Genomic DNA, 57,671 nt, shown 5'->3' on the forward strand with positions numbered 1-57,671 from the left:
CCAGGAAAGCCATGCGCGCGCCCAGCGCCAGCGCTTTCAACACGTCGGAGCCCCGCCGGAAGCCGCCATCGATCATGACAGGGTAAGCGGGTCCAAGCGTGTCCACCACCCGCGCCAGCACGCGCAGCGGCGAGGCCGCGCCGTCGAGCTGGCGGCCGCCGTGATTCGAAAGAATCACGCCATCCGCGCCGATCTGTCGCGCGATGCCCGCGTCCTCCACGCTGACAATGCCTTTGTCCACCAGCGGCCCTTGCCAGCGGCGCCGGATCGCGGCCAAGTGATCCCAGCTCAGGTTATCGCGAGCGGAAAAGTCCCTCAGGACATTGGACGAAAGGATGGGGGCGCCGCGCGTGGCGAAGGAATTTTCGAAATGCGGCATACCGTGCCGCGCCAGCGTGGGCAGGACGGTCTTCAACAACCAGCGTGGGCGTACCAGGCCGTCCCAGGCCAGGCGCAGGCTGGGCCGCAATGGGGTGGAGAAACCGGTGCGCACATTGTTCTCCCGGTTGGCCGAGATGGGAATATCCACCGTCACCACCAGGGTAGCGAAACCGGCACGGGCCACGCGATCGACGAGCGCGTCGATGCGCGCCTGGTCGCCCGGCAGATAGGCCTGGAACCAGGTGCCCGGACAAGCCTGGACGACCTCTTCCATCGGTATCAGCGACGTTGCGCTCATGATCGCCGCGATGCCGGCCGCGCGTGCCGCGCGCGCCAGCACCAGATCGCCGCGGTACGTGGACAGCGCCGCGATGCCCATGGGCGCGATCCCGAAAGGCGTCGCGTAACGCTCGCCGAACAGTTCCACCGCCTGGGAACGCTGCGACACATCGCGCAGCACCCGGGTCACGAAGGCGTATTCGTCGAATACCGCGCGGTTGTCGTCGCGCGAGGCATTCTCTTCCGCCGCCCCGGCGATGTAGCCGAAGATGGGACGCGGCAGGCGCCGACGCGCGGCGTGCTCGAAATCCCCCAGCGACAGCATGCGAGCCAGGATGGCGGGCGGCCGGGGACAAGGCGAGGAAAGCGCCGCGCGCGGGCTGGCGGGCGCGGATTCGAGAGCGGAAGGCATGGCGTTCGTAAGCAATGAAGACCGGGAGCCACTTTATGCCAGGCTCGTTATCGCTAAAAGCGATATATTTCGAACTTCTCATTTCGCTTTTTTCGAAGTTATCCCATGGCCCTGCCTTCCGTCAAACAGCTGGAAGCATTCTGGTGGGCGGCGCATTGCGCCAGCTTTGCCACCGCCGCCGAACGCATCCACCTGTCGCTCTCGGCGCTGTCCAAACGCCTGAGCGAGCTGGAATCCGCCGTCGGGCAACCGCTGTTCGATCGCAGCGGCCAGAAAGCCATCCTGACAGAGACGGGACGCCGCCTGCTGCCCGTCGCCTTGCAGGTGCTGGACGCGGCGGCCGCCTTTGAGCGGCACACGGCCGACACGCCGGCGCTGCGGGGCCGTTGCCGCTTCGGCGTCGGCGACCTGTCCGCGCTGACGTGGCTGCCGGCCCTGGTGGCGCGCGTCAGACAGGAGCATCCCGACCTCGAACTGGAACCCTACGTCAACGTCGGCGGAGTACTGGAACAGCGCCTGGCCGATGGCGAACTGGACTTCGCCGTCATCGCCGGCCTGTCGCCGCGCAGCGAACTGGTGTCGCAGTCCGTCGGCGGCGCCCGCTTCGAATGGGCCGCCGGCGGTGCACGGGCGGCCCGGCCGGGCAGGACGACGGTCGCGGAATGGTTGCGCCGCTATCCGCTCGTCACGCTACCCGCGGACGCGGGCACCACGCGCCTGCTGGATGACTGGCTGCTCGAGCACCAGGCGGCGGTGCAAGAGCGCATCGTCTGCAATAGCTGGGTCGCGGTGGCCGGGATGATCGGTGCCGGCGTGGGTGTCGGTTTCCTGCCGGCCGGCTGGCCGGCGCGCTTGAATCTGCACCGCATCGGCGGGCGGTCTCCGCTGCGACCGTTGCAATATGCCTTCCAGTGGCGGCGCGGCGATACCCGTGCTTTGCTGCCCAGCATGCGCGCGATGGTGACTTCGACCATCGATTTCACACATGCGCCGTGTATCGGCGCCAGCCGTGCACTCCGGTGATCCGAAAGTCGGCGCCCAACCTGCCGGTCACTGCCGACAGTCCCGACAAACCGCCACGGAGCGAGGAACGCCAAGGCCCGGCGTGCTACGAACCACCCCATGAAATCACACGAACACTTCAATATGGGATATTCATGCGCGTGATGGTCGAGACATCGCCCTACTGCACGCGAATGGCGTCGCCGTAGCGTTCCAGCCACTCGCGCATCATGATGCCATTCATGCCATACACCTTGCGGTAGTAGGCGGCTTCCCATTCCGGGCAAGCGTGCGGCTGCCGCGCCAACTGGATCTCCAGCGCGGCGCAGGCGGCCTCGGGGCAGCTGTGCCCGCTGATGCGACTTAACGGTGTGACCATTGCCGCCTGGACTTCGTCGACGAAATCCAGGCAGCCGCCCACGAAACGCCGGCTTTCCTCATCGCTGGACGACTCTTTGTCGACCATGATGCGCACCAGCTTGGACACCATGGATTCCGGAACGCCGCGATACCGCGCATAGGGCAGGATCCACACGGGGTGGTAATGCGTATTGCCCAGCAAATGGGTATAGGCCTGGAAGTGCGCGATGGCCATTTCGTGCGCCAGCGCCGCGCATTGCCCCCAGGCGCCCTGCCCCCAGGCATGGAGCAGATTGCCCAGCAAGGACGGGCTGCAGGCCTTGCGGCGATAGAGAAGGTGCAGGAACCGGTGGCGGCCGATTTCCTGCCGTACGCGCGCGAGGCGGTCCGCACCCTGGATATCGTGCGAGGTATAGAGCCGATGCAGAAAGAGCAGATCCCGCAAGGGCAGCGGTTCGACCGGCGCCAGCGGATTGCGATGCCCCGCCTCATGCAGCAGGTGAATGGCGATGGTAAGGCCGTTCAGTTCGTCCCACGTGCGGTAATGGACGCCTAGCTTGATGGAGGTACCGGGAACCAGGGTATAGATCCGGCAGATCTCCGCCTCGCGGTCACGAGCGGTAAGACGCGCCCCGCCACGGCCCACGATGCGCGCGTAGCGTCCGGCATCGACCTGGGTCATGGTCAGGAGGGACTCGCGGATGGCATAGATGTCGACGTCGGCGTCCTCACTGCCCAAGCCTTCGACGAATCCGCCGCCGGCGAAAGCGGCATCCTTATCCGTGAGGTACGTATTTCCAAGCACGAAACTGCGCTCCAGGGCGAGCGAACTCGCGAGCTGCAGTTGTTCTTCAGTGAACTTGCCCATAGCGTCTCCGACAGGTAAGGCGCGCAGGAGGCGCGCCGATCGGCACCGTGGCGTGCGGAGCAGGCGTACATGTCACACGGCGTGACCGCATCCGCTACGGAAAACCTTGGGCAAGTTTGCAGAATCGTTACGCCACTGTTCCCTTTTCGAGAAAGAATCGGACGAAACTGGAAGCCCCTGCGGTGTCCGGGGCCTGCGCAGAACCGTCAGGATCCAGCCGGTGGCGCAACCTCCGGCCGGGCGCTGACGGCCCGCGCCGGACGCGGCGAGGTCAAGGCGTACAGCACCACCATCGTCACCGCGTAGATGGGCACGCTGCGCATGTTCCGGAACATCATTTCAGTCAGACTGAAAACGGTGTAGCCCAGACAGAACAGCAAACCGAGCTGCGCGCCCACATGGATGACCGGATCGGGGGAAAACAGGCGGCGATAAAAGGCGAGCGCCGGCAGCAGATAGAGGCAAAGCATGGCAATCAGGCCCACGGCACCATAACCGGCCATGGCCGCGATCAGGTCGTTGTGGGGCTCGCCGTAATCGCTGGCGACCAGTGGCGTAACGATTCCACGATCGCGCAGTTGTGCCAGGTTCTGGCGGAAATGGCGTGCACCCGTGCCGATCACGGGATGATCCAGGAACATCAGCCACGACGCGTGCCACAGCTGCATGCGTATGCCGACCGAGGTATCCCTGTCCGAGTCCTGCACATAGGCTTCGACATCCGAGGCGACTTGCTGCATGCGGCTGGTCTGCGAGTCCCACAGCGCCACCGAGCCGGCCGCCAGCACGACGATGAGGCCGGCAACGAACAAGGCCTTGGTCCTGCGCGACCAGTGTGCGCGGGACAACAGCACGACAAGGCCGAACACCGGCAGGAGCATCCAGCTGCTGCGGGTTTGCGAAAGCAGCGTGGCGTACAACGCGAGCACCGCCGCGAGGATTTTCAGCCAGCGCTCGAGGCGCGGCCACCGGCTTAAGGTCCACGGCAAGGTCAGCAGCGAAGCGAAGCCGAAGAATAGCGTCAGGTCGGCGAAGGCGACGGCGTTGTACCGGCCGCCGAAGTCGCTGACGGCGCCCCGCCCCAGGGCCGCGGTATGCATGATGACGATCAGCATGATGGAGCCGGCGAAGGCGCTGAACAGCAAGCTCCATTGGACCTGCTGCAGCCACCGCGGCGGCGCCCGCAACAGCAGCCAGCAGATCGGACAGGCCAGCGCGAAGCGGAAGAACTTCTCGAATTCGGAGGCGCTCCAGGCGCCCGGCACCAGGGCCGCGGTCAACAGCACCGAGGCCAACGGTGCGCACAGGGCCACAATGACAGGCGCCAATGAACGCCAATCCGCGGGCTCGAAGCCGCGCACGCTGTTATGGACGACGGCGACGATGGCGATCAGGCCCGTCACGTAGAGCAGCGCCGGACCGGCGGCGGCGCTGGTCAGGGCACACGCGGGAACTAACAGGGCGAGTATCGCCGCCAGGCGGAAATATAGCGAAGGCATAAGCTCAAATCATAGAATGGGGCAGTACCGACTCATACATCCCATGCATGGTTTGGGCTGCTTCGATAGTGCGACGCAAGCTTGCCACTTGCGATGGAAGGGATCAAGCGTCCGGGGGGACGGCAGCGTCACGCCGCGTTCCACGGAGGCGCGACGGGGTTCCGGCGGTCGTCCTGCTGCAGGCGGCGGAACGCCCACATGACGCTGCGAGGCGACAGCCAGTGCCGCCAAAGACGGTCGCGCCAGCGTCCCCCGGGTATATAGGCGGGATAGACGATCCGCGAGGTCGCCCAGGCCGGTCGCCAGGCCTTGGTGCGTGTGGGACGGCCGGTGACCGACAGCGTGGGCACGCCCAGGTTGGAAGCCAGGTGCCCCAGGCCGGATTCGTTGCCGATGAACCAGCCGGAAGCGTGGATCAGCGACGCGACTTCGGACAAGGACGCCAGTTCCGGTACCTTCAGGCCTGCTTCCCGCAGGAACAGCCAGTCGGACCGCTCATGGGGCGCCACCACGAAATTGGGTTCGTAGCCGTCTTTCAGCAAACGCACCCCCAGCGCTTCGAAGTGATGGGGGGCCCAGCAGCGCAGCGCTTCGGTGGAGGTGGGATGCAGGACGATGCGCCCGGGGCTGGATCGATGAGCGTCCCGATTCAGAGGCTGCAAGGCGTTATGCGTCGTAGCCCCGTGCATGCCGAGCTCATCGCGACAGAAATCGCGGATCTGGAACAGTTTGACGAACCCGCGGCCGGTCACCACGACATGGGCGTCGTAGTAGAAATAGCGCTCGTTATAGTCATGCAGCGTGTAGGGCCAGCCGATATGCATCTGCCCGACGCAATCGTACGCCGCCAGGGTTTCCCGCGCCTGCGCCTGCGGCAACGACGGGCGTACATCCATGGTCGGAAACCATTCCCGCAACGCGTAAACGTAGTCTCCGAAAACCGTCACCTGCCTGCCGTGCAGCACCAGGTTCTGCGCCAGCGTCATCATGAGCAGCGTGTCGCCGAGCCGTGGCGCCATGAGCAGCGCGACGCGACCGGCTCCGCGCAAGCCGCTTAGCGCTCGAGCCTTGTCGTACGGGGGCATATCGCCGGAGGGTTTGGGCATAGTCCTACTATTCCAAAGGGAGCCGTAGTTCCGTCATGAATGATTTTAGGAGTTTGCCTGGATTAGTGTTACTGGTTGTGACTTTTCAAATCGCTTTATGTCGCCTTCTCGCGACACAACGACATTACACGCAGTCTCCGTCCCGCGCGAAGCGGAAGCGGATTAGTGAAAACCCGGACACGACCGCGCCGGCCAGCTGGCACCAATATATCGGGATGAGGGCAGTTTACCGCGAACCCGTACGGCTTCCCGTAACGCCAAGGCGTGCATAAGTAACTTCATACGATCCACGATCGCCGTATGACCGAAACGTCCCTCTTTTGGCGTCATGCGGCGCTGTCCCCCAGCGGTCTTGGCGCGACGCCGATATCGCGCCAGTCCGAGGGGTGGCAGGTAAACAACAGGATCTGATGACGGGTGCCCGCATCGAAAAGCGCCCGCTTCATCTGGGCGAGGCGGTCGTCGTCACTATGAACCAGGGCATCGTCCAGAATGATCAGCGTGGGCCGGCCGGCTTCACGCAACAGGTCGGCATAGGCCAGCCGGGCGATGACGCCCATCTGTTCTCGCGCTCCGAAGCTCAGTGCATCGAAGGCGCTGCTCTCCGGCCCCCGATGCCCGGTACGCGTCAACGCACCCGGCATCAGGTTTTCGTCGATCTCGATGCGCGCCTGCGGAAACAGCAGGTCGACATAATGTTGCAGGCCGTGCCGCAAGGGCGCCTGCAGGCGTTGTGTCAGCGCATCGCGCTTATCGCGCAGCAACACCAGCAGATGGTCGAGAGCGCGCGCCCGCTGCCCCAATTCCTGTGCCTGCCGCTGCGCCTGCGCCAAATCGCGCGCGGCCTCCGCGACACGTTCGTCCAGGCCTTGCGCGCCGGCCACCTGCAGTTCGGCCTCCAGGCGGAACAAGGCATCGCGCCGCTCGGTGTGGCGCTTTTCGTGCTGCTCGGCGCTACGGCGATAACGCTCGATATCCTGTCGAAGGATGTCCGGACGCGATTGCGCCACCTGGCGTTCCAATGCGTCGGCCCTGGTCAGGGCGGCATGGCGCTGCGCGCTGGCATGCGCGAGCTCGCGTTCCGCCTCGGCCTGCCGGGCGGCACGTCCTTCGGTTTCCAGCGCCGCGTGGGCGATGTCCCGCTCGCGCTGCGCGGCTTCGACCCGTGCCTTCGCCTGACCTTCGGCCACTTGCGCCGCATGCAATCCCGCCGTGGCTTGGCGCAGGGCATCCTCCGCCGCCGCGGCCGCCGCTTCCGCTTGCGCCACGGAAACTTCTTCTACCGTGCCATCCTCGCGGGCAGGCTCGCGGCCAAGATCGGCATCCATGTCGGCGATGCGCGCCTGGGCATCGGCCAATTCGGCCCGCAGCGCCTCGATGCCACGCGGCGCCAGCCCCTTCAGCGTCGCTTCGGCGTTGCGGGCTTCGGCCAGATGGCCGGCATGCGCCCGAAGACGCGCCTCGGCGTCTTCCAGGCTGGCGATACCCGCTCCCTGCAGCAGATCCTGCCGCCGCGCCGTCCATTTATCCTGTTCGCGCCGAAGGGCAGCCAGATCGGCGCCGCCCGGGATGATTTCCAATTGGCCCAGTCCCGGCAAGCCCAGGATGGTGGGCGCGATCAATTGGCGTTCGCCCTCCCCGCCTACCGCTTCGCCGCCCACGTCGATCCGCGCCGCGCCGGCCAGCCGGTAGCGCAGCCTGGTCGCCACGCCGGCGCGGCGGAGCTCCAGTTCGCGCAGCGCCAGATCGGCTTCGCGCAGGCGCCGCACGGTGTCCTCGTCGACACGAGAGACCGATGCCTGCCGGCGATGCTCGATCAGGCGCGCCTGTTCCGCTTCGGCCTGCATCACCGCCTGTTTGGCGGCGTCCGCCCTGGCTTGGGTGATGCCGCGCTCGCGCGCCAGTTGCCGGCGCGCATCCACTTGCCGCACGCCCTGAAGCCGTTGCCGGGCGACGGACAGCGCAGCCTCTGCCTGTTCGAGCTGGCGGCGCCATGGATCGACCTGGGCGACCGCGGCCGCATGCGTGGCCGTCGCGCGATCGAGGGCCTCCTGGCGCGCGCGCACGGCCCGTTCTTCCGCGGCGAAGGCCTCCAGCCGGCTACGCGCCAGCTCCGCGCTGCTTTCCCAGCGTCCCGCCTGGGTCTTTTCCATCCCCAGCGCGTCCTGCAAACCCTGGATTTCCCGCAGCGTATCGGCGGCGGCTTGCTCTTGCGCGCGAAACGCCGCCCAGGGCTGCTCCGCGGCATCCTGCTGATGGTCGCGGCGCAGCGTCGCCAACTGATCTACCTTGTGGCGGTATTCGGCGATTTCGGCCTGCAGCCCGGCCAGGACGGATTGCAGCTCGGCCGATTTTTCCAGTGCCGCGGCATAAATGCCCTTGGGCTTGCCCGCGGAAGGCGTCAGCAAGGCATCCCGCGCGGCCTGCACTTCGGCGATGACGTCGTCACCCTGCGTGCTGGCAACCTCGCCGATCGACGCATCGAGTGCCGTGCGCAGATGGCCCGTGGCGTGCGCCACGGACTCGCGGATGTCCTGCCCGCTGCCCTGCTGTATCCACAACAACCCGGGGATGCCCCAGTGCTCGGCCTTGCTGGCGCCTTTGCCGGCATGCTGGAAACCGAGCAGCGCGGCCAGCGCTTCCTCGGCCTCCGCGCCATCGAGTACGCGCGATCCCGTCCGCAGTTCGCACCGTTTGCGCGCGAGAAAGCGCTTCATCAACTGGTACTGCTGGCCATCGTGCTCGAAGGCGACGGTGACGGCGGGCGAAGCGGAGGGATCGTCCCAGGGACGGAATTCTTCCGCCGCGCTGGACCGGAACCGCTCGAAGAACGCGGCGCGGATCGCCGCGACGATTGTGCTTTTCCCGGCTTCGTTGGGGCCGGAGAAAAGATTGATGCCTTCCTGCAGGTCGCCGATTTCGATGGCGTCGCGGAATTGCTTGAATTGCTCGATGCGGATATGGGTGAGTTTCAAGGCGCACCTGTCGCCAGGAGAGAGCCCGGGCCCGGGTCGCCGCTCGCAGCCGCGCCGGGACCTGGGTCGCTGGCGGCGTCCGGCCGGCCGGCGCGCCGATCCAGTATGCCGGCCAGCAGCGCCAGCGCATCCCGCGCGACCTGGTTATCCGGGCCGTCCTGCTCGCCGCGCAGGGCCGCGATGACCTCGCCCAGATAGCCGTCCGCCTGCAAGCCCTCGATGTCCTGCTCGGTCGGACGCAAGGTCAGCGCCGATAAATCCGCGAGCAAGGCACGGGTGGCGCCCCGCGCCTGCCCGATCGCCTGCTGCAGACGCCGGTAACCGTCCAGGTCCACTTGTCCGGAACAACCCAGCTGTACGACGTCCTTGGCGCCGAACGCCTGCAGCCGCGAGACGGCGTCGCCCACATCGCTGGAGACCTGGAGGTTCAGCGTCTCCGTGCGCCAGCAATAGGCGCCGGTAGCCAGCGGCGTAACGACCGGTGCGGCACCGGGCCCGTCGATCTCGACCAGTAGCGCATGGCCCGAGGTATTGCCGCGGAATCGATCGGTCTCGGGCGTACCGCTGTACCAGGTTCTATCGTCGATCTGGCGGTACCCGTGCCAGTCCCCCAGCGCAAGGTAATCCAGGCGCCCCAGGCGCGCGCGGTCCGCCCCGATGGGATTCGGCGAATCGATGTCATCGGCCAGGATCCCCTGGACGCTGCCATGCGCCATGCCCAGGCGCAGCAGGCCGGGCGCGGTATCCGCGCCGGCGAACCATTCCGTCAGGTCGGTATAGGTGTTGCGCTGGGTCAAGGGCGCGGGCAGGATCGCGACGCCATGGGCGGGCAGTAAAAGGGGTTGCGCCGCCAGACAGACATGGACGTGCGAGGGAATGGCATCGAGCCGCGCGGCACGGGTCCAGACGGATTCGCTGAGCGCGGCGTCGTGGTTGCCGGGTATGAGCACCCATGGCCCGCCGAAACCGGCCATGGCATTGAACAGGCGATGAAGCGTGCGGTCGGTGACGGTCTGCGCATCGAAAACGTCACCCGCCACCAGCACCATGTCGACGCGGTGCGCGGCGGCCGCGGCGGCTAGCCGTTCGACCGCCTGGAAGCGAGCATCGGCCAGGATCGCGGCATCGTCCGCGTCGAACTGGCCGAACAGCTTGCCGATCTGCCAATCTGAAGTATGAAGTACTCGAACCAAGGCGCGCTCGCTGAAAACTCCGAAGAGTTTAGCAGCCGCCCCGGTTCACCACGGATGATGGCGCGACCCGCCCAAGGCCTACGAGCGCCCGCCGCCCGGCGTGCCCGTGCCTTGGCGGCGCCGGTATTCTTCGAGGCAATCCTCCAGGTCCAGGTGCTCCAGGAAGTGCGCCATGTCCGGCGTGCACTGCTGCAATCGCAGCAGATCTTCGCTAAGTTGCCTGGCGGTAAGGGGATATGGGCTTTGGGGGTCGAGCGGGTTGTCCATGATGTACCGATCCACATTGAAGGGAATGCCCTGCGCCTCGAATGACGCGCGCGTTTCTTCGATGTGCTTTTTGATGGCGTTCACGGGAGCCAGGTCCGAGAGCCCTTTCATCCGCTGGTGTATGTCGGCGAAATCCGGATAGTGCCGGTCGCGATAGGCCATGTACCGTTCCCGTGCCACGATCAGTTCGGGATACTTCGCGCCGAGATCGCCAAGCGGCCCCAGGATGCGCCAGGGATTGTCATTGTTCTGCAGCGTCGATACCAGGCGCCTGGCGAGGGAGTCGTCGGTCTTGCCCAAGGGGGCGTTGAAACCTCGCCCGGCCTCGTCGGCGGTAACCCGGCTCTCGCGTTTCTCGACCAGGTACAGCAGTTTTTCATAGGTGATGTCCGAGCCCGAAAAACGAGCCATGATTCCGAGCAAATCGTCCTTGCGTATCAGCCTGGCGACGTCCTGGACCAGGTCGGCCGAAGCAGGCTGCAATGGCACCGGCGTACTGGACGGAGCGGACGTACCGGACGAAGCGGACGAAGCGGACGAAGCGGATTTGCGCGGCCGGCCCACGCACGCGTCGTGGACGGCGTCGTAAGCGTGCCGGCACCGGTGGCCTGTGGCGGTCACGCCTTCGTAGACGGCATCGCGCATCATGCCGACCGCGTCCATGACCCTGGCCGCGACACGCCGGATGGGCGCCGCGACACCGTCCGTCGCGGGGGTATGCGACGGTATGTCCGAGCCGGCATCCTGGCGAACGGCGCGTTCGGGCAGGACGGGAGGAGGCGCCGCGACATCGACGGGAAACAGGCTCGCGGGCGCGGATACCGGACGATCGGATGCGGGTTGAAGTCCCGGAGCCAGGACGTCGAACGTACCCATCCGATACGCCAACACCCCTTTTCCGGGAAAACCGGCCCCCTGCCTGGCGGCATTGGCAACGCCGCATTCCCCTTCCGGCCGCAACGTCCGCGGTGGCCGACCCGCACTGCCGGCGGACTCGGCGGCCTGGTGGCGAACGGCGCCACGCACTTTCACGTCCACGATCCTGCGCGCGGATCCCCCTCTTTGGCTGGGTGCAAAGCGGCGGATGGATGCCTTTCGCCGGCCCGGCTGTGCCTGATAGGCGCCATCCGGTTTTTCCGGCGCCGATGGCGGCCCGGACGGCACTTGACTGGTATGGACGACGAGGCTTGCTGCAGACGGCATGAAGTGAATTCCGCTATGGAGGTAGAAAACGAAGTGTCAGGCGCCTACCGCGGCGATCGGCATGCGGTCGCCGGAATACGCACGGAAAGCACCGAATCCCGCCGTAGTAACGGTCGTCCCGGTGACGTTGCCTGTTGCCGCCGCCAGCGCCGGCAACAAACGCGCCTCCGGCGGCACTATCAGACTGGTTACGCGGCCAGCTGTCGGGTTGATACGCATCGCAAACGACAGAAGAACTTCAGTATCCGGATGATGGGTTTCCAGGCATGCCGACACATCCAGCCGATAGCCGCCCCGCGGCATTTCGCCAACACAGAATCGGATATGGCGCACGGCCTGCGGTTCCGGTATGCGCGCCCAGCGCCAGGCTTCTGGAAGTTCGCGTGCGTCGCACACGAAGTCGGCGGCGCCCTGCGCGACCGCCGACATCAGCCGCGTCAGCGCGACATCCGCCCCCTCGCCGAACCCGGCCAGCTTGAGAAGTTCGCTCTCCAGCGAAGATATCGGCTGCGGACTCAGTTCGTCGCCTGAAGCAAGCGCACGGGCGACGAGGGAAGGATACGGCTGCGATCCCGCAACCACCAGAGAGAGCTCGCCGCGCCGATATGCCGCGTCGCGGAAGTATTCGTCGACCCGCACCATACTTGGCGAACCCTGGGCCTTCGCCACGATGGCCTGCACGCCGGACGAATCCGGCAACGCCATCCTCATGCCGACCGCGGCCAGCAGCCGCGCCCGATGCATGGCCCCGCATAACGGCAACGCCGCGCGCAGCGATGGCTCGTACCTCAGGCCGAAGAACGGTGCGATATCGGCCAGGCAGGCGTCGTTCCAATAGGGATCGTTCGATCCCTGGCGTGCCGCGCCCAGCATGCCACCCGCGGCAAGGACACCGAAATGGCGCCCCAGGGAATCGAGCACGGATACCGCGATATCCAGCGATGCGAACCGCGGTTCGTCGTGAGCCGCGCCGCCATGAAGCGCAGCCGAGCGTATCTGGCGCAGCGCATCCTGCAGCCCGCCGATATGACGCCTGCCCTCTGTCCAATGCAGAGGCTGGCCGCCGTCCTTGCGATACAGCATCGTTCCAACTTCGCGATTGAGCCCGGGCGACACGGCATTGGCAGGATGGTCGGCCGGCCCGGCCCGGAACGCTGCCGTCATTTCGCGGCGTGCCATGTCTGCCAACGCGACCGAGGCGATGGCGCCGGCGAAAGCGCGTGGAGCCAGCGCCGGACCACGCAACAGGTCCGACAGTTGCGCCAGCCGGGCATCGACCGCAATGTCCGCGTGGGCCAGCCGGTGCCGGGCCTGCGCCGCAGCCGCGGGTGGGTCGAGCGCAAGGCCGGCGACCACCTGTGGATCGTCGATCTGGCGCAGATGCGCGAAGGTCTGGTCGTCCAGGCCGTCCAGCGTAAGGTCGCCCAGCACATTGCCAGGCTCGCCCGCCATGCGCAGGCTGGCGGCGGCACGCAGAATGGCGGCATCGACATGCGTGTCCTCACGCCAGGCCTGGGGATTGAAGGTACGAACCGCAAAGCGCTCGCAGCCCGCCAGCGCATCGCTCAATGCCAGCAGCGCATGCGCCGTGGCGATGCGCCTGTCCTGGCCCGCCGCCGCATCTACCTCGGAACGGGCGGCCTCGACGCTTTTACGCAAGGCGCCGAACCGCGCTTCGCAGGCATGGCGCAGCGGGCCGGACAGATGCGCGCGCTGCTCGGCGCTGCACTGTTCCTGATGCGCGCACATCGCCAGCAAGCGGTCCGTATCCACACGTTCCAGGAAGGCCGCCGCGGTCGGCTCTTTCATCAGCAAGACGGCGCAGGCGAATTGCTGTTCCGCCGCGGCGTTCAGTGCCGCCGGCTCGTCCGCTTCCTCCCAGTCGCTGTGCAGGTAGAGCCATCCCAGCGTATCGGCCATGCGCCGAATATCGCGCCACTCCCGATTCGCGACTTCCGCCGTCCGCACACCGGGCCGCACGGCGTTTTCGAACCGGGACACGGTTTCGACAATCTTGCGCTCCATGCACGACACGATGTGCAGACGCACCGCTTCGGACACCATATAGGTGTTCAGGCGCTCCCGACCGGCCTCGTGGGCCGGATCGCGCGGGGTATGGTCTATCGCGGTTTCCAGGATGTAGCGCGCCGCGCGCGCGTGGGACGGTACGCGGCCCGACAAGACGACGGCCAGGACCCGTGCCGACGCCGAGGGCAGGTTCTCGAGGCTTCCTTGCAGGTAATCGATGGGCGGCAGCCGTTCCTGGTATGCCGCTTCGCGCACCCCTTCTTCCAGCGAGAACCAGGCCCGGGCAATCAGCCGCGGGTCCGGCTGCGCCTGGCGCAGCTCGCCCGCCAGGGTCTCCAGGGATGCGCCTATACCTTGCCTGGCCAGTTCCCGTACGGCGGCGCGCTTCAGGACTGCCATGACGCCCTGTACATCCTGGCGATTGGTCTCGTCCATCACAACCCGGGATACCGCGCCCTCGAGCTCGTTCAAGCGATTGAAAATCAGCAGGCTGTCCTCGCGTGGGCAGTTCCGCATGAACACATCGATGAACGGCTGCGAGGTGCGTTCCCATGACGTGGCGAACTTCTGCGTCGCGACGATGCCCAGGATCTGGTGTAGCGCCGCCTTGGGATCGAGCGGCCCGCGGTCCTGCCCGGCCGCCAGCATGTCGAGCAGCGAATAGAACTGCCGGCGCAGTTTATTGGCCGCCTTGCGCGAACCGGAGCCCGCGCGCCCGGCGGATTGATCCGGCACGCCCACATACGACTGCGCCATGCTTTCCATGGCGGCCTGCACGACGGCGCCGAGGCGCTTGCGCGTACCGGCACGCTTCTGGAAGGGACGTTTCGCCGGGTCCATGGCGCGCATGCGATCCGCGGCGCCGTCTTGATGAATCGTTGATGAAACGGGGGAGCCGTGAATGGCAGCCATCGTTTGATTACCTGTGAGTCACCGCCGCACAGGGCGGAGGAAGAGCGTGATCGGGGCGGCGCTGCCGCCGGGCGGCCGCAGCGAAACGGTGAGTTCGAGTCTAGTGTCGGCGCCGACGGCGCGGTATAGGCGGACGCCGCACCCGCGCCCCGTGCCGGACTGTGGGACAGTGGGAAAAATTACCAGGCATCCGGACCTGCGCAGCCCGGCCGGGCATCCAGGCTGCTGCCGTGGCGGTTGCGCGATTCCGCGCGCCAGGCATCATGAGGGCGGCGGATAACGCTGCGATCTTGCTTGAACCTTGTTGCGGATTGTTCAGCCAGTAACCTTTCAAAGCGAATTCTTTTGGATTAGGATTTTTGTTTAACGGATCGAACGCAAGGAAGCCATCTTGAACGATCACGCCAATGCCACCATCGCCGCTGGTGAACAGGCCGCCCATGCCGCAGACGGCACCACGCCCGCGGGTACGCGCCCTGAACACGACCGGTCATCTCTATCGCGGGAATCCCTGAAAAGGGCTTTTCTGGACCACCTGCTGTACACCCAGGGAAAGTCCCTGGACATCGCGTCGAAGAATGATCTGTATCAGTCCCTTGCGCATACGGTGCGCGACCGCCTGGTTCCGTCATGGTTCGACACCACAGCTACCTATCAGAAACGTAACGCACGTACAGTGGCATATCTGTCGGCCGAGTTCCTCATGGGTCCCTATTTGGGCAACAACCTGCTTAGCCTGGGCATTTCACACGAGATCCGGCTGGCGATGAGCGAATTGGGCCTGGACCTGGACGAACTGCTGCGCCAGGAGGAAGAACCGGGGCTGGGCAACGGCGGCCTGGGCCGGCTGGCCGCGTGCTTCATCGAATCCCTGGCCACGCTGGAAGTACCCGCCATCGGCTATGGCATCCGCTACGAATACGGCATCTTCTACCAAACCATCATGGATGGCTGGCAGGTGGAGAACACCGACGCGTGGCTGCGCTATGGCAATCCCTGGGAGATACAGCACGCGGAATGGGCGGTTCAGGTCAAGCTCGGCGGACACACCGAGCAATACACGGACGATAGCGGACGCTTTCGCGTGCGCTGGGTGCCGGAGAAAACCGTCGCGGGGGTGCCCTTCGACTCACCCATACCCGGCTACCGGGTAGGCACGACCAATACCCTGCGGCTATGGCGGGCGGAAGCCACCGAGGCCTTCGATTTCCATGTTTTCAACCGCGGCGACTACCTGGGCGCAGTCAGCAAGAAGGTGACTTCGGAGAATTTGAGCAAGGTACTGTATCCGAATGACGAGAGCCTCCAGGGCAAGGAATTGCGGCTGGAACAGCAATACTTCTTCGTATCCTGCTCGTTGCAGGACATGCTGCGCCTGCAGCGGCAACGCGGCCAGCCCGTGACGTCGTTCCACAAGTCCTTCGCCATGCAGCTGAACGATACGCACCCGGCCATCGGGGTGGCCGAGCTGATGCGCCTGCTGGTGGACGAACACCTGGTACCGTGGGAACGCGCGTGGGACATCACGCGCCAGACATTTGCCTATACCAACCACACGCTGCTGCCGGAAGCGCTGGAGCGCTGGCCGCTGGAACTGTTCCGCCGCGTCCTGCCGCGCCATCTGGAAATCATCTACGAGATCAACGCGCGCTTCCTGAACGAGGCCCGCATTCATTTCTTCGGCGACGAAACCCGCATCGCCCGCCTGTCCCTGATCGACGAAACCGGCGAACGCTATGTGCGCATGGCACATCTGGCCTGTGTGGGCAGCCATGCAATCAACGGGGTCGCCAACCTGCATTCGGAATTGCTGAAACGCGACCTGCTGAAGGATTTCTACGCCATGTGGCCAGAGAAATTCGACAGCATGACCAACGGCGTCACGCCGCGCCGCTGGGTGGCATTGAGCAATCCGCGCCTGACCAAGCTGATCGGCCGCTGCATCGGCGAAGATTGGATCAAGGATTGGTCGCTGATATCGAACCTCGAACCCTACGCCGAGGACGCCGCGTTCGGCAGCGAATGGCGTGCCATCAAGCGGGCCAACAAGGTCGACCTGGCCGCAGTGATTCTGCGCAAGACCGGCATCCGTGTGGACCCGGACTCCATGTTCGACGTGCAGGTCAAGCGCATCCATGAGTACAAGCGGCAGCATTTGTCCGCCCTTCATATCGCCGCGCTTTACCATCGGCTCAAATCCCAGCGCAACCTGGATATTGCGCCCCGCACCTTTATCTTCGGCGGCAAGGCCGCGCCCGGCTATGCGCGCGCCAAGCTGATGATCAAGCTGATTACGTCGATCGGCGACGTCATCAATAGCGATCCGGACGTGCGCGACCGCCTGAAGGTGGTGTTCCTGCCCAATTACAGCGTGACCCTCGGGCAATGGGTGTACCCGGCGGCGGAATTGTCGGAACAGATCTCGCTGGCCGGGAAGGAAGCCTCCGGCACGGGGAACATGAAGTTCGCCATGAACGGCGCCCTGACCATCGGCACCATGGACGGCGCCAACATCGAGATCCGTGAAGAAGTAGGCGAAGACCAGTTCTTTTTGTTCGGCCTGACGGCCGAGGAAGTCTACGCAATGCGGCGGGAAGGATATCGCCCGCTGGACTACCTGTCCCGGGATCCGGAGCTGGGCGCGGTGCTGGATTTGATCCGGTCCGGCTTCTTTTCGCGGGGCGACAGCGAGCTGTTTGCACCGCTGCTGGACGACCTGCTGCATCACGACCCATACATGCTGCTGGCGGATTACAGCTCTTATGCGGCCTGCCAGGCGCGCGTGGACGAAGCCTATCGGGATACCCAGGCCTGGACACGCATGTCCGTATTGAATACCGCCCGCACCGGCAAGTTCTCCTCGGACCGCGCGATCCGGGAGTATTGCGAGCGGATCTGGAAAGCCCACCCCGTGCCGGTGGAGAAACTGTACGCGCGGTGAGTTGCAATCGGTAGGCGAATGTCGCCGTTGTTTGAATTGTTGTGGCGAATAATGGGTGCAGAGTGCGAGGCAGAGCAGCCACCACGCACTCCCAAACCGAGGCGGGCCGCGCCCGCTGCATTCGTACAACGCTGGGAGAACAAACAATGAATCGTCGAAATTTCGTGACTTTGCCGGCCGCCCTGATGCTCGCGACGGCCCTGGCTGCGTGCAGCACCACCGGGCCGAAATCGTCCGCGTCGCCTGCCGACAAGCGGCAGGAAATCAATAGCGGCGTCGATGCCACCTTGAGCCGGCTGTACAGCACGGTGAAAGGATCCCGCGAGATGGCCAACAACGCCAAGGGCATCCTCGTGTTCCCGAACGTGCTGCAGGCCGGCTTCGTGGTGGGCGCCCAATACGGCGAAGGCGCCCTGCGCGTGGGCAACGCGAACGCCGGGTACTACAGCATGACTTCCGGCTCGATCGGATGGCAGGCTGGCGCGCAGTCGCGCGCGGTGGTCATTATGTTCATGACCCAGGAAGAACTGACCAAATTCCGCAATAGCAAGGGCTGGAGCGCGGGCGCGGATGCATCCGTGGCGGTGGCGAAGATCGGCGCGAATGGCGCGGTGGACACCAATACCGCCAAGCAATCGGTCGTCGCCTTCTTCCTGACCAACGCCGGCTTGATGGCAGACCTGTCGATCCAGGGCACCAAGATAAGCAAGCTGGACCTGTAGCGCGGACTGTCGCCCCCCGGCTGAAGGCAGTCGCCGGGTAATGGGCGGCGCCGGGCTACACCGGAATCCGTTGCACCATGGTCGCCGGCTCGGTTTCCGGCGAGGCGGCATCGAGGCATTCGACGATTACCTCGTCGGATGCCTCGCGTTTGCGGCGCGGTCCCGGAACGCTTTCGAACGCGGCGATCAGGGTATGGCACGCGCAGGCAGCCGGCTGGCTGTCGACGGGAGGGTCCATCCACGGATGGGACGTCCGCGGAGCGGCGGATGTGGCGCTGAATGTCGCGGTCATTCCCTTACTTTCCTGGTGCGGCCGAAATGGCGAAAGGCGAAAGTCTAAGCACACCGTCGCGGCCGCCCGCCAAGGCGCGGCATTTTTCAGTCCAATTCACCCTCGGATACCGACCGCTTTCTTCGGCGATCCTGTTCGCCGCGCGCTTGGGATGGGGATTCCACATGCGCCGGCACGTCGCTCATCGGCGCGCCAGTGCCTGCAAGTCGCCCTGCGGCAGCGTAAGCGCCCGCCACGCCATGGCGCAGGTTGCCCGCAGCGCGCTACGCAGCTCGCTTTCCTGCACGACTGCCTCGATGTCCCCGGGCGAGAGGATGTTGTTGACCGCGGATTCGGGACGATCGAATCCCGCCACCAGCCTCAGTGCCGGTATGCCATGGGCCGCGAAGTTCGCATGGTCCGAATTCGGCATGAGCGGCAGATACGTGGACAGCGGAACGCCGGCATCCGCGCCAGCCTGCGAGACGAAGGCCGCCAGCGCCGGGAAATCGCTGATCAGGGCCGTGAGATGGCTGTCGCCGCCGACCGTGTCCAGGTTGATATTGAGCTTCAGCGATTGCCGCTGGCCGGGATCCATATCGTCCAGGTAACGCCGCGATCCCGCCAGGGCCCATTCTTCCGCGGTGAACAGGCAGACCTGCAGGCCATGGGTATGCGCCGATATGCGGGGCGCCAGGGCGCGCGCGGCGGCTAGCGCCACGGCCACGCCGGTCGCGTTGTCCAGGGCGCTGCTACCGAGGTCGTGACCGTCCATGTGCGCGCTGATGACGATACGGCTGTCCGTGCCCCCTGGGATGTCGAGAATGGCCAGGTCGGCCATTGCGCCTTCATCCTCCTGCCCCTCGATGCGCAGGTGGACCCGCGCGGGGCCGGTGGCGGCGGCGCGCGCCAGGACCTGCCCTGTCACGTCGTCGAGATAGGCGGCGGGAATGCCCGCGCCGCCGCGCGGACGCCCGGACGAACCGGACAACAGCCCGCCATCAGGCAGCGGATTGGCGATCAGGAAGGCCACTGCCCCGCGTTCGACGGCCAGGTCGTACTTACGGCGGCGATGCATGTGGCCTGGGGAAAACGGATATTCATGCCGCACCAGCACGATCTTGCCGCGTACGGCGTCGCCGGCGCGATCGAAATCTTCGGTGCGTCCTGCTCCCAGGTCGAGCAGATCGCCTTCCAGGCCCTCCGGCGGGGTCGAGGCGGACCGCAGAAGCCCGCGGCATGCCAGCGCCTGGGGTTGCCCGACCAGTGCCAGGCTGGCGCGACTGGCACGCCAGCCGTCATAGGGCACCTGCAGCCGTTTGGCTTCGCCGCCGGTCTGGCGCATGCGGCTCAAGGCCCATGCAATGGCGGCGGTGTCCTGCCCGCTACCGGACAAGCGTCCGCCGAAGGCGCAAATCGCGTGAAAATCGTTCATCAGCGCGGCATCGGCCGCGGCGTCGTCCAGCCAGGGAGTCATGCGCCAGCCTCTTACTCGAAAGTGATGTTGGCGCGCTTGACCACATCCTGCCACCGGGCGAAGTCGGCCGTCAGCAGGTTATTCAGGGCAGCGGCACTGGTATCCGGCGGCAGGTTGACTCCCACGCTGCTCAGCCGCGATTGCACCTTGGGCGATTGCATGACTTTCGCCATGGCGGCGCTGAGCTTTTCCTGGACGGCCGCGGGCGTGCCCGCCGGCGCAACCAGGCCCCACCAGCTCTGCACGCCCATGTTGGGCACGCCGGCTTCATCGAAGGTCGGGACGTTGGGCGCTTCCTTCTGCCGCTGCGGCGCCGAGACCGCGATGGGCCGGATTTTGCCGCCCTGGAAGAGCGCCGTCGCGGTCGGCATGGTCGTGAAGCTGGCATCGATCTGTCCGCCCGCCAGGTCGTTCACGGAAGCCGACGCGCCCTTGTAGGGGATGTGCACCAGCTTGATGTTCGCGTTCAGCATGAGCAGTTCGGCCATCAGGTGAGTCAGCGAACCGTTGCCGCCCGAACCGATGGAAATCGTGCCCGGCTTGGCGCGCGCCGCATCGACCAGTTCCTGGACCGTCTTGGCCGGAAACGACGGGTTGACGAACAGATACATGGGCGACAGGCCCAGCAGTGCTATCGGCGCGAAACCGGTGCGCGCGTTGTACTTGATGCGGTCGCCGTAAAGCGCGGGCACGATGGTGAAGGGCACATCCGCCAGCAGGAGCGTGTAGCCATCCGGTTTCTCGTTGGCGACGTAGGCCGTGCCGATCATGGAGCCGGCCCCGGCGCGGTTCTCGACGATCACGGATTGCCCGAGCGCCGCGCTGAGTTCGTCGCTGATGGCGCGTGCGATGACGTCGGAGCTGCCGCCGGCGGTATAGGGAACGACGACTTTGATCGGTTGGTCAGGGTAAGCGGCCCGCACGGGCGCGACGGCGGCGACCGACACAGCGGCGGCCGCGCAGAAGGATTTCCAATATTTCATAGTGATGCCCCCGCGGCAAAGGAAAGTTACTTTCTGCGATTCTGCAGACGGGGGGCGGAGCGTGGCAAGGGAAGTATGGGCATGAGGTATTCCAGAATGGAATAGCGGCGCCGACCGCGCTCACGCCAGCGCGGACACAGCTTGGTTCAGCGCGTCGGCGCGGCCCGCGATCCACTCGCACCAGGCATCGAGGTAGGGGCCGCCCACGTCCGGGCGCGGCCGCATCAGGTAGTAGGCGTAGCGCCCCTCCACCGACTCGCCGAAGGGGCGCTGCAATTGTCCCGACCGCAGGGCATCGGCCACCATGCACAACGGCACGATGGCCACCCCCAACCCGTTCAAAACGGCGGGCATCAGCACGGAAAACCCTTCGTATTCGGGGGCGGTGGCAGCCGGCCCCGGCCAGGACGGCGCGATGTCGGCCTTCCATTCATCCCACCCGTAGCCGCGCTGGGCCCGCTTGAGCAGCGGCACATTGGCCAGGTCGTCCATCCCGCGCACGGGGTTGCGCGCGAACAGCGAGGGGGCCCCCACCAGCGCCATTTCACGGCCGCACAGGTATTGGGTGGTCATGCCCGTCATATGGCCGGTGTGCAGCTGGATTTCCGCGTCGAAGCGCTCCGCCTTGTCGCGCCCATACAGCAGGCGCGGGCGCAGATTGATGCGGATTTCCGGATGGATATCGAAGAATTCGCGCAGGCCCGGGATCAGGCAGAACTGGGCGAAGGAGGGCGAGACGGCGATATTCAGGGCGACCCTGGCGTCGGGCCGGGCGACCACGGCATCGGCCTCGTCGAGCAGGCGCACGGCGGCGCTGACGCGCTCCAGGTACAAAGCGCCGGCATGGGTCAGGCGCAAACCGGTGGAGGTGCGCTTGAACAGGCTGGCCCCCAGCCGGGTTTCCAGGGCCTGGATATGCTTGCTGACGGCGCTTTGCGTCAGATGCAGCTGTTCCGCCGCGCGACTGAAATTCAGGTGCCGTGCCGCGGCAAGGAAAATCCGCAGCGATGCCAGGGACAGACGAGATCCTTTCACCCGGGGGCCCCGCCGCTAAGGCCGACGCGGGCGTCCCGCACCGCCGGGCTTCGGCGGGCAGCCGGCCAGGCGCATCATGACGCCACCGGGGCGGATTCCTGCGAGGATGCAGCGCCATCCAGGAAAGCGGGCGTGGCGCCGCGGGAGGCCCGTGCGGGGTGGCCGGCCTGGGCCGCCTCGCTGGCCTGGCGCGCGCGCGCAGCGGGCGCCGGACGCGGCTTCTGGCTGGCGCGCTGGGCCAGGCCAGCGGCCACTTCCGCATGCAGCCGCTCCTGCCCCGCCCAGGTGCATTCGCTATCCACGACGTCGCTGCGGCCGCTCAGCAGCGGGCAACGGCCGAAGATTTCGGCGGCCCAGTCCGTGAAGGCGCGCACCTTGGGCGACAGGTGGCGGTTGTGCGGATAGACCACCGAGATGGGCATGGGCTTGGGCTTCCACGCCGGCAGGATTTCCTTCAGCGCGCCACTTTGCAGATAGGGCAAGGCCATGTACCGCGGCGGTTGGATCAGCCCGAAACCCTGCAGCCCGCAGGCCATGTAGGCGTCGGCGTCGTTGACCGACACGATGCCGCGCATTTTGACGTCCATCGCCTGGCCGTCGACCATGAAATCCCAGTCGATGACGCGGCCGGTACGGCTGGAGAAGTAATGCACGGCGACATGGTCGGCCAGGTCTTCCAGCGTTTGCGGTTCGCCGTGCGACTCGATATAGTCCGGCGCGGCGCAGGTGATGCCCTCGAACATGCCGATGCGGCGTGCGACCATGCTGGAATCCTTCAGTTCGCCCACGCGGATCACGCAATCGACGGCTTCCTGCACCAGGTCTACCGGGCGGTCGCCCATGCCGATCACCAGTTCGATGTCCGGATAGCGCTGGTGGAATTCGCACAGCGAAGGGATGAGGATCAGGCGACCGATAGCCGCGGGTGTATCGATGCGCAGCTTGCCGCGCGGGCGCCGCGACGCGTCCATGAACGCGGCTTCGGCTTCCTCGACGTCGGCCAGGATGCGGACGCAACGCTCGTAGTAGGCAGCGCCGTCCGGCGTCAGGCTGAGCCGCCGCGTGGTGCGGTTCAGCAGGCGCACGTTCAGCAGCTTTTCCAGGTTCTGGATGATGGTCGTGACGGTGGTACGGGGCAGCGCCAGGTGGTCCGCCGCGCGCGTGAAGCTGTTCGCGTCGACGACCCGGACGAACACCTGCATGGCCTGAAAACGATCCATGAAAGACCTCGACGAATTCTGTGTGACGGCATTATGAACAAATAATTGTTCGACCTCGCCGAATAGAGTTGTTCGAGTATAGGTATTTATTCGACCAAACAAAACAGCCAGAATGCCGCCATTCCGATTAATTCGGTGGAAAGTGGTCAGGCCGGCTCCCGGAGCTCCCGGACGCCTGCTCCCCCAGACCTCCGTCACGGACGCGCGCCGCGTCAGGCCGGTTTTCGCCAAGGACTGGCCGTCCGGCAACCCATGTCCAGGCATGGATAACCATAAAAACCAGCGCGAAGGCGGCTGAGCCGCCGCCCGGGCATACCGCCCGGCATCCGTGACCCGCGCCGCCGTGCGCAACCGGGGAAGTGTCCACTCTACCGCCGTTATCCCTAAGAAAGAGGATTCACATGTCTGTGTTGCGCAGTCGCTACGCATTGGCGGCCACGTTCGCCGTCATCATCGCCATCGCCGGCGGCATCGTCCTGACCCGCGGCCAGGGAGCCAACAGCGCCAAGGCCGCCGGCGCGCCGCCGGCCGCGCCCGTCGATGTGGCCGAGGTGGTCGAACGCTCCATCACGGACTGGCAAAGCTATTCCGGCCGACTGGAAGCCGTGGACCGCGTGGAGATCCGTCCCCGTGTGTCCGGAACCCTGGTGGCCGTGCATTTCAAGGACGGCAGCCTGGTCCGCAAAGGGGATGAGCTCTTTACCATCGATCCCCTACCCTATCAGGCCGAAGTCGACCGCGCCGAGGCCAACCTGGCCGGCGCCAAGGCACGCGTCGCGTACACGGCATCCGAACTGGCCCGGGCGCAGCGCCTGATCACCGACAACGCCATCGCGCGCCGCGACTTCGAACAAAAGCAGAACGACGCGCGCGAAGCAGCCGCCAACCTGAAGGCGGCGCAGGCGGCGCTGGAAATCGCCCGGCTGAACCTGGGCTACACGCATATCGTGGCGCCCGTGTCGGGCCGCGTGTCGCGGGCCGAAGTCACGGTGGGCAACCTGGTCGCCGCCGGCGCCGCGTCGACGCCTTTGACCACGCTGGTCTCGGTGGACCCGATGTACGCGTCCTTCGACGTCGATGAACAGAGCTTCCTGAAGTACGTCAATCCCGCCCGGACCGGCAAGGGCGACCAGGTACCGGTGTTCCTGGGTCTGGCAAACGAAGACGGCTATTCGCGCCGCGGCAAGGTCCAATACGTCGATAACCGGCTGGACACCGGCTCCGGCACCATCCGTGTACGCGCCACGTTCGACAACGCCGACGGCACCCTGGTGCCGGGGCTGTACGCCCGCATCCGGCTGGGTGGCGGCGATCCGCACAAGGCCATCCTGATCGACGAGCGCGCCCTGGGCACCGACCAGAACAAGCGCTTCGTCATGGTCGTGGACGGGCAGAACCACGCGCAATACCGAGAAGTCCACCTGGGTTCCGCGCAGGGCGGCCTGCGCGTCATCACCGCCGGCCTGAAGCCGGGCGAGCGCATCGTCGTGAACGGGTTGCAGCGCGTGCGGCCGGGCGATGCCGTGGCGCCCACCGTCGTGCCCATGGCGAAACTGGAATCCCCGATGCGGACCAGCCAGACCAAGACGCCCGCCGACCCCGCCTGACCTGATTCGCCACCGAGAGCGTCATGAACATATCCAAATTCTTCATCGACCGCCCGATCTTCGCGGGCGTGTTGTCGGTGCTGATACTGCTGGCCGGGATACTGGCCATGTTCCAGCTACCGATATCGGAATATCCCGAAGTCGTACCGCCTTCCGTGGTGGTGCACGCGCAATACCCGGGCGCCAACCCGAAGGTCATCGCGGAAACCGTGGCCGCGCCGCTGGAAGAGCAGATCAACGGCGTCGAAAACATGCTGTACATGCAGGCGCAGGCCAACAGCGACGGCAATATGACGCTGACGGTCTACTTCAAGCTGGGCGTGGACCCGGACAAGGCGCAGCAGCTGGTGCAGAACCGCGTGTCGCAGGCGCTGCCGCGCCTGCCCGACGACGTGCAGCGCCTGGGCGTGACCACCGCCAAGAGCTCGCCGACGCTGACGCTGGTGGTGCACCTGATTTCGCCCGACAACCGCTACGACATGACGTACCTGCGCAACTACGCGGTACTGAACGTAAAGGACCGGCTGGCCCGGATTTCCGGCGTCGGCGACGTGCAGCTGTGGGGTTCCGGCGACTATTCCATGCGCATCTGGCTGGATCCGCAGAAAGTCGCCCAGATGGGCATGACCGCCAGCGACGTCATCGCCGCGATCCGCGAGCAGAACGTGCAGGTGGCGGCCGGCGTGATCGGCGCGTCGCCCACGCTGCCTAACGTGCCGCTGCAATTGAACGTCAACACGCAGGGCCGCCTGACCAGCGAACAAGAGTTTCGCGATATCGTCCTGAAGACCTCGCCGGACGGCGGCGTGGTGCGGCTGGGCGACGTAGCGCGCGTCGAGCTGGACGCGGCCGAATACGGACTGCGCTCGCTGTTGGACAACAAACCGGCCGTGGCGCTGGGCATCATGCAGGCGCCGGGCGCGAACGCCCTGGACGTCTCCAAGCAGGTGCGCGAAGCGATGAAGGAACTGTCGGCGGATTTCCCGCCGTCGGTGAAATACGACGTGGTGTACGACCCCACGCAATTCGTCCGTGCCAGTATCGAGGCGGTGGTGCATACCCTGCTCGAAGCGATCGCGCTGGTCGTGATCGTGGTCATCGTCTTCCTGCAAACCTGGCGCGCGTCGCTGATCCCGCTGCTGGCCGTACCGGTGTCCATCATCGGGACATTTTCCCTGCTGCTCGCTTTCGGCTATTCGATCAACGCGCTGTCGCTGTTCGGCATGGTGCTGGCCATCGGGATCGTCGTGGACGATGCGATCGTGGTGGTGGAAAACGTCGAACGGAATATCGCCGCCGGCTTGACGCCACGCGAGGCGACCTATCGCGCGATGCGGGAAGTCAGCGGCCCCATCATCGCCATCGCGGCCACCCTGGCGGCGGTGTTCGTGCCGCTGGCCTTCATGACCGGCCTGACCGGCCAGTTCTACAAGCAGTTCGCCATGACGATCACGATCTCCACCGTGATCTCGGCCTTCAACTCCCTGACGCTATCGCCGGCCCTGGCCGCCCTGCTGCTGAAAGGCCATGACGCCGAACCGGACTGGCTGACGCGCGCGATGAACAAGGTGCTGGGACGGTTCTTCGCCTGGTTCAACCGGGTGTTCAACCGCGCATCGGAGGGCTATTCCAGCAACGTCGGCGGCGTCATGAAGCGCAAGTCCGCCAGCCTGCTGGTGTATGCGGTGCTGCTGGCGGCTACCGTGGGCATCTCGTACATCGTGCCCGGCGGCTTCGTCCCTGCGCAGGACAAGCAGTACCTGGTGGGCTTCGCCCAATTGCCCACCGGCGCCTCGCTGGATCGCACGGAAGACGTGATCCGCCGCATGGGCGACATCGCCATGAAGGAACCCGGCGTGGATCACGCCGTGTCTTTCCCGGGGCTGTCGATCAACGGTTTCACCAACAGTTCCAGCGCCGGCATCGTCTTCGTCACCCTCAAGCCCTTCGACGAGCGTGTCCGCGACGGCTTGCCGGCGGACAAGATCGCGGCATCCCTGAACCAGAAGTTCGGCGCGGTGAAGGACGCCTTCATCGCGGTGTTCCCGCCCCCGCCGGTGATGGGCCTGGGCACGCTGGGCGGCTTCAAGCTGCAGATCGAAGACCGTGCCGCGCTCGGCTACGAAGCGCTGGACCGCGCCACGCAGGCCTTCGTCGCGGCGGCGGCCAAAGCGCCGGAACTGGGTCCGTCGTTCTCCAACTACCAGATCAACGTGCCGCAGCTGGACGTGGACCTTGACCGCGTGAAGGCCAAGCAGCTGGGCGTGAAGGTGACGGACGTCTTCGACACCATGCAGATCTATCTGGGCTCGCTGTACGTGAACGACTTCAACCGTTTCGGCCGGGTATTCCAGGTACGCGCCCAGGCGGATGCGCCCTTCCGCGCCCGGCCCGAGGACATCGGCCTGCTGAAGACGCGCAACGCCGCCGGCGACATGGTGCCGCTGTCCTCGCTGGTGCGCGTGTCGCAAACCTACGGGCCGGAGATGGTGGTTCGCTACAACGGCTACACCGCCGCCGACATCAACGGCGGGCCGGCGCCAGGCTATTCGTCCGACCAGGCCAAGGAAGCCGCCGAACGCATCGCGGCACAGACCCTGCCGCGCGGCATCAAGTTCGAGTGGACCGACCTGACCTACCAGCAGATCCTGGCCGGCAACGCGGGCATCTGGGTGTTCCCGATCAGCGTGCTGCTGGTGTTCCTGGTGCTGGCCGCGATGTACGAAAGCCTGACGCTGCCGCTGGCCGTGATCCTGATCGTTCCCATGAGCATCCTGGCGGCACTGGCGGGCGTGTGGCTGACACGCGGGGATAACAACATCTTCACGCAGATCGGCCTGATGGTACTGGTGGGGCTGGCATGCAAGAACGCCATCCTGATCGTGGAATTCGCCCGCGAACTGGAAATGCAGGGCCGCAGCGCCTTCGATGCCGCCGTGGAAGCCTGCCGCCTGCGTCTACGCCCCATCCTGATGACGTCGATCGCCTTCATCATGGGCGTGGTGCCGCTGGTGTATTCCTCGGGCGCCGGTTCCGAAATGCGCCACGCGATGGGTATCGCGGTGTTCTTCGGCATGCTGGGCGTGACCTTGTTCGGGTTGTTCCTGACACCGGTTTTCTACGTCACGCTGCGCACCATCAATCCGCGCAAGCTGCACTCGGCCGGCAAGCACGAGGCCCCCGCGACCGCGCCGCACGGCCAATCCCAGGCTCACGGCCACCCCGTGCCCGGCGCCGAATAAATCGAACTGGATGACAGACATGAAGTCCCGCATGAAAACCCTGAACCGCTTCGCGTTGTCGGCCCTGGTCGCGACGATCCTGGCGGGTTGCTCGCTGACGCCGGATTACCAACGGCCCACGGCTCCCGTAACGGCGGCCTACAAGGAGGCGCTCCCCCCGCAGGAGGCCGGCCAATGGAAGACCGCCCAGCCCTCGGAAGCCATGCTGCGCGGCGAATGGTGGAAGGTGTTCGGCGATGACACGCTGAACGCCCTGGAAAGCCAGGCCGCCGAGGCCAACCAGAGCCTGAAGGCCGCAGCGGCGCGGCTTGCCCAGGCGCGCGCGCTGCAGCGCCAGACGGGTTCGGCCCTGTTCCCGGAGGTCACGGCGAACTTCGGCCCGACGCGGCAACGCGCCTCGCCGGCATCGCAGGGCCTGCCCGACGGCGGCCCCGCCACCAGTACCACGCTGTGGCGCGGGCAGTTGGGCGTCTCGTACGAGGCCGACCTGTTCGGCCGGGTATCGTCCACCGTCGATGCCGCCACCGCCGACGCGCAGCAGAGCGAAGCGCTGTTGCGGTCGGTACAGCTGGCGCTGCAGGCCGATGTGGCCGAGAACTACTACATCGTCCGCGAACTGGATGCCGAGCGGCAGATCTATGTGCGCACGCTGGAATTGCGCCAGCAGACGCTGGACCTGATCGAACGGCGCTACAAGGAAGGCGATATCAGCGAGCTGGACGTGGCCCGCGCACGTTCGGAACTGGCGTCCGCCCAGTCGGAAGCGCTGGGCATCGACCGCCGCCGTGCGGCGTCCGAGCACGCCCTGGCGGTACTGCTGGGCAAGGCACCGGCCGAATTCACGCTGCCGCCCAATCCGCTGGCGCGCATCGCGATCACGGTACCGGCCGGCTTGCCGTCCTCGCTGCTGGAACGCCGGCCCGACATTGCCGCGGCCGAACGCGCCATGGCCGCGGCCAACGACCGCATCGGCGCCGCGCGCGCGGCGTTCTTTCCGCAGCTGAACATCACCGGCTACGCGGGCTATGAATCGTCCGAGCTGGGCAACCTGTTCGAATGGTCCAGCCGCACCTTCCTGCTGGGCCCGCTGACCGGCGCCATGCTGAGCCTGCCGATTTTCGACGCGGGACGCCGGCAGGCCGGCCTGGATCGCGCCCGTGCCGTCTACGAAGAGGACGTCGCGAACTACCGCCAGTCGGTACTGGGCGCCTTCCGCGAAGTCGAGGACAATCTGGCCAACCTGCGTATTCTGGATCAGCAGACACAGGCCCAGGATCGCGCCGTGCAGGCATCCTCCCGCGCCGCGCAGTTGTCGCACACGCAGTACAAGGAAGGCTCCATCAGCTACCTGGACGTGATCGACTCGGACCGCACGGTGCTGACGCAGCAGCGCGTCTCGGTGCAGCTGGATGGCGAGCGGGCGCGCTCCACGGTCAATTTGATCCGTGCGCTGGGCGGCGGCTGGGATCTGGGTGTGCCCCAGGCTCAGCAGGCGGGCAACCCGCCCGCCGGCAAGCCCATGCCGGTGGCGCCGCCGCCGGTCCGACCCGTGGCGCAGCGCTGACGCGGATGGCAAACTTGGGGGCCTCTTTCGAGCCCCCCTTTTTTCGCCATGCCGTCCACGCCCGCACCGCCCCAAGCCGATCCGCCCGCCTCGCCCGTCCGCCTGTTCTTCGCGCTATGGCCGGACGCCGCCACGGTACGCACCCTGGGCGCATGGGCGACGGGCGCCCACGCCAAGTGCGGCGGCCGCATCATGCGGCCCGATACGCTGCACCTGACGCTGGGCTTCCTGGGCGACACGCCGCCGGACCTGCTGGCCCCGCTGATCGCGGAAACACGGTCCAGGCACATCGAACCGGGTACGGTCATCCTGAGCCGCTATGGCGCCTTCCCCCGCTCACGCATCGTATGGGCGGGGCCGGCGGATACGGACAACGGCCATGCCGACGAGGGTGCCGCGCGGCTGGAGGCCGAGCACCGGCGCTTGTGGGACTGGGTGCGCGGCCTGCACCCGGCCCGGCCGGAACCGCATTTCCGCCCCCACGTTACGTTGTTGCGCAACGCGGACACACGGGAATTGCCGGCGCGCGCGCCCCCTCCCATCGCCTGGCGCTATGACCGATACGTGCTGGTGGCGTCCGTTCAGAACGGCTCCGGGCGCTATCGCATCGTGGCCTCGACCCGGGTTTAGCGCCGCGGCGTCAGGCACAATAGTCGCCCTCCAAGCCCTTTCGCGCGGGACCATGCTTATCCTGATCGATCAAGACGGTGTACTCGCCGACTTCGAAAACGCCTTCATCGCGGCCTGGCGCGATGCGCATCCGGACATCGCGCCGGTGGAATTCGAGCAGCGCAAGTCCTTCCACATCCTGGAGGACTATCCCGCCGAACTGCGGCCCCGCGCCGAAGCGCTGTACACCGCCCCCGGATTCATCAGGAGCCTGCCACCCGTGCCGGGCGCCCTGGATGCCCTGCGCGAGCTGGCCGGACTGGGCATCGATGTCCGCATCTGCAGCTCGCCCCTGCGCCAGTACGAGAACTGCGTCGCGGAAAAATACCAATGGGTGGAACGGCACCTGGGGCGGCCCTGGACGGAGCGCTTGATCCTGACGCGCGACAAGACATTGGTGCAGGGCGACATCCTGATCGACGACCGGCCGGCCATCGAAGGCGCCGCCCGCCCCCGCTGGCGGCACATCGTGTACGACGCGCCGTACAACCGGCATGTGATGGACAAGCCGCGTCTCTCCTGGGCGAACTGGCGCAATGTGCTGGGTGGCGAACTCTATCGCGCGGATGGCTGAAGCCCCGCCAAATGCCTTAAAGCGCGATATTCGCGCGACACGGCCCGTCGCGGCCGTGTCCGCCTGCGGTAAGCTGGTCGGACCGCCAACGGGGGCGGCAGGAGACAGGGATGAATCTTCACCGCATGCTCAAGCAACGAGAAGCCGACGGCAAGCCGATACGCATCGCCCTGATCGGTGCAGGCAAATTCGGATCCATGTTTCTCAGCCAGGCACGTCGCACCCCCGGCATGCGCCTGGTGGCGGTGGCCGATCTCAAGCCCGCGTCGGCACGCGCGGCACTGACCAAGGTCGGCTGGCCCGCCGCGGCACTGCAGGCCGCGTCCATCGGCGAAGCGTGCCGCAACGGCAGCGTTTACTGCGCGGAGGACGCGCTGGCCATCATCGCGCATCCGGAAATCGACGTCGTCATCGATGCCTGCGGCAGCGCGGCGGCCGGCATACGCCACGCCCTGGCCTGTTGCGAACACGGCAAGCACATCATCATGGTCACCGTCGAGGCCGACGCACTGGCGGGGCCCTTGCTCGCGCGCCGCGCGCGGGAGGCCGGCGTCGTCTATTCGCTTGCCTACGGCGACCAGCCCGCCCTGATCTGCGAGATGGTGGACTGGGCGCGGGCCAGCGGTTTCGAGGTCATCGCGGCCGGCAAGGGCACCAAGTATCTGCCCGCCTTCCACACTTCCACCCCGGACACGGTGTGGCCCTATTACGGCTTCACGCCGGAAATGGTCGCGGCCGGCGATTTCAACGCGCAGATGTTCAACAGCTTCCTGGACGGCACCAAGAGCGCGATCGAAATGGCGGCGGTCTCCAATTCCACGGGCTTGCTGCCTGCGCCTTCCGGCCTGCATTTCCCGCCCTGCGGCGTGGATGACCTGGCCCGGGTGCTGCGGCCGCGCGACGACGGCGGCACGCTGCACCACCGCGGGCAGGTGGAAGTCGTGTCCTCGCTCGAACGCGACGGCCGTCCGGTGTACCGCGACCTGCGCTGGGGTGTGTACGTGGTCATCGCGGCCGACAGCGACTATGTCCGGCGCTGCTTCAAGGAATACGGCGTGGTCACCGACCCGACCGGCAACTATTCCGCCATGTACAAGCCCTACCACCTGATGGGAATGGAACTGGGCATCAGCGTGGCCAGCGTCGCGCTGCGCCGCGAACCGACCGGCGCGCCCACCGGGTGGCACGGCGACGTGATAGCCACCGCCAAGCGCGACATGAAGCCCGGCCAGATACTGGACGGCGAAGGCGGCTATACCGTCTATGGCCGCCTGATGCCGGCGCGCGACTCCGTGGAAGGCGGCTACCTGCCGCTGGGCCTGGCGCACGACGTCAAGCTGAAGAACCCCGTCCGGGCCACGCAGGCACTGAAATGGTCGGACGTGGACTATGACGAAGCGCGGGATGCCTTGCAGTTCCGGCGCGAGATGGAGCAAGGCTATCTCTGACGCAGCTATCTCCGGCGTCACTCCTTGCACGCGCCTGGCGACGATTTTTGCGCTGCGCGTACAAGTCCTTTGTCCTTGATGGGCTGTTTCCGCGGTTGACCGGCGCGCAGAATACGCGCTTCCAAACCATTTGCGGGAACTGAAATGCCTATCGCCTTATGGGCGCTTGCCGCGGGTGCCTTCGGCATCGGGACCACGGAATTCGTCATCATGGGCCTGCTGCCCGAATTGTCCGCCGACCTGGGCGTCGGCCTGTCGACGGCCGGGCTGCTGGTGACCGGCTATGCGCTGGGCGTCTTCGTCGGCGCCCCCATCGTTACGCCTTTGATGTCGCGCCTGCAACGCAAGACCGTGCTGCTGGGGCTGATGCTGCTTTTCACCGTGGGCAACCTGGCCTGCGCGGTGGCACCGGGGTACGGGACGCTGATGGCGGCGCGCGTATTGACCTCTTTCGCGCATGGCGCCTTCTTCGGCATCGGTTCGGTGGTGGCCACCGGCCTGGTCGCCGCGGACAAGAAGGCGTCGGCCATCGCCCTGATGTTTACCGGCCTGACGCTGGCCAACGTAATGGGCGTGCCGCTGGGTACCTGGCTGGGCCAGCACTTCGGCTGGCGCAGCACATTCTGGGCGGTGACGGCCATAGGCGTCATCGCCATGGCCGCCATTGCCCTGCTGGTGCCGCGCAGCCGTGACGAGCACCGGGCCCATTTCGGCCAGGAACTGCGCACCCTGGTCCGGCCGCAGGTGCTGCTGGGCTTTTTGATGACGGTACTGGGCTTCGGCGGGGTATTCGCGGCCTTTACCTATATCGCGCCCCTCCTGACGCAGCTGGCGGGTTTCCCGGATACCGCGGTCTCGCCCATCCTGCTGTTGTTCGGCGTGGGCCTGGTGATCGGCAACACGCTGGGCGGCAAGTTCGCCGACCGCCGCCTGATGCCGACGCTGATCGGCACGCTGTTGATCCTGGCCTTGTTGCAGGCGGTATTCGCATTCACTGTCCATTCCCAGATCGCAGCGGCAATTACCGTCGGCCTGCTGGGCGCGGCGGGATTCGCCACGGTGCCGCCCTTGCAGATGCGGGTGCTCGAAAAAGCCTCCGGCGCGCCCAATCTGGCCTCGGCCTTCAATATCGCGGCCTTCAATCTGGGCAATGCGGCGGGCGCGTGGGTGGGCGGCGTCACCATCGACCATGGCCCGGGATTGGCCGCCCTGCCCTGGGTGGCCAGCCTGATGACGGCGGGCGGATTGCTGGTGGCGCTGGCCAGCTGGCGGCTGGATCGCAGGGTACGGCCGGCGCTGGCGGGCCAGCCTGCATCCGAATGCATATAGGCGTCGGGAGCGCCCGCGCGCCGGCTGGCGCGCGCATGAAAAACCGCCCGGGTCCGGGCGGTTTCGCATGATGCGCGCCCCGTTGGCGGGGAAAGCCGGCCGCCCGCACGGGCCGCCGGCGCGCGGGGATCAACGCCGTGTCAGCTGGCTGATGTCGCGCACGGCGCCGCGGTCGGCCGACGTGGCCAGCGCGGCATAGGCCTGCAAGGCCTGGGATACGACGCGCTCGCGCTCGCCGGGCTTCCAGGCCTGGTCGCCACGGCTATCCATTTCCTGGCGACGCGCCGCCAGTTCGGCATCGCTGACATCCAGGCGGATGCTGCGGTTGGGAATGTCGATGTGAATGGCGTCGCCGTCATGCACCAGGCCGATGGCGCCGCGTTCGGCGGCTTCGGGCGAGGCATGGCCGATGACCAGCCCGGACGAACCGCCGGAAAAACGCCCGTCCGTGAACAGCGCGCACGATTTGCCCAGGCCCTTGGACTTCAGATAGGACGTGGGATACAGCATTTCCTGCATGCCGGGGCCGCCCTTGGGGCCTTCGTAGCGGATCACCACCACGTCGCCGGCCACGATCTTGTCACCGAGGATGGCGTCGACCGCGGCGTCCTGGCTTTCGAAAACGCGCGCGCGGCCCTTGAAGACCAACTGGCTTTCATCCACGCCCGCGGTCTTGACGATGCAGCCTTTCTCCGCCAGATTGCCGTACAGCACCGCCAACCCGCCATCCTTGGAATAGGCGTGGGCCAGGTCGCGGATACCGCCGTTGCTGCGGTCCAGGTCCAGGGTCAGGTAGGTGGCATCCTGGCTGAAGGCGACCTGGGTCGGCACGCCGCCGGGCGCGGCACGGTAGAACTTCTGCGCCTGCTCGCCCGCGCCGCCCGCGACGTCCCATTTTTCCAGCGCCTTGCCCAGGGTGCCGCTATGGACATTACCGGCGGACAGGTCCAGCAGATCGGCACGCGCCAGTTCGCCCAGGATGCCGATGACACCGCCGGCGCGATGCACGTCCTCGATATGGTATTTGTCGGTGGCCGGCGCGGCCTTGCACAGGCAGGGCGTGCGGCGCGAGATGCGGTCGATGTCGGTCATGGTGAAATCGACCCCGGCTTCCTGCACGGCCGCCAGCAGATGCAGCACGGTATTGGTGGACCCGCCCATGGCGACATCCAGCGTCATGGCGTTTTCGAAGGCCGCTCGGGTGGCGATGTTGCGGGGCAGGACCGAAGCATCGTCCTGCTCGTAATAGCGGCGGCACAGGTCGACGATCAAACGGCCGGCTTCCTCGAACAGGCCCTTGCGCCAGGCGTGGGTGGCGACGATGGTGCCGTTGCCCGGCAGGGCCAGGCCCAGGGCTTCGGTCAGGCAGTTCATGGAATTGGCCGTGAACATACCGGAACAGGAGCCGCAGGTGGGGCAGGCGCTGCGTTCGTATTCGGCGACGTCTGCATCGGACATCTTGGGATCGGCGGCCTTGATCATGGCATCGACCAGGTCGATCTTGGCCAGTACCTTGCCGTCGGTCGGCGACTTGATCTTGCCGGCCTCCATCGGGCCGCCCGACACGAACACGACGGGGATGTTCAGGCGCATCGCGGCCATCAGCATGCCCGGGGTGATCTTGTCGCAGTTGGAAATGCACACCATGGCGTCCGCGCAATGGGCGTTCACCATGTATTCGACCGAGTCGGCGATCAGTTCCCGCGACGGCAGCGAGTAAAGCATGCCGTCGTGGCCCATGGCGATGCCGTCGTCCACCGCGATCGTGTTGAATTCCTTGGCGACCGCGCCCGCCTTTTCGATTTCGCCGGCGACCAGCGCCCCAAGGTCGCGCAGATGCACGTGGCCGGGGACGAACTGGGTAAAGGAATTCACCACCGCGACGATGGGCTTGCCGAAATCGCCGTCCTTCATGCCGGTGGCGCGCCAGAGGGCGCGGGCGCCGGCCATGTTGCGGCCGTGGGTGGAGGTGCGGGAACGGTAGTGCGGCATGGCGTGTCGTCTCGGAAAGAGCGGGTAGTTGTCAGAACGGCCCGCGCCGCGCCGGGGACGCGGCTTGCCGGGGCGGACCGGGCCAAAAGGTTCCCATCATAACGCCTGGGGGGCCGGGCCTCCGGCGGCCCCCCGCCCGCGGCCGGGGAATGTCCGGATGTTCCCCAGTCCCCGATCCCGCCGCGGCGTCGCATAATTCCGCTGCTCCCCCGCCCGCCGGACGATCGTTCCGAGCGGTTCTTCCTATCCTTCACCCGTTACCCGATGACCGCCCCCCTTTCCTCCGGCCTGCTGATCCGCGACGCCACCGCCGACGATATGGCCGCCATCCAGGCCATCTACACCCACCACGTGCTGCATGGCACGGCTTCTTTCGAGCTGACGCCCCCCGCCCTGGACGAAATGCTGCAGCGCCGCGCGACGGTGCTGGCAAACAACCTGCCCTACCTGGCCGCCGAACTGGACGGCCAGATCGCCGGCTATGCCTATGCGACGCTGTACCGGCCGCGCCCGGCCTACCGGTTTACCTGCGAGGATTCGGTCTACGTGAAGCCGGGCATGGCCGGCCACGGGATCGGCGGGCGTTTGCTGGCCGAACTGGTCCGGCGCTGCACGGCGCTGGGATGGCGGCAGATGCTGGCCGTGGTGGGCGATAGCGCCAACGCGGCCTCGCTGGCCCTGCACGCCCGCTGCGGCTTCCATGCCGTGGGCACGCTGCGTTCGGTGGGACACAAGCTGGGCGAATGGCGCGATACGGTGCTGATGCAGCGCGCGCTGGGCGAAGGCGACACCACCCCGCCGGGACCGCGCGACCGCTGAGCCCCCGCGCGGCGCAGTGAAGCTATTGCGTCTTCATCCCTAGGCCGGCGGCAAGGGCGCGGCCAGCCCCGCGGTCCAGCGCTCCCAGCCGGCCTTGCGCAGCGCGCACGCCGGGCAGGTACCGCAGCCATAGCCCCAGTCATGGCGGGCGCCGCGCTGGCCCAGGTAGCAGGTATGGCTGTCCTCTTCGATGATGCGCACCAGTTCGTCGCCGCCCAGCCGCTGCGCCAGCGCCCAGGTCTGCGCCTTGTCCAGCCACATCAGGGGGGTTTCGATGGTCACCTTCGTACCCAGGCCAAGCGCCAGCGCGACTTGCTGGGCCTTCATCGTGTCGTCGCGGCAATCCGGGTAGCCGGAGAAATCCGTTTCGCACATGCCGCCGACCAGCACATCCAGCTGGCGCCGGTAGCCCAGTGCCGCGGCCAGCGTAAGGAAAAGCAGATTGCGGCCGGGGACGAAGGTATTGGGCAGGCCATTCGCCTGCATTTCGATCTGCCGGTCGCTGGTCATGGCCGTGTCGCCGACCTGCCCCAGCACGGACAGGTCCAGCAGGTGGTCTTCGCCCAGGCGCGAGGCCCACTGCGGCAAGCGGGTGCGCATTTCGCGCAGCACGTTCTGCCGCGCATCCAGCTCGATGCGGTGGCGCTGGCCGTAATCGAAGGCGACCGTTTCGACATGGGCGTAGCGTTGCAGGGCCCAGGCCAGGCAGGTTGTCGAATCCTGCCCGCCGGAAAACAGCACCAGGGCGCGGCGCTCGTGGTTTTGCACGGGAACTCCGAAGTATCGGGGCCGGCGCACCGGCCCGGCCGCCGCGCGACCGCGGCGGATCGCAGGCCGGACGGCCCATGGAAAGTATCGTGCAATTAGAACCGCGTCGACTCGCCCTAGTCAAAGCCCCTTCGCCGCCTGCGCCGCCCCCCGTCCCGCGATACGACCGAAGATCGCGCCCGATACCAGCCCCGTGCCGCTGGGATAGTTGAAATAGAACAGGCCGCCCACCATCTCGCCCGCGCAGTACAGCCCCGGCATGGGGTGCAGGTGCACGTTCAGCACCTGGCCGCTTTCGGGATCGATGCGCAGGCCGCCGAAGGTAAAGGTGATGCCGCAGGTGGTCGCATAGGCGTGATATGGCGGGGTGTCCAGCGCCTGCGCCCAGTTGGACTTGGGCGGCTCGATGCCTTCGGTGCGCAGGCCGTCCTTGACGGTGGGATCGAAGGACACATCCTTGCGGATCGACGCGTTGTAGGCGCGCACGGTCTCCAGGAACGCCGCCGGGTCCACGCCTTCGAGTTTGTGCGCCAGTTCCTCCAGCGTATCGGCCGTGGCCTTGGTCATCATTTTGATCCGGTATTCGGAACGCAGCAGATCCGTGACCTTGGAATCGAACACCTGCCAGGCGAACTGGCCGGGCTGCTTCAGCACTTCTCCGCCGTATTTCGCGTAGGTGAAGGAGTGGAAATCCAGGCCTTCGTCCACGAAGCGCTTGCCGTGGGCGTTGATCAGCAGGCCGAAGATATAGCTGTGCTTCTGGAATTGGTCGCCCACGTCGACGTCGCCGAACTCCGGTGCGTTCAGGTCCCAGCCGGTGGCGTGGCAGCCCGACCAGTTGCCATAGGCCGCGGCGCCCGCTTCGAGGGCCATCCGCAGGCCATCGCCCTGGTTGAAGCGCGAGCCGCGCACCTTGGCGAGCTCCCAGCCTGGGCCCAGATAGCGCGCGCGCATTTCCGGATTGCCTTCGAAACCGCCGCAGGCCAGCACGACCGATTTCGCCTCGAATACCGCGGGCTGCCCGTCGCGCGCCGCCCTGACGCCCGTGACGCGATCGCCGTCCGTGACCAGCGACCTGGCGCGCGTGTTGTAGTGCATGTCGATGCCGGCTTTCCCGGCCGCCTTGTCCAGGAATTGCACCAGCCCCGCGCCTCCCCCGGACACTTCGATCGGCAGACGGCCGAAGAACTTGCGCCGTCCATTTACCAGCGAGGACTGCCGCCCATAGTTCGGCACAAACCTTGCGCCCTTGGAACGCAGCCACACCATGACGTCCAGGCTTTGCGTGACCAGGATCTCCGACAAGCGCGGATCGGTGCGGAAGTTGGTCAGGCGAAACAGGTCGTCGAAATACTCGTCCGTCGTGTTGGTGAAATAGTCGCTGGTGGCGATCTCTTCTTCGGTCAGGTCGGTGACTTTCTTCAGGTCCTCCACCGAATCGTAGGCGAAACGCATCACGCCGCCGGCAAAGCGGCTGTTGCCGCCGGATTCGTCCTCGGAAGCGGCTTCCAGCACGGCGACGCGCGCGCCATGTTCGCGGGCGGACAGCGCCGCGCACAGCGCCGCGTTGCCCTTGCCGACCACCACCACGTCATAACGATGAATTTGCTCTTCCACTTGCGGTCCTTAGTCCAGGGCGGCGCTTGCGATCCGCGCCATCAGCGCCTCCATGCGAGGCAGGGTCTCGATGCGTTCGATGTGGTCGGCGATGGCCTCGACGGCGTCCTCGCGCAGGACACGCGCGGCGCATAGCGCGAACTTGGCGCGCAGCAGTGCCGGCGACAGCGGATTGGCCGACGTCCGTCCCAGCGGCTGGTCGACCTGCGATTCCAGCATCCGGCCGTCGCGCAGCGTGATGCGTACGCGGCCGCCGAAATGATTGTTCCCGGCGAAGATGGGCGGGTCCGCCTGGTCATAGGCCGCCACGTGTATCCGGCCCAGCAAGGCGCGCACGGCCGGCTGCGTATAGGAGCCGGGCTCGAAATCGTCCACGCCCACGCGGGCATCCAGCAGCGCGCGCGCCAGGACGTACTGCAGGCTGAACTTGGCGTCCAGCGGGCAGTTTGGATCCGGCCGGTTGGTATGCGCCAGTCGGCGCGAATGGATCCATGCATCGACCCGCGCCACGTCATCCGGCCGCGGCCGATGGCGGCGCGCCAGGTCCAGCATGGCGTCCAGCGCCGGATGGGTGCTGCCGCAACAGGGATACTGCTTGATGGCGATGCCGGGCTCGACGATGTCCAGCGGGTGCGCCCAGGCTTGCAGCGCGCGCCACGCATCGTAGGTTCCGGGGCCGTTGAACACGTCCAGGAACCCCTGGCTGTGCTCGAAGACGCTGGCGCGATTGGCGGTGAAGCCCGCACGCGCCAGACGCGCCGCGTACAGGCCGTTGCGCGCGCAGTGACCGACATGCAGCGGCTTGGTCATCGTGCCGAAGTTCGCCTTGATGCCGGAGGCGAACGAGGCCGCCAGCGCCAGCGCGGTCGCCGTGGCGTCGCCGTCCAGGCCCAGCAGTTTGGCGCAGGCGGCCGCGGCGCCGAAGGTGCCCAGCGTGGCCGTCGGGTGCCAGCCCTTGGTGTAATGATGGAAGTTCACCGCCAGGCCCAGCTTGCATTCGGCCTCGAAGCCGGCCACATAGGCCAGCATGAAGTCCCGGCCGCTGCTGTCCAGTTGTTGCGCCAGCGGCAGCAGCGCCGATAGCACGGGCGCGGAGGGATGGCCGCCGATGGTGTTGTTGCAGTCGTCGAAATCCAGCGCATGCGAGGCGGTGCCGTTGACCAGCGCCGCGTCCAGCACGCCGATGCGGCGGCGGGTGCCCAGCACCAGCGCGGGGCCGTCCCGCGTGTCCAGGGCTTGCTCGGCCAGCCGGGGCGCGTCTTCACGGGCGCCCGCCAGCGTGACGCCGACGGTATCGAGCAGGCCGACGCGCGCCCAGTAAAGGGCGTCGTCCGGCAGGTCCTGGTAGCTCAGCGCGGCAACGCGGCGTCCCAGTTCCAGGGCAAGCCCTGCCGTCCGCGTGCCGGCATCGGCACGGTCGGCTTCGTCTGTATCGCTCATTCGGAATCCTCGATGGCGCAGCGGCGCGCCACGGCACCGCGGATGGCCAAGCCACGCGTTTCGCCACGCTGTTTTATCCCGGCTGTCCTCCATCAAACGCATTTAGAATACCACGGTATACTATTTTGCAAAGCCCCCTCAACTGGCAGGCCAGCCGCATGTCCAAGCTCCCTGACCCCGACTCTCGTGCGGTGCACGCAGCGGCCACCGCGTCGCCGCCCGACAGCGCATCAGGCACCGCCTCCGGCACGCTCGCCCGCTTTGCCGCCGGCCTGCGGTTCGACGACATCCCGGCGGAGGTCCGGGATCGGGCGGCATCCTGCATCGCCGATACGCTGGCGTGCATGGTCTATGGCGCGCGCTTCCCGTGGAGCGCGACGACGGCGGCGTACGCGCGGCGCTACGGCGGCCAGGGCCCGTGCACGATCTTCGGCACGCCCGGCCCCGGCGTCGGCGCGCCGCAGGCCGCGCTGGCCAACGGCGCGGCGGCCCACGCCTTCGAACAGGACAGCCTGCGCTATCCCGGCGCCGGCGTGCACCCGGGGGCGACCCTGGTACCCGTGCTGGCGGCCGTGTGCCAGGAAACGGGCGCGGATGGCCGCCGCGCGCTGACCGCCTTCGTCGCCGGCTGCGAAGTGCTATTCCGCATCGGCGCCGCATCGCGCCACAGCAGCGAAAAGCTGGGCTTTCATGCGCCCGGCCTGACCGGGCCCTATGGCGCGGCCGTCGTCGCCGGCGTGCTGTCGGGCCTGGACGCGGCCGGCATTGCGCGCGCGCTCGGCATCGCGGGATCCTTATCGGCGGGCCTGCTGGCCTTCACGAAATCGCGCGAGGGCGCAATGGTCAAGCGGCTGCACATGGGGCGCGCCTGCGAGGCCGGCATCCTGGCCGCGCGCCTGGCAGCCGACGGCTACAGCGGCCCCGAGACGATCCTGGAAGGCCGCTTCGGATTCCTGAATACCTATTGCCGCGAGGCCGACCCGGGCCGCCTGACCGCCGGGCTGGGCAGCGAATGGGAGACGCTGCGCATCTGCATGAAGCGCTACGCCTGCCACGTCACGCCGCAGGCAGCCATGCAGACCTTGCGCGGGCTGATGACCGCGCAAGGCTTTACCGGCGACGACGTGGCGACGCTGGCGCTGGGCATGTCCGAAAAAGCCGTCAGCCACCACGACATCCGCCGTCCCGGCGACGTTATGACCGCGCAATACAGCGTGCCCTTTTGCGTTGCCCTATCGCTCTACCGCGACCCGGAGGACCCGCGCGCGTTCGACGAAACCGCGCTGCGCGACCCGGCCATCGCGGATCTGTGTGGACGAATCGGCCTGTCCGCCGCGCCGGACCTGCCCTCGGCATGGAGCGCGAACATCGCGCTGGCGTTGCGCGACGGACGCCGCTTCGCAACCACGGCGCGCGACTACCAGGGCATGCCGCAAACACCGATGTCCAGCGCCGAACTGCGTCGGCGCTTTCTGCTGTTGACGGAAGACGCGTTGGGTAATGCGAACGCCGCCGGCTGGTACGACAGGCTGATGCGACTGTCCTCGCAGACGGTTTTTCCGCTGCCGTCAGCCTGATTCCTTCGTCCCGCCCAGCAAGCCGCGCCGGGGTGCCCGGTCCACCAGTTTCGTGTGCTGGACCTGCGTGCGGGCACGCAAGGCATTCTGCACATGGCGCGCGGCCACCGCCCGCGCCGCCGCTTCGTCGTGCGCCGCGATGGCTTCGTACAGCTCGCGATGTTCGTCGATGACCTGCTCGCGCCGCGCTTCGATCACCAGTGTGGAGACATTCCGATAGGCCGACAGCGTGTCGGCCGTGATCAGCAGGAACTTCAGCAGGAACTGATTGTGCGCGGCCCGGTAGATCACGTCGTGGAAGGTGCGATTGTGCTCGTACATCTGTTCCGGCTTATCGCGTATCGCGGATTCGTGCTCGACCAAATGCCGGAGCGTGGCGATCTCCGCATCGGTCGCCCGCTTGCATGCCATGGCCGCCGCCGCGCCTTCCAGCAATTCGCGCACGGCGTAGAGTTCCTGCACCGCCTCGTCGTCGATCGACGCCACGACCAGACCGCGGCGGGGATGCTGGGTCAGCAGCCCTTCGTTTTCCAGGCGGCGCAGGCCTTCGCGGGCCGGCGTGCGGCTGATGCCCAGCCATTCCGCGACTTTGTACTCGGATACCCGGTCGCCCGGCTTCAGGTCGTTGGCCAGGATCGCTTCGCGTACCGACTCGTAGGCCACGTCGCCCAGCAGCAGATTGGAGTCGTAGGGTTTTCTTGTCATAGGTCATTTCCCGCGGCGGCAGGCAGGCGTTCGAAACGAGATCGGGCCGTCGACCGCCCCCGGGCGAAAGTGTTCACGCTGAGGACAGCTTGCCTTGACGGTGGCCGGCATGCCGTGAAAGCATCCGGGATTGTAGAACCTCCCCATGTTTTCGGACCGTCGATGATTTCCAAACTCGTAGAAAGCGCAGCCCAGGCGCTGGCCGATGTCCCGGATGGCGCCACCATCCTGATTGGCGGCTTCGGGCCGGCCGGCCAGCCGGTCGAACTCATCGATGCCCTGCTGGAGCAAGGCGCGAAAGACCTGGTGATCGTCAACAACAACGCCGGCAACGGCACCACGGGGCTGGCCGCCCTGCTGGGTGCCGGCCGCGTGCGCAAGATCATCTGCTCGTTTCCGCGCCAGGTGGACTCGCAAATCTTCGACGGCCTGTATCGCGCCGGCAAAATCGAACTGGAACTGGTTCCCCAGGGCACGCTGGCCGAACGCATCCGCGCCGCCGGCGCCGGCATCGGCGGGTTCTACACGCCCACCGCGTACGGCACGCCCCTGGCGCAGGGCAAGGAAACGCGCGAACTGAACGGCAAGAATTATGTCTTCGAGTTGCCGCTGCACGCCGACTACGCCTTGATCAAGGCCGACCGCGCCGACCGCTGGGGCAACCTGATGTATCGCAAGACCGCACGCAACTTCGGTCCCATCATGGCCAGCGCGGCCAAGGTCGCTGTGGCCCAGGTGCGCGAAATCGTCGAACTGGGGGAACTGGATCCGGAAGCGATCGTGACCCCTGGCATCTTCGTCAAGCGCGTGGTGCGCATCGACGCGGCCGCCGCCAAGGAGCAAGCATGAGCGCCAAACTGACCCGCGACCAGATTGCCGCCCGCGTCGCCCGGGACATTCCGGAGGGCGCCTACGTGAACCTGGGCATCGGCCTGCCGACGCTGGTGGGAAATCACCTGCCGGCCGACCGCGAGATCGTGCTGCATACGGAAAACGGCATGCTGGGCATGGGCCCCGCGCCCGCCAAGGGCCAGGAGGACTACGACCTGATCAATGCCGGCAAGCAGCCGGTGACGCAAGTCCCCGGCACTTCCTTCTTCCACCACGCCGATTCGTTTGCCATGATGCGCGGCGGACATCTGGATATCTGCGTGCTGGGCGCATTCCAGGTCTCGGTCGAGGGCGACCTGGCGAACTGGCACACCGGGGGCGCGGACGCCATCCCGGCCGTGGGCGGGGCCATGGATCTGGCCAGCGGCGCGAAGCAAGTGTTCGTCATGATGGAGCTGACCACGCGCGAAGGCCAGAGCAAGCTGGTACCGCGATGCACCTATCCGCTGACGGGCGTGCGCTGCGTATCGCGCGTCTATACGGACGTCGCGGTCTTCGATATCCGCGCGGACGGCGTGTACGTGACGGACCTGTTCGGCGATGTCGACCCGGCAGCGCTCGAACGCATCACCGGACTTCCGCTACGATTCGAATTACCGGTCGCCCGCTGATATCCTGGCGGCGACGCCTTATCGCGGGAAAACAACCATGAAACGCCTGCTTGCCATCGCCATCCTCGCCGCGGCCGCCCTGAACGCCGCGGCGCAATCGCTGCCCCAGGGCGTCACGATAGATAACCTGGCGGCGGTCAAGGACACCGGAAAAGGCACCACCTACATCCGCGCCACGGTGCACAACGACACGGGCAAGACGCTGAATCGCGTTTCGGTGCTGTTCCAGCTGCAGGACAGCCAGGGCAATGTCATCGGCACCACCTCGGCCCAGACCTTCAATCTGCCGGACAAGCAAAGCTGGAACGTCAACGCCACCACCACGTTGCCGTTCGCCCGCTTCACCGCCTACGAAGTCAAGGCGGAATAAAGCGCCGGCGCGGCGCGCCCGCAGCCGGGCATCTGCATGCCGCGCGATCCGCGCTCGGCGTCACGCGCCGCGCCTGCGGCACCGCCGAGTTCTGTGCCATCAAGGCCGCAACGTCAGCGTGTGCGCGGCAGCCCCGGCCATGAAGGGCGACGCGGCCCCCTCCACCCAATCCTCGTGCCCCGCGAGGAAGAACGGCGACATCGGATGGCCCGAAGCGCCGCCGGGCATCTCCAATACCCCTTGCGCCTCCCGGCCGGGTGCCACCACGAAGCGTTCCGACGCGCCGAATGACGGCCGTTGCACGCGCGGCATATTGGTATCGCCCGGCACGGCCTGCTCCGGCGCGGAGAACCACGACCGCAGGGATGCGGGCAGCAAGCCGGCGAACGGATGCCCGATCTCCAGCCTGTTGCGCTCGCCCCAGCGCGCCTGCTCCAGCGGTGCACCCCGCGGCCGGTTGCGCTTGATCGTCTCGTCGATGGTTGCCAGCATGAAGGCCCGCCAATCGGCGTAAGGCGCCGGGATCCACGCTTTCGCCCCGGCCAGCGCGCGCATGACGGCCTCCAGCCGCGACGAGGCACGGCCCACCGAGATCGCCGGCGCGAACTCCTGCGCGCGCGCCGACAAACGCTCGTCCAGCCCCGAGAACCAGGCACCGTAAAGCGTTTCGCGGAAATCGCGCAGCAGCGTGTATCCCGCCTGGTCGATATCGGCACGGCCGTTCCATTGCAGCAGGATGCGGCGGAACGCGGCACGGTCCGGGTCCCCCGCCAGCGCGTTCGTATCCAGCGCGTCCAGCGCAATCCGGCGCCAGAACTCCAGCCACAGCCCCCGGTCGTCCAGCTCGATCGCCAGCAAGGCCGCCTCGTCGTAAGTGTCGCGCGCGAACAGTCCCTCGCGGATCTGCCCGCCACGCAGTCCGACGTCCGCGCCGCCATCGCCGATCAGGCGCTGGCGCGCGGCGTCCCCCAGCTGGGTGCTATTGGCGGTCCACAGGCGGCCGGAGGGCGGGTCGACGATGCGCGGATATTGTTCCGGCGGCAAGCGCCCGGCGGGCGCGGCCGCCTTCGCGGCCTCCACGGGGTAGCCTTCCGGGTCGCGCGTGGCCAGCGGCAACGGACCGGCAAGCGTCCAGCCGATATGACCGCCGCGGTCGGCTACCAGGATGTTCTGGGTCGGCACCCCGGCGTTCTGCGCGACGCGCAGCGCCTCGCCCACATCGCGCGCGGTTTCCATGCCCATCAGGCCCAGGTCGGCGGCGTCCGGGCGATAGGCGACCCACTCGACGGCGTAGGCGTCGTCGCCGATCGCCAGCTCCGGTCCCCAGCGGGTCTCCAGGACGGTACGGCGCACGGGCGCGCCGCCCTTCACCTGTATCCATTCCTCGTGCTCGACGGCCGTTTCCCATTCGCCACCCGGGCCGCGATAGCGGCGCGGGTCCGCGGGATCGCGCTGAAGATGTATGAGGTCGATGTAGTGGCCGTAGCTGTTGGTAAAGCCCCAGGCCACATCGCCGTTGCTGCCCGCCACGACCACCGGCGCGCCGGGCAGGCTGACGCCGCTGACGCGGCGCGGCTGCGGCCCCTGCAACACCAGCGTCAGCCGGTACCAGATGTTGGGCAGCCGCAGCCCCAGATGCATATCGTTCGCCACCCGCGCGGCGCCGTCCACGCCATGCGAACCGGCCACGGCGAAAGCGTTGCTGCCCACCTCGGCATCGCCCACCGCGGCCTCATCCGGCACGATGCCCGCCAGCAGCGGACCGCCCGCGCGAGCGGCGCGCTTCTCCGCGGGCGCCGCGCCGGAGCGCGCGCGAGCGGGACCATCCAGCCACGCGGGCCGTCCGCGCGGCACGCGCAAGGGGGGCGTGCCGACGGCGACCCCATCCAGGGGCGCGTCCATCGCACTCGCTCGCGGTGTCAGGAAGGCCAGCATGTCGGGCGCCACCGCATCCCGCAAAAACCCGCGCGATAGCACACGGCTCAATTCCGCGGACTGCAGATCCAGATACATGGCGTCCACCACCAGCAGGGTGTCCTCCGGCCGCCAGGGCTGCGGCCGCACGCCCAGCACGCCATACTCGAACGGCCATACCGGCAGCGCCGCCTGCGCCGCGTTCACGCCATCGGCATAACGCTGCAGCAATTCGCGCTGGCCGGGCGGCAATGCAGCATAGGCAGCCTGCGCGCGGGCGCGGAAGCGATGCATGCGATTGCGCCGGTCCAGGGGAATGGCGTCCGCGCCGACCAGCGCGGCGACCTCGCCGGCGGCGACCCGCCGCAACAAGTCCATCTGGAAATACCGATCCTGGCCATGCGCGTAGCCCGTGGCGTAGGCCAGGTCCAGGCGGTTGGCCGCCGTCACGGTCACACTGCCCCGCGCATCGCGCTCGATGGTCGCGGGCACGGACAGCCCCGTGCCGGCGACGTCGCCATCCAGCCGCGGCAGGCTGGCCCGCATTGCCCACCAGGCCGTCCCCCCCACCACTGCCGCCAGGATCAGCACGGCGGCGCAGAACCATCCCAGGACCCGCCCCCACCGGCGCGTCGCGTCCAGGCGCGGCGGCCCCATATCAGCGGAATTCCAGGACGATGGGCTGGTGATCCGACGCCGCGCTTTGCGCATCGACGTCGCAGCGGACCACCCTGGCGGCGAGGTCCGGCGTGACGAAGACGAAGTCGCAGGCGAATGGCCCCTGCGGCCATTGCACATGATCGTGCACGCCCACCGTCGGCGCGTGCGGGGCCTGGCCGTGCCGGACCCGCCAGGCGTCGACCAACGACGGCACGCCCGCCGGCATCGGATCCAGCATGCGCCGGTACGCCGGGTCGCTTACCGCGCTGTTGAAATCGCCGCAGAGCAGCGCGGTAAGCGGGCGCTGCACCGCGGCGAAGGGGCTGTCGGGATCGCCATGCGGACTGGGCCGCGCCGCGTGTCCGCACGCTTCCACGTGCAGATCGTGCAAGGCATCGGCCTGCGCAAGGCGTTGCGATGGCGAATAGAACTCCAGGTGGGTGGTCGTCACGCGCAACGGTCCGAGGTCGCTGTGCAGCACGGCCTCCAGCGCCATGCGCGGCATGGACTTGACCGCGGGGTCGGACGGCCACGGCAGGCTGTGCCGGAATACCGGCCCGACGGGATAGCGCGTCACGATGGCGTTGCCATTCTGCCGGCGCGGCGCGCCTGGCCGCGCCGGCGGCAGATCCGCGCCGATCCCGCAGAGCACGGTATACCCGGGCAGCAGCGCCGCGAGCGTGGCGAATTGATCGGCGTCCGGACCGCCCGGCAGGCCGCCACCAGCGCCCGCATCGCCGTGGAAGCCGCGCGTGACCTCCTGCAAACAGAGGACGTCGAAGTCCGCCAGCCGCCGGGCCTCATCGACGATGCGGCCCAGGTCTACCCTGCCGTCCACGCCGCGGCCCCATTGGATGTTCCAGTTCACGAGTCGCATCCGCCCTGTTTTACCAGCCGCCCTGTTACCCGTCCACCTGCTTCGGCGTATTCCACGTACATCCTTTACGGAAAAAACCCTCCTTCCGCATACCCGGAGCCGACGGCCGCGGCGGCGCGTTCCCGTTCCACCACGCGCGTTCCATGCAGCCAGGGAACAGGCCGGAAGGCGACCGGCACTCAACGCGCCTCGAAGGGAGGACACCAACCATGAGACAACTTTCCGGCCATGGCCGCGCGCGAACCCGCGCCGGCGCCGCCTTGGCGCAACGTCCGGAGGCAAGGCGGCCATGACGACAGCACTCAGCGGAATCAGCGCCGGCGGCACCGTCCTGCCGGCCGCGGAACCGTCACCGCGCGGCGACGAGCCGGGCCTGCGCAACCTTTGGGGCCTGCTCACCGTCCAGGCGGGCGACGAGCCCGACGCCCGCCATAGCGCGCAATTGGAAACCGCGCTGCGCATCATCGACGGCACGGACATCGGCGCCGCCCTGCTGCGCGCCCTGTCCACCTGCGACATCCCTGTCCACGAACGGCCGCTGATCGCCTTCGTCAACCTGGACAGCCATCGGGACGCCGCGCCCTTGCTCGACGATGGGGCCGAGGAGGACGAGCGGATTATTCATTTCGCCGTGCAATGGCCGTCCGTGCCCACCGATGCATCTTCCACGGACTCGTCTTCCCATCCGTTCGACGATCTGCTCCCCGATGAGCTGTCGCAGCGCTATCAGGCCGTAGACCTGTTCGCCGATCTGGCGACGTTCTTCGCCGACCACACCGGGCGCCCCTGCCTGGCGCCCAGCCTGGGGTGCGTGGAGTATTCCGCCCTGACCTTCCGCGAACAGTTGGGCGACGACATCCCGTCCTGGCAATACAGCATGGAAGCCTACCTGCGCGCCCCCGCCGCGACGGACGAAAAGCGCGCCACGGTGTGGGAGCTGGTCAACGTCTGGAACGACGCGGACAACCCGGAGCAACCGCTGCGGCTGAACTCCCTCAACCTGCGCGAATGCCCGCCGCTGCGGGAACTGCCCGGGCTAACCTGGCTGATACTGGCCGACAACGCGCTGACGGCGTTTCCGCCCGCCAACCGTCTGCCGCCCACCCTGGACCGGCTGGACCTGGCGGGCAATCCCATCGCCATCCCACCCGACGGCTACGGCCCCGGTCTGCGCCATCTCGTCCTGGACAGGACGGTATGCGACAACGCAGGCCTGCGTGCCGGCCTGCCGCCGGACGTGGAACTGGAAGAGGTCGACGCCGATTATGTCGAGTCCTTCCGGGCAGCCACCCGCTTCGTCACCGAATTCCCGGAAACCCTGGTCGGCATGGTGCCCGTAGAGGAAATGGAGCGCGCGGGCTGGTCCAACGATGTCATGGCGCGGCTGTACCCCAAGGACGCGCTGGAAAAGGCAGCCGCCAAATGGTTTGCCCCGCCCTTGTCGGGCGACATCCCACGGGCGCCGGCCCATGCCGGCGACGCATGGCGGCGGGCCCAGGAGGCTGACGCTAATGGCGCGGCCGCGTTAAGCGCCTTGATCGACCGCGTGCACGTTGCCTGGAGCCGGCAACCGGATCCGGTGTTCCACCAACGCTTCGCGGCGCTGCTCGCGAAGATGTGCCAACCCGGTAACGACCGATTCCGCGACGAATGCCTGAGCATCGCCCGCGAAGGCGCCGCTTCCTGCAACGATCAGATCCTGTACACGCTGAACAACCTGCACATCGCGTCCCTGAATGCGGACGTGGCGGCGGGCGCCTATGACCGAAAACTTATCGAACTGATGCACCACGCCGAAGACATGCTGAACGTGCACACCCTGACGCAGTTTTTCGCCGACCTCAGGCCGGAACTGCAAAGGCGCGCGCGCGAAAGCCACATGGAGTTCGAAGAAGTCGAGCAGTGGCTGCATCTGCATACGCGCCTGCAAGGGTCGGTGCACCTGCCGGCCATGCAGTTCAGGATGCAATTCGTGAACCTCTCCCTGGTGACCGAAGCCGACGCCCGGGCTGCCAGCGCGCGGATCGCGGAGGCCAGGAACAAGGGCTACCTGGAGTTCCTGGCCGTATGGGCGCCATTGCAATCGGTTATCCGCCGTGTCGCGCCCCGGCTTACCGAGCGCGCGGACCAGTGGCGCGAGCACATCGTCAACGATCGCGGGCGTTTCTATGGCGCGCTCGATGGCCTGATGAAAACCGATGGACAGTTGTTCGCCGCGCCGCGCCAGTCGGACATGGATGTCTTCAGGGTGGGGCCGCGAATCTTCTGGACGCGGTTCGAACGCCTGGTCCATAAACACCTGTGCACGATCGACCAGCGCCTGGCCGCGGTCGCCCTGCAACGCAAAACGATCGACGCCTCGCCACCCGGAGCCGTCGACGAAGACCTCGACGCGTTGCGGGCGGCGATGCAAAACGCGCTGCCGCAGGTTTGCCGCGCAGTCAACGACAACATCCAGCGGCTGATCCAAATGGCCACGGCGCGCGACTTCCTGGACATGCACGGCCTGAAACTGCAGGAAACCATCCAGCAAGCCGAACAGCCGCGCTGGTTCAAGCAGTTGCGGAAGGACATCCCCTGAACGGCATCACGCCTGCCGCTTGAACTGGCGACGATATGCCGACGGCGCTATCTGGAAATGGCGGGAAAAGTGCTGGCGCAGCGACGATCCGCTGCCCAGGCCCGCGCGCGCGGCGATCACTTCCAGCGGAAGGTCGGTGGTTTCCAGCAGCTTTTGCGCCAGCCGCAGCCGTTCGGCTAACAGCCATTCGCTCAGGCTGCAGCCCGTCAGGGACAGGAAGCGGCGATTGAAGGTGCGACGGCTCATGGCCAGGCGTTCCGCCAGGCTGTCGGCCGTGTGTTTTTCCACGATGGTTCCCCGCAGCCAGTCCAGCAGCTCGGCCAGGCGAAAGCCCGCGCCTTCGGTGGAAAACGGCTGGGGCGGCAGCTGCGCCTGCGCGCCATGGCGGTGCGGCGGCACGACCAGGCGCCGCGCGGCGAAATCCGCCACCTTCGCGCCGTAGAGCGAGCGCACGATGTGCAGGCAGCAATCGATGCCTGCCGCCGTGCCGGCGGATGTCGTGACGGTACCGTCATCGACGTACAGCACCGAAGGCTCGACCTTGATGCGAGGGTACTGGCTGGCGAAATGATCGGCCCAGGCGAAATGCGTGGTGGCGCGGCGGCCGTCCAGGATGCCGGCGGCCGCCAGCACATAGGCCCCCAGGCACAGCCCCACAATCCGCGCGCCCCGGGCGCTGGCGGCGGCGACCGCATCGACCAGGGCGGCGGGCGGCGTCTCGCGCGGGTCGCGCCAGCTGGGCACCACGACCACGTCCGCCGTACGGGTGATGTCCAGGGATGGCGTGGTCAGGACCGAAAAGCCGGACGTGGTGGTAGCCAGGGATGCCCCTTCGGCCGAGCACACTTTCAGGGAAAACCTGGGCGCGCCCTGCACGCCGCCATATGTCCCGAATACCGCGCAGGGCACCGACAGGTGAAAGGCGCTGATCCGGTCGAAGGCGACTACTGCGATGACGGGCGCTTGCATGACTCGGCGATGCGAATGGGGACGGGCTTGGGCATTGGCCCAATTCTATCGAAAATTGACCGTAAACCGGCGAACCTTTTAGTACGGATGGCTGAGAATTCCGCTGCCATGGGGGAAGAACCGGCGTATGCGGTACCCGAGCGCGAAACGCGCGGCGGGACGAACGGTTCCAAAAGTATTTCACTAGAACGATATAGAAGGCAGGGCTGCGCGATGCCGATAAAGCTTCTCTCGAACGGAAAGACCGTCTCCCTCAGGTCGTTCCCTAGGGCCGAGGATTTTCCGGCGGAAGATCGCGCCTCCACCATGGAAGCCTTCAATCGCCTTATCGGTATGAATTGGGATGTCACCGAACCGCACTGGACGCCGACCCATAGTCCTTTCCGTAGCGGTTATGGCCTGGTACTCGTTCATGCCGATAAGGAGCTCGTCGGGTTTTCGATTTACCAGTACTTCGATATGAACGGCGACCTCTGCCTGTACCGATCCGGTACCGAACTGGCGCCACCCTACCACGGCCTGGGGTTGTACAGCGACGTCACGGATCTGATCTTCGCTGAGGCCTTCCGCCAGCGGCCGCACCAATCGCGGCTGCTGTATTGCTGGCGGACCCGCAATGCCATCGTGGCATTGGCCAACGCGCGTCGCTGCGCCGAGGTCGTGCCGGACCTGCAGGCCGACCCGCCCAAGGAAAACGGCGGACGGGCCGGCCTGCTGGCCCTCGCGGTGCTGGCCGCCAAGCGCCTGTATCCCGATCGCGTCCTGGAATTGCCCGCGCTGGTCATGCGCGACGTCTACGGACATATCAAGCACCGCAAGCCGTCCTATCGCGGCGTGGCGGTACACGTCGGCAAGCGCATCTCGACGCTGGCCCCCCACTCCTCCGACGCACTGTTCTCACTGGGTATCGTCCGCCGACCGACATTGTCATGAGCAAGGCCGCATCGCTTTCCACCCCGTCGCTGCCGTTGGACCGCGACCGGCCGACCGCGCGCGTCTACGCGTCCTGGATCCTGATCGCCCTGGCATATTCGATCGCGTTCATGCAGCGGCTTGCGCCGCAATCCATGCTGAACGAACTGTCCGCGTCGTTTTCCATCGACGCCGCCGGCCTGGGCATGCTGGCCTCGGGCTATTTCTATGGCTATTTGGCCATGCAGATCCCGGCGGGCATCCTGGTCGATACGCTGGGCGTGCGCCGCGTCCTGCTCGGCAGCCTGCTGGTCTCCTTGACCGGTACGGCGTGTTTTGCCCTGGCGCACAGCGTTCCAGCCGCCTTCGCCGCGCGCCTGGTCGTGGCCTGCGGCGACGCGCTGGTTTTCACCGCCATGCTCAAGCTGGTGGCCTTGAAGTTCAAGCAAAGCCGCTTCGGCCTGATGTCGGGCCTGTCGCAGGTATCCGGCTACCTGGGCGGCGCCATCGCCACCACCCCTCTGGCCTACGCCGTGTCCGCGGTGGGATGGCGCGAATGCTTCGCCATCGTCGCCTGCGTCATCGCCCTCAACCTTGCGGCGTCGGCCATCGTGTTCCCCCGAACGGACCAGGCCCCGCTGGCGGCGAAGGAACTGCTGCCCAGGCTGCGGCAGACATTGCGCCTGTTCCGCACCCGCCTGCGCAATGCCGGCAGCTGGGGATGCGCGATCGTCTTCGCGTCGCACTTCGCTTCAGTCACTACACTATCTGGCGTATGGGGCTTGCCCATGGTCCGCGATACGCTGTCGATCAGCAAGGACCAGGCAAGCACCTGCATCCTGGCTTTCCTGGTAAGCAACGTGGCCGGCTCCATCCTGCTCGGCCATTTGTCCGATCGCGTCCGCAACGTGCGGCGCGCGCTGCTGTGGAATTGCCTGGTGCGCGCCGCGATCCTGCTTACCTTGCTTCCGGCATTGCTGGCATCGCTGGGTTACCTCTACGCCATCGCTTGCTTCAGCGTCCTGGGCTTTGTGGCCGGCGGCACCGTACCGCTGGTGTTGAAAGCGGTACGAAAGCTGTACTCCACCGAAATGATCGGCATCGGAGCCTCCTTCAACACCACGCTGGCCGGGATCACGGCCGCGCTGGTGCAGCCGCTCGTCGGATCACTGCTGGCCGCCTCGGCCACGGGTAGTCCCGGCCACCTGTCCTACACCGCCCAGGGCTATACCGGATTCGTTCTATTCATGGCGGCCGTCTCGGCCCTGGGCTGTATCGGCGCGGCTGCGATGCGCATGGCGCATCAAGCTTAACCCCCCCTCATCGCGCCGGTGCGGCATCACGCCGCGCGCGCGTCATGGCAAGTCGATTCAGTTCCCTCCACCTGAATGGGTAGACAAAGCCGTGAAAGACTATCTCAGCCGTATTCAAGTCCAACAACGCCACACCGGCGGCACCTGGCAGGCCATCCTTTTCCAGGAACTGGCCAGCACCCTTAACAGCGATACGCGGGCATTCCCCTGCATCTTCGGCGTGGCGGGATATCGCGCCGACCAGCTGCGCTATCTTTTCCTCGACGAGGACGACATCGAGGGGCTGGCGCGCAACCTGCGCGCCTACGTCGCCGAATCGCGCACCTACGGCCCCAACACCTCGCTGATCGTATTCTTCCGGCCGCGCCCGCTGCTGCCGCTGGAGGCCTATCGCGCCAAGTTCTGGGCCCTGCTCGGCCAGCTCGCATCCCTGGACGACAGCGAATGGCCGGCCGAAATCCCGGCGGAACTGGATTCGCCGCAGTGGGAATTCTGCTTCGCCGGCGAACCGATCTTCGTCGTATGCAATACGCCGGCACACGTGCAGCGGCAAAGCCGCCGGGCCAGTTCGTTCATGATTACCTTCCAGCCGCGCTGGGTCTTCGACAATATCCTGGGCAGCAAGCGCGCGCGCGATGCCAGCGTCTCGAAAGTGCGCGACCGCCTGGCGACCTATGACATGATCCCGCCGTCGGCCGACCTGGGTGCCTACGGCGATTCCGCCAACCGCGAGTACAAGCAGTACTTCCTGGGGGACGACAACCGGCCGGTCTCCGGCTGCCCCTTCCACGCCATGCGCGCCGCCGACCTGGCATCCGAAACCGAAATCTGAAAGCGAGGACACCATGGAAATCATCAAGGGACTGCTAGGCGACATCGATCTGGCCACCGGGCTGCGGGCGCTGCTGCCGCGGCAGGGCTGCATCGAAGTCCAGCGCGACGCACCCGGCAAAGAGCACCGCACGCACAGTCATCCGACGGATGAAACGCTGATCATCGTCGACGGCGCGTTGACCGTCTACGCCGACGGCGTCGATTATGTGTGCAGGAAGGGCGATGTCATCGACCTGCCCGCCGGCACGGTGCATGGGTCCACGGCATCGTCGGAAGGCGCGATCTACCTGATCGCGTTCGAACGGCTGGCGCCGTCCATCAAGGAGCGGGCCGGCCAATACTGCGGCGCATGGTAATCGCCCGGCGAGCGTGCGGCCGTTTCAGGGGCCGCACGTACTGCCGGCACTCCATCGGGACCGCTGCCACGCCGCGGGCCTTTACCGGGCCGACGCGAAGGCCCGCGGGTAACGGGCGCTTCAGCGCGTCGCCACCATGAAAAGGCGCGGGAACGGCAGCAGCACCGAACCGTCCGCCACGGGCCGGTGGGTCTTCTCGATCATCCCGGTATAGCGGGCCAGGTACTCCTGCTTTTCCGCTTCGTCCAGCGGATCCAGGAACGGCCGCAACGCGCTGCCCTTGAACCACTCCACGATGGCGGATGGCCCGTCCCGCAGCACGTGATAGTAGGTGGTGCGCCAGATATCCACCCGGCTGCAATGCGGCTGGAGCAGCTCGTAATACCATTGCGCCGGCTGCAATGCGGTGCGCGCCTGGCTGACGTCCTTCAACTTGCCCGACCAGGGGCCCTCCGCGGCCAGCTCGCGCATCATGCGATGCGGCGGCTCTTCCATCGTATCCGGCATCTGGATCGCCAGGCTGCCACCCTGCGCCAGCTTGGCCACCAGGGCGGGAAACAGGGTTTCGTGGCCGGGCACCCACTGGAACACCGCGTTCGACAGAATCACATCGTAGGCGGTCGGCGCCTTCCACGTATGGATATCCGCCACCTCGAAATTCACCTGCGGCATGCGCTTGCGCGCGGCGGCGATCATGTCCGACGAGCTATCCAGGCCGGACACCTTGGCCGACGGAAAGCGCTGCGCCAGTACCTCTGTGGAATTGCCCGGCCCGCAGCCCAGGTCGATGACCTCGCGGGCCTCGGCGACGGGCACGGCGGCCAGCAGGTCGCGCACCGGACGGGTGCGCTCGTTCTCGAATATCAGGTACTGCCTGGAAGACCACTTGTCTTGTGCCATGGCGAACTTCCGGTTGCCGAAGGAGATTCGATGATACGCGCGGCCACCTTTCACGTGCTTGACGTCAGGGCATCATGACATCGTGATGCCCGCACTGCGCGGGCCGGCCGCCACGGCGGCCGCCTGGGTCTTGGCCCATTGATTCAGCGCGGCACATAGCAGCAGCAGCGCCGCGGTGACGTAGAAGACCGATCCCAAGCCGATATGCGCGCCGACCTGCCCGCCCATGAGCGGGCCGATGACCTGCCCGCTGAATTGCGCGGACTGCAGATAACCCAGCGCCTTGCCGGAATGTCCATCGGCGGTGGTCTGCCGCACCAGCTTGGCGATGGAGGGCAATAGCCCCGCGATGGTCATGCCCATCAGGCCGCGCAGGATGGCCAGCTGCCACCATTCGGTCACCAGCGCCTGCGGCACCATCAGTATCGCCGTGGACACCAGGCAGCCGACGATCACGTTCCAGCTGCCGACGCGATCGGCGAGCGCACCCAGCCTTGGCGCGGTCAGCATGCTGCCCAGGGCGGATGCCGCCATGACGATGCCCGCGGTGCGTGCCTGCGCCTGCGGCCCTACGCCGAGATGACCGATGTAGACCGTGATAATGGGCTCGATCGACATATTGGCCAGCAACACCATCATGGCCGTGGCAAGCAGGGCGAACAGCAGGATGCGCCGGGGCCCGTCGACACGAAGGCCGTCCGCCGTGCTGCGGAGCCTGGCGTCGGAGATTCTGTCGAAGTCTTCCTTGACCAGCACGATAGTGGCGATGGCCGCGACGGCGATCATCGCCCCACCGGCAAAGAACGTCCCGCGGATGCCCACCAGTCCAGGCAGGAATCCGCCGACCAGGCTGCCGGCCAGGGCTCCCGTCGACAGCACGCCCAGCGCCCAGCCGGCCCGTTCGCGCGGCGCCTGCGTGCCTATCATCACGATGGAGGCCGACGCATAGCCGCCGATCAGGCCCGCCACCAGACGCAGCAGCACCAGTTGCGTCACGGTCTGCGCCAGGCCGATCAGCGACATCACAACGGCCATCCCGATGGCCGCGCGCACCAGCATGGGCTTGCGGCCATAGCGGTCCGCCAGCCGCCCCCACAGCGGTGCCGTGATGGCGGTACCGAAGAATGTCGCGCCGAACGCCACCGCGGACCATTGCACGATCGCGGCCGGCGCGGTCTCTCCCAACTGCGCCACATACAACGGCAGGAAAGGCAGCAACATGCTAAGACTGACCAGCGTAGTGAAAGAGCCGAACACGCAGACCGCCAGGTTGCGCCGCCAATACAGGCGATTGCGTTCGACGTAGTCCGGACCTCTCGATGCGCTTTCCATTTCTGCCACTTCCTATCGCCTGCTCGCGGTGAGCCTGGGTTGTCCGCCCTTCGCCGGCGTGGCGGAACAGGGATAGCGTAAGAAGGAACGCTTATTCCGGGAACTGAATTTATTGGATGGGGGGTATCGGTAAAGCAGATAGCTCATCGACGATGAGCTCCGCCGGTCGTGGCGCCAGCTGGAAAACAAAAAGCCGAAACTGCGCGAGCAGCTTCGGCTTATCGTCTCGGCGCGGGATCCTTGCTTTCCTGCCCGCGGGATATTGCGGAAAAGAAAGCGGAACCCTGCACCAATGATTTCGGGAATGACCGACCCTTGCAAGGGTGGTCGGGGCGAGAGGATTCGAACCTCCGACTCCTGCGTCCCGAACGCAGTACTCTACCAGGCTGAGCTACGCCCCGTTATCGATCTATCGATCATCGATCGCGGTTTACCGCGAAAGCGCAGAATTCTAGCAGGGATTGCTGATAAACGGAAATGGGATAGCCGGCCAGTGCCTGCCGCGCCAATTCGGCTTCCGCGCGGGCGGCTTCCATGGCGTGGCTCAGGGCATCGGTGGCGTGAATGGCGGCGGCGACGGCCTCGAAGTCGGCGTGTCCGGTTTCGATGGCGGTACGCACCAGCTCGCGCTGTGCCGGCGTACCCACTTCCATCACGCGTATCAAC

44 protein-coding genes and 1 tRNA gene (1 of these 45 running past the window's edge) are annotated in these 57,671 nt (G+C 66.7%); 20 read left to right on the top strand and 25 right to left on the bottom strand.

Annotation, left to right across the window (positions count from 1 at the left end; all coding sequences use genetic code 11):
• Positions 1-1,072, bottom strand: a 1,072-nt coding sequence (locus tag ACO1P8_RS03150) for an alpha-hydroxy acid oxidase (protein ID WP_486294474.1), incomplete at its 3' end; no start/stop codon positions are given.
• 105 nt (positions 1,073-1,177) lie between these two features.
• Here ACO1P8_RS03150 and ACO1P8_RS03155 point away from each other — a divergent pair.
• The gene (locus tag ACO1P8_RS03155) at positions 1,178-2,095 is read left to right on the top strand and encodes a LysR family transcriptional regulator (RefSeq protein ID WP_486294475.1); all 918 of its coding nucleotides are present in this window, start codon (positions 1,178-1,180) and stop codon (positions 2,093-2,095) included.
• Between the two features lie 160 nt (positions 2,096-2,255).
• On the opposite strand, the gene ACO1P8_RS03160 is transcribed toward ACO1P8_RS03155, so the two are convergent.
• The 7 genes from ACO1P8_RS03160 to ACO1P8_RS03190 form a co-directional block, all read right to left on the bottom strand.
• A complete protein-coding gene (locus ACO1P8_RS03160) occupies positions 2,256-3,302 on the bottom strand; it encodes a hypothetical protein (RefSeq protein ID WP_486294476.1) in 1,047 nt (348 codons plus the stop codon).
• Between the two features lie 206 nt (positions 3,303-3,508).
• Positions 3,509-4,801, bottom strand: coding sequence for an O-antigen ligase family protein (locus tag ACO1P8_RS03165; RefSeq protein ID WP_486294477.1), 1,293 nt, complete (start codon positions 4,799-4,801; stop codon positions 3,509-3,511).
• A gap of 128 nt (positions 4,802-4,929) precedes the next feature.
• The gene (locus tag ACO1P8_RS03170) at positions 4,930-5,907 is read right to left on the bottom strand and encodes a glycosyltransferase family 9 protein (protein WP_486294478.1); all 978 of its coding nucleotides are present in this window, start codon (positions 5,905-5,907) and stop codon (positions 4,930-4,932) included.
• Positions 5,908-6,233: 326 nt separating this feature from the next.
• The gene (locus tag ACO1P8_RS03175) at positions 6,234-8,882 is read right to left on the bottom strand and encodes an AAA family ATPase (RefSeq protein ID WP_486294479.1); all 2,649 of its coding nucleotides are present in this window, start codon (positions 8,880-8,882) and stop codon (positions 6,234-6,236) included.
• On the bottom strand, positions 8,879-10,075 hold the full coding sequence (locus ACO1P8_RS03180) for a metallophosphoesterase family protein (protein WP_486294480.1): 1,197 nt from the start codon (positions 10,073-10,075) through the stop codon (positions 8,879-8,881). Before ACO1P8_RS03180 ends, ACO1P8_RS03175 begins: the two co-directional genes overlap by 4 nt.
• Before the next feature lie 78 nt (positions 10,076-10,153).
• On the bottom strand, positions 10,154-11,218 hold the full coding sequence (locus ACO1P8_RS03185) for a hypothetical protein (RefSeq protein ID WP_486294481.1): 1,065 nt from the start codon (positions 11,216-11,218) through the stop codon (positions 10,154-10,156).
• Positions 11,219-11,581: 363 nt separating this feature from the next.
• Positions 11,582-14,413 carry a hypothetical protein gene (locus tag ACO1P8_RS03190; RefSeq protein ID WP_486294482.1) on the bottom strand — a complete coding sequence of 944 codons (2,832 nt, stop codon included), beginning with the start codon at positions 14,411-14,413 and terminating at the stop codon, positions 11,582-11,584.
• A gap of 487 nt (positions 14,414-14,900) precedes the next feature.
• Here ACO1P8_RS03190 and ACO1P8_RS03195 point away from each other — a divergent pair, with 487 nt between their 5' ends.
• Together ACO1P8_RS03195 and ACO1P8_RS03200 are read left to right on the top strand one after the other, a co-directional pair.
• The gene (locus tag ACO1P8_RS03195; RefSeq protein WP_486294518.1) at positions 14,901-17,426 is read left to right on the top strand and encodes a glycogen/starch/alpha-glucan phosphorylase; all 2,526 of its coding nucleotides are present in this window, start codon (positions 14,901-14,903) and stop codon (positions 17,424-17,426) included.
• Between the two features lie 146 nt (positions 17,427-17,572).
• The gene (locus ACO1P8_RS03200) at positions 17,573-18,148 is read left to right on the top strand and encodes a BPSL1445 family SYLF domain-containing lipoprotein (RefSeq protein WP_486294483.1); all 576 of its coding nucleotides are present in this window, start codon (positions 17,573-17,575) and stop codon (positions 18,146-18,148) included.
• Between the two features lie 55 nt (positions 18,149-18,203).
• Here ACO1P8_RS03200 and ACO1P8_RS03205 read toward each other — a convergent pair whose 3' ends face one another.
• The 5 genes from ACO1P8_RS03205 to ACO1P8_RS03225 all read right to left on the bottom strand — a co-directional run bounded on the left by ACO1P8_RS03205 (position 18,204) and on the right by ACO1P8_RS03225 (position 23,134).
• Complete coding sequence (locus ACO1P8_RS03205) at positions 18,204-18,440, bottom strand: hypothetical protein (protein ID WP_486294484.1); 237 nt, start codon at positions 18,438-18,440, stop codon at positions 18,204-18,206.
• Positions 18,441-18,621: 181 nt separating this feature from the next.
• The gene (locus ACO1P8_RS03210) at positions 18,622-19,896 is read right to left on the bottom strand and encodes a M28 family peptidase (RefSeq protein WP_486294485.1); all 1,275 of its coding nucleotides are present in this window, start codon (positions 19,894-19,896) and stop codon (positions 18,622-18,624) included.
• A gap of 11 nt (positions 19,897-19,907) precedes the next feature.
• Positions 19,908-20,879, bottom strand: coding sequence for a Bug family tripartite tricarboxylate transporter substrate binding protein (locus tag ACO1P8_RS03215; RefSeq protein WP_486294486.1), 972 nt, complete (start codon positions 20,877-20,879; stop codon positions 19,908-19,910).
• A gap of 120 nt (positions 20,880-20,999) precedes the next feature.
• On the bottom strand, positions 21,000-21,914 hold the full coding sequence (locus ACO1P8_RS03220) for a LysR family transcriptional regulator (protein ID WP_486294487.1): 915 nt from the start codon (positions 21,912-21,914) through the stop codon (positions 21,000-21,002).
• A gap of 74 nt (positions 21,915-21,988) precedes the next feature.
• Positions 21,989-23,134, bottom strand: a complete 1,146-nt coding sequence (locus tag ACO1P8_RS03225; protein WP_486294488.1) for a LysR family transcriptional regulator — start codon at positions 23,132-23,134, stop codon at positions 21,989-21,991.
• A 401-nt stretch (positions 23,135-23,535) separates the two neighbouring features.
• Between ACO1P8_RS03225 and ACO1P8_RS03230 the strand changes: the two genes are divergently transcribed.
• The 7 genes from ACO1P8_RS03230 to ACO1P8_RS03260 all read left to right on the top strand — a co-directional run bounded on the left by ACO1P8_RS03230 (position 23,536) and on the right by ACO1P8_RS03260 (position 33,567).
• Complete coding sequence (locus ACO1P8_RS03230) at positions 23,536-24,741, top strand: efflux RND transporter periplasmic adaptor subunit (RefSeq protein ID WP_486294489.1); 1,206 nt, start codon at positions 23,536-23,538, stop codon at positions 24,739-24,741.
• Between the two features lie 23 nt (positions 24,742-24,764).
• Entirely contained in the window at positions 24,765-27,983 is a 3,219-nt protein-coding gene (locus ACO1P8_RS03235; protein ID WP_486294490.1) for an efflux RND transporter permease subunit, read from the top strand.
• A gap of 31 nt (positions 27,984-28,014) precedes the next feature.
• Positions 28,015-29,547 (top strand): efflux transporter outer membrane subunit, encoded by a 1,533-nt coding sequence (locus tag ACO1P8_RS03240; RefSeq protein ID WP_486294491.1) that lies wholly within the window; start codon positions 28,015-28,017, stop codon positions 29,545-29,547.
• 48 nt (positions 29,548-29,595) lie between these two features.
• Positions 29,596-30,177, top strand: a complete 582-nt coding sequence (gene thpR / locus ACO1P8_RS03245; protein WP_486294492.1) for an RNA 2',3'-cyclic phosphodiesterase — start codon at positions 29,596-29,598, stop codon at positions 30,175-30,177.
• 52 nt (positions 30,178-30,229) lie between these two features.
• Positions 30,230-30,790, top strand: coding sequence for a 5'-3'-deoxyribonucleotidase (locus ACO1P8_RS03250; RefSeq protein WP_486294493.1), 561 nt, complete (start codon positions 30,230-30,232; stop codon positions 30,788-30,790).
• 110 nt (positions 30,791-30,900) lie between these two features.
• The gene (locus ACO1P8_RS03255; RefSeq protein ID WP_486294494.1) at positions 30,901-32,238 is read left to right on the top strand and encodes an NAD(P)H-dependent oxidoreductase; all 1,338 of its coding nucleotides are present in this window, start codon (positions 30,901-30,903) and stop codon (positions 32,236-32,238) included.
• Between the two features lie 144 nt (positions 32,239-32,382).
• Positions 32,383-33,567 carry an MFS transporter gene (locus tag ACO1P8_RS03260; protein WP_486294495.1) on the top strand — a complete coding sequence of 395 codons (1,185 nt, stop codon included), beginning with the start codon at positions 32,383-32,385 and terminating at the stop codon, positions 33,565-33,567.
• 129 nt (positions 33,568-33,696) lie between these two features.
• Here the strand turns inward: ACO1P8_RS03260 and ilvD are convergent, their stop codons facing one another.
• Positions 33,697-35,559, bottom strand: coding sequence for a dihydroxy-acid dehydratase (gene ilvD, locus ACO1P8_RS03265; protein ID WP_486294496.1), 1,863 nt, complete (start codon positions 35,557-35,559; stop codon positions 33,697-33,699).
• Positions 35,560-35,823: 264 nt separating this feature from the next.
• Between ilvD and ACO1P8_RS03270 the strand changes: the two genes are divergently transcribed.
• Positions 35,824-36,378: a GNAT family N-acetyltransferase gene (locus ACO1P8_RS03270; protein WP_486294497.1), complete on the top strand. Its 555-nt coding sequence runs from the start codon at positions 35,824-35,826 to the stop codon at positions 36,376-36,378.
• 39 nt (positions 36,379-36,417) lie between these two features.
• On the opposite strand, the gene queC is transcribed toward ACO1P8_RS03270, so the two are convergent.
• The 3 genes from queC to ACO1P8_RS03285 all read right to left on the bottom strand — a co-directional run bounded on the left by queC (position 36,418) and on the right by ACO1P8_RS03285 (position 40,203).
• Positions 36,418-37,146 (bottom strand): 7-cyano-7-deazaguanine synthase QueC, encoded by a 729-nt coding sequence (gene queC / locus ACO1P8_RS03275; RefSeq protein ID WP_486294498.1) that lies wholly within the window; start codon positions 37,144-37,146, stop codon positions 36,418-36,420.
• A gap of 120 nt (positions 37,147-37,266) precedes the next feature.
• On the bottom strand, positions 37,267-38,763 hold the full coding sequence (gene tcuA / locus ACO1P8_RS03280; protein WP_486294499.1) for an FAD-dependent tricarballylate dehydrogenase TcuA: 1,497 nt from the start codon (positions 38,761-38,763) through the stop codon (positions 37,267-37,269).
• Between the two features lie 9 nt (positions 38,764-38,772).
• On the bottom strand, positions 38,773-40,203 hold the full coding sequence (locus tag ACO1P8_RS03285; protein WP_486294500.1) for an MmgE/PrpD family protein: 1,431 nt from the start codon (positions 40,201-40,203) through the stop codon (positions 38,773-38,775).
• A 158-nt stretch (positions 40,204-40,361) separates the two neighbouring features.
• On the opposite strand from ACO1P8_RS03285, the gene ACO1P8_RS03290 reads away from it, so the two are divergent.
• The gene (locus tag ACO1P8_RS03290) at positions 40,362-41,780 is read left to right on the top strand and encodes an MmgE/PrpD family protein (RefSeq protein WP_486294501.1); all 1,419 of its coding nucleotides are present in this window, start codon (positions 40,362-40,364) and stop codon (positions 41,778-41,780) included.
• On the opposite strand, the gene ACO1P8_RS03295 is transcribed toward ACO1P8_RS03290, so the two are convergent.
• Positions 41,772-42,485 carry a GntR family transcriptional regulator gene (locus ACO1P8_RS03295; protein ID WP_094839695.1) on the bottom strand — a complete coding sequence of 238 codons (714 nt, stop codon included), beginning with the start codon at positions 42,483-42,485 and terminating at the stop codon, positions 41,772-41,774. The genes ACO1P8_RS03290 and ACO1P8_RS03295 overlap by 9 nt on opposite strands.
• 162 nt (positions 42,486-42,647) lie before the next feature.
• Between ACO1P8_RS03295 and ACO1P8_RS03300 the strand changes: the two genes are divergently transcribed.
• From ACO1P8_RS03300 to ACO1P8_RS03310, 3 genes are read left to right on the top strand one after another with little or no spacing between them, the layout of a single operon-like run.
• Positions 42,648-43,334: a 3-oxoacid CoA-transferase subunit A gene (locus ACO1P8_RS03300; RefSeq protein ID WP_094839694.1), complete on the top strand. Its 687-nt coding sequence runs from the start codon at positions 42,648-42,650 to the stop codon at positions 43,332-43,334.
• On the top strand, positions 43,331-43,987 hold the full coding sequence (locus ACO1P8_RS03305) for a 3-oxoacid CoA-transferase subunit B (protein WP_486294502.1): 657 nt from the start codon (positions 43,331-43,333) through the stop codon (positions 43,985-43,987). The genes ACO1P8_RS03300 and ACO1P8_RS03305 overlap by 4 nt, the downstream gene beginning before the upstream one ends.
• A 37-nt stretch (positions 43,988-44,024) precedes the next feature.
• Positions 44,025-44,357: an FxLYD domain-containing protein gene (locus ACO1P8_RS03310; RefSeq protein ID WP_094839692.1), complete on the top strand. Its 333-nt coding sequence runs from the start codon at positions 44,025-44,027 to the stop codon at positions 44,355-44,357.
• A 99-nt stretch (positions 44,358-44,456) separates the two neighbouring features.
• Here the strand turns inward: ACO1P8_RS03310 and ACO1P8_RS03315 are convergent, their stop codons facing one another.
• Positions 44,457-46,928, bottom strand: a complete 2,472-nt coding sequence (locus tag ACO1P8_RS03315) for a penicillin acylase family protein (protein WP_486294503.1) — start codon at positions 46,926-46,928, stop codon at positions 44,457-44,459.
• 1 nt (position 46,929) lies between these two features.
• Positions 46,930-47,808 carry an endonuclease/exonuclease/phosphatase family protein gene (locus ACO1P8_RS03320; protein WP_486294504.1) on the bottom strand — a complete coding sequence of 293 codons (879 nt, stop codon included), beginning with the start codon at positions 47,806-47,808 and terminating at the stop codon, positions 46,930-46,932.
• A 289-nt stretch (positions 47,809-48,097) separates the two neighbouring features.
• On the opposite strand from ACO1P8_RS03320, the gene ACO1P8_RS03325 reads away from it, so the two are divergent.
• Positions 48,098-50,389: an NEL-type E3 ubiquitin ligase domain-containing protein gene (locus ACO1P8_RS03325; protein WP_486294505.1), complete on the top strand. Its 2,292-nt coding sequence runs from the start codon at positions 48,098-48,100 to the stop codon at positions 50,387-50,389.
• Between the two features lie 6 nt (positions 50,390-50,395).
• Here the strand turns inward: ACO1P8_RS03325 and ACO1P8_RS03330 are convergent, their stop codons facing one another.
• A complete protein-coding gene (locus ACO1P8_RS03330; protein WP_486294506.1) occupies positions 50,396-51,358 on the bottom strand; it encodes a helix-turn-helix domain-containing protein in 963 nt (320 codons plus the stop codon).
• A gap of 306 nt (positions 51,359-51,664) precedes the next feature.
• Here ACO1P8_RS03330 and ACO1P8_RS03335 point away from each other — a divergent pair, with 306 nt between their 5' ends.
• The 4 genes from ACO1P8_RS03335 to ACO1P8_RS03350 all read left to right on the top strand — a co-directional run bounded on the left by ACO1P8_RS03335 (position 51,665) and on the right by ACO1P8_RS03350 (position 54,773).
• Positions 51,665-52,291 carry a hypothetical protein gene (locus ACO1P8_RS03335; protein ID WP_486294507.1) on the top strand — a complete coding sequence of 209 codons (627 nt, stop codon included), beginning with the start codon at positions 51,665-51,667 and terminating at the stop codon, positions 52,289-52,291.
• A complete protein-coding gene (locus tag ACO1P8_RS03340) occupies positions 52,288-53,583 on the top strand; it encodes an MFS transporter (RefSeq protein WP_486294508.1) in 1,296 nt (431 codons plus the stop codon). The genes ACO1P8_RS03335 and ACO1P8_RS03340 overlap by 4 nt, the downstream gene beginning before the upstream one ends.
• 91 nt (positions 53,584-53,674) lie before the next feature.
• Positions 53,675-54,415 carry a YqcI/YcgG family protein gene (locus ACO1P8_RS03345; RefSeq protein ID WP_486294509.1) on the top strand — a complete coding sequence of 247 codons (741 nt, stop codon included), beginning with the start codon at positions 53,675-53,677 and terminating at the stop codon, positions 54,413-54,415.
• Between the two features lie 13 nt (positions 54,416-54,428).
• On the top strand, positions 54,429-54,773 hold the full coding sequence (locus tag ACO1P8_RS03350; protein WP_486294510.1) for a cupin domain-containing protein: 345 nt from the start codon (positions 54,429-54,431) through the stop codon (positions 54,771-54,773).
• A 120-nt stretch (positions 54,774-54,893) separates the two neighbouring features.
• Here the strand turns inward: ACO1P8_RS03350 and tam are convergent, their stop codons facing one another.
• The 4 genes from tam to ACO1P8_RS03370 all read right to left on the bottom strand — a co-directional run.
• Positions 54,894-55,727: a trans-aconitate 2-methyltransferase gene (tam, locus tag ACO1P8_RS03355; protein WP_486294511.1), complete on the bottom strand. Its 834-nt coding sequence runs from the start codon at positions 55,725-55,727 to the stop codon at positions 54,894-54,896.
• Between the two features lie 18 nt (positions 55,728-55,745).
• The gene (locus tag ACO1P8_RS03360; protein ID WP_486294512.1) at positions 55,746-57,005 is read right to left on the bottom strand and encodes an MFS transporter; all 1,260 of its coding nucleotides are present in this window, start codon (positions 57,003-57,005) and stop codon (positions 55,746-55,748) included.
• A 324-nt stretch (positions 57,006-57,329) separates the two neighbouring features.
• Positions 57,330-57,406, bottom strand: a tRNA-Pro gene (locus tag ACO1P8_RS03365).
• Positions 57,407-57,421: 15 nt separating this feature from the next.
• On the bottom strand, positions 57,422-57,671 hold the end of the coding sequence (locus ACO1P8_RS03370; protein WP_094839682.1) for a polyprenyl synthetase family protein. Its footprint extends 716 nt past the window's final position; 250 of the gene's 966 nt are visible here — the last part of the coding sequence; its start codon lies beyond the right edge, outside the window; it ends in the stop codon at positions 57,422-57,424.

Source organism: Bordetella sp., assembly GCF_057362025.1.

Bases quoted from the DNA above. Each gene is read 5' to 3' on its own strand.
- ACO1P8_RS03155 (WP_486294475.1), top strand. From the start codon at position 1,178: ATGGCCCTGCCTTCCGTCAAACAGCTGGAAGCATTCTGGTGGGCGGCG.
- ACO1P8_RS03160 (WP_486294476.1), bottom strand. From the start codon at position 3,302: ATGGGCAAGTTCACTGAAGAACAACTGCAGCTCGCGAGTTCGCTCGCC.
- ACO1P8_RS03165 (WP_486294477.1), bottom strand. From the start codon at position 4,801: ATGCCTTCGCTATATTTCCGCCTGGCGGCGATACTCGCCCTGTTAGTT.
- ACO1P8_RS03170 (WP_486294478.1), bottom strand. From the start codon at position 5,907: ATGCCCAAACCCTCCGGCGATATGCCCCCGTACGACAAGGCTCGAGCG.
- ACO1P8_RS03185 (WP_486294481.1), bottom strand. From the start codon at position 11,218: ATGGGTACGTTCGACGTCCTGGCTCCGGGACTTCAACCCGCATCCGAT.
- ACO1P8_RS03190 (WP_486294482.1), bottom strand. From the start codon at position 14,413: ATGGACCCGGCGAAACGTCCCTTCCAGAAGCGTGCCGGTACGCGCAAG.
- ACO1P8_RS03200 (WP_486294483.1), top strand. From the start codon at position 17,573: ATGAATCGTCGAAATTTCGTGACTTTGCCGGCCGCCCTGATGCTCGCG.
- ACO1P8_RS03205 (WP_486294484.1), bottom strand. From the start codon at position 18,440: ATGACCGCGACATTCAGCGCCACATCCGCCGCTCCGCGGACGTCCCAT.
- ACO1P8_RS03210 (WP_486294485.1), bottom strand. From the start codon at position 19,896: ATGACTCCCTGGCTGGACGACGCCGCGGCCGATGCCGCGCTGATGAAC.
- ACO1P8_RS03215 (WP_486294486.1), bottom strand. From the start codon at position 20,879: ATGAAATATTGGAAATCCTTCTGCGCGGCCGCCGCTGTGTCGGTCGCC.
- ACO1P8_RS03225 (WP_486294488.1), bottom strand. From the start codon at position 23,134: ATGGATCGTTTTCAGGCCATGCAGGTGTTCGTCCGGGTCGTCGACGCG.
- ACO1P8_RS03230 (WP_486294489.1), top strand. From the start codon at position 23,536: ATGTCTGTGTTGCGCAGTCGCTACGCATTGGCGGCCACGTTCGCCGTC.
- ACO1P8_RS03235 (WP_486294490.1), top strand. From the start codon at position 24,765: ATGAACATATCCAAATTCTTCATCGACCGCCCGATCTTCGCGGGCGTG.
- ACO1P8_RS03240 (WP_486294491.1), top strand. From the start codon at position 28,015: ATGAAAACCCTGAACCGCTTCGCGTTGTCGGCCCTGGTCGCGACGATC.
- thpR (WP_486294492.1), top strand. From the start codon at position 29,596: ATGCCGTCCACGCCCGCACCGCCCCAAGCCGATCCGCCCGCCTCGCCC.
- ACO1P8_RS03250 (WP_486294493.1), top strand. From the start codon at position 30,230: ATGCTTATCCTGATCGATCAAGACGGTGTACTCGCCGACTTCGAAAAC.
- ACO1P8_RS03255 (WP_486294494.1), top strand. From the start codon at position 30,901: ATGAATCTTCACCGCATGCTCAAGCAACGAGAAGCCGACGGCAAGCCG.
- ACO1P8_RS03260 (WP_486294495.1), top strand. From the start codon at position 32,383: ATGCCTATCGCCTTATGGGCGCTTGCCGCGGGTGCCTTCGGCATCGGG.
- ilvD (WP_486294496.1), bottom strand. From the start codon at position 35,559: ATGCCGCACTACCGTTCCCGCACCTCCACCCACGGCCGCAACATGGCC.
- ACO1P8_RS03270 (WP_486294497.1), top strand. From the start codon at position 35,824: ATGACCGCCCCCCTTTCCTCCGGCCTGCTGATCCGCGACGCCACCGCC.
- ACO1P8_RS03285 (WP_486294500.1), bottom strand. From the start codon at position 40,203: ATGAGCGATACAGACGAAGCCGACCGTGCCGATGCCGGCACGCGGACG.
- ACO1P8_RS03290 (WP_486294501.1), top strand. From the start codon at position 40,362: ATGTCCAAGCTCCCTGACCCCGACTCTCGTGCGGTGCACGCAGCGGCC.
- ACO1P8_RS03295 (WP_094839695.1), bottom strand. From the start codon at position 42,485: ATGACAAGAAAACCCTACGACTCCAATCTGCTGCTGGGCGACGTGGCC.
- ACO1P8_RS03300 (WP_094839694.1), top strand. From the start codon at position 42,648: ATGATTTCCAAACTCGTAGAAAGCGCAGCCCAGGCGCTGGCCGATGTC.
- ACO1P8_RS03305 (WP_486294502.1), top strand. From the start codon at position 43,331: ATGAGCGCCAAACTGACCCGCGACCAGATTGCCGCCCGCGTCGCCCGG.
- ACO1P8_RS03310 (WP_094839692.1), top strand. From the start codon at position 44,025: ATGAAACGCCTGCTTGCCATCGCCATCCTCGCCGCGGCCGCCCTGAAC.
- ACO1P8_RS03315 (WP_486294503.1), bottom strand. From the start codon at position 46,928: ATGGGGCCGCCGCGCCTGGACGCGACGCGCCGGTGGGGGCGGGTCCTG.
- ACO1P8_RS03320 (WP_486294504.1), bottom strand. From the start codon at position 47,808: ATGCGACTCGTGAACTGGAACATCCAATGGGGCCGCGGCGTGGACGGC.
- ACO1P8_RS03325 (WP_486294505.1), top strand. From the start codon at position 48,098: ATGACGACAGCACTCAGCGGAATCAGCGCCGGCGGCACCGTCCTGCCG.
- ACO1P8_RS03330 (WP_486294506.1), bottom strand. From the start codon at position 51,358: ATGCAAGCGCCCGTCATCGCAGTAGTCGCCTTCGACCGGATCAGCGCC.
- ACO1P8_RS03335 (WP_486294507.1), top strand. From the start codon at position 51,665: ATGGAAGCCTTCAATCGCCTTATCGGTATGAATTGGGATGTCACCGAA.
- ACO1P8_RS03340 (WP_486294508.1), top strand. From the start codon at position 52,288: ATGAGCAAGGCCGCATCGCTTTCCACCCCGTCGCTGCCGTTGGACCGC.
- ACO1P8_RS03350 (WP_486294510.1), top strand. From the start codon at position 54,429: ATGGAAATCATCAAGGGACTGCTAGGCGACATCGATCTGGCCACCGGG.
- ACO1P8_RS03360 (WP_486294512.1), bottom strand. From the start codon at position 57,005: ATGGAAAGCGCATCGAGAGGTCCGGACTACGTCGAACGCAATCGCCTG.